At 45.4% G+C, this 42947-nt stretch carries 44 protein-coding genes, 9 tRNA genes and 1 pseudogene; 16 read left to right on the top strand and 38 right to left on the bottom strand.

Annotated elements, in window-relative coordinates:
* On the top strand, positions 1-359 hold a 359-nt coding region (tnpA, locus tag AACT18_RS08695), incomplete at its 5' end, for an IS200/IS605 family transposase (protein WP_094146622.1).
* A gap of 214 nt (positions 360-573) precedes the next feature.
* Complete coding sequence (locus AACT18_RS08690; RefSeq protein ID WP_013857849.1) at positions 574-1377, top strand: glycosyl hydrolase 2 galactose-binding domain-containing protein; 804 nt, start codon at positions 574-576, stop codon at positions 1375-1377.
* 11 nt (positions 1378-1388) lie between these two features.
* Here AACT18_RS08690 and AACT18_RS08685 read toward each other — a convergent pair whose 3' ends face one another.
* From AACT18_RS08685 to argR, 5 genes are all read right to left on the bottom strand, one after another.
* Positions 1389-1781 (bottom strand): DUF2061 domain-containing protein, encoded by a 393-nt coding sequence (locus AACT18_RS08685; protein ID WP_161439661.1) that lies wholly within the window; start codon positions 1779-1781, stop codon positions 1389-1391.
* Positions 1782-1948: 167 nt separating this feature from the next.
* Complete coding sequence (locus tag AACT18_RS08680; protein ID WP_013857847.1) at positions 1949-2386, bottom strand: universal stress protein; 438 nt, start codon at positions 2384-2386, stop codon at positions 1949-1951.
* Positions 2387-2470: 84 nt separating this feature from the next.
* Positions 2471-5044 carry a TRAP transporter permease gene (locus tag AACT18_RS08675; RefSeq protein WP_013857846.1) on the bottom strand — a complete coding sequence of 858 codons (2574 nt, stop codon included), beginning with the start codon at positions 5042-5044 and terminating at the stop codon, positions 2471-2473.
* A 287-nt stretch (positions 5045-5331) separates the two neighbouring features.
* A complete protein-coding gene (locus tag AACT18_RS08670) occupies positions 5332-6300 on the bottom strand; it encodes a TAXI family TRAP transporter solute-binding subunit (protein WP_026027829.1) in 969 nt (322 codons plus the stop codon).
* A 463-nt stretch (positions 6301-6763) separates the two neighbouring features.
* Positions 6764-7237, bottom strand: a complete 474-nt coding sequence (argR, locus tag AACT18_RS08665) for a transcriptional regulator ArgR (protein WP_013857844.1) — start codon at positions 7235-7237, stop codon at positions 6764-6766.
* Positions 7238-7562: 325 nt separating this feature from the next.
* Here argR and mdh point away from each other — a divergent pair, with 325 nt between their 5' ends.
* Positions 7563-8498 carry a malate dehydrogenase gene (gene mdh, locus AACT18_RS08660; RefSeq protein WP_094125428.1) on the top strand — a complete coding sequence of 312 codons (936 nt, stop codon included), beginning with the start codon at positions 7563-7565 and terminating at the stop codon, positions 8496-8498.
* 293 nt (positions 8499-8791) lie between these two features.
* Positions 8792-10198: a basic amino acid/polyamine antiporter gene (locus AACT18_RS08655; protein ID WP_094125427.1), complete on the top strand. Its 1407-nt coding sequence runs from the start codon at positions 8792-8794 to the stop codon at positions 10196-10198.
* A 97-nt stretch (positions 10199-10295) separates the two neighbouring features.
* Here AACT18_RS08655 and ispB read toward each other — a convergent pair whose 3' ends face one another.
* Positions 10296-11267, bottom strand: a complete 972-nt coding sequence (gene ispB, locus AACT18_RS08650) for an octaprenyl diphosphate synthase (RefSeq protein ID WP_017047084.1) — start codon at positions 11265-11267, stop codon at positions 10296-10298.
* A gap of 272 nt (positions 11268-11539) precedes the next feature.
* On the opposite strand from ispB, the gene rplU reads away from it, so the two are divergent.
* The 6 genes from rplU to folA all read left to right on the top strand — a co-directional run bounded on the left by rplU (position 11540) and on the right by folA (position 15404).
* Positions 11540-11851 (top strand): 50S ribosomal protein L21, encoded by a 312-nt coding sequence (rplU, locus tag AACT18_RS08645; protein ID WP_010320620.1) that lies wholly within the window; start codon positions 11540-11542, stop codon positions 11849-11851.
* Between the two features lie 21 nt (positions 11852-11872).
* Positions 11873-12130: a 50S ribosomal protein L27 gene (rpmA, locus tag AACT18_RS08640; protein WP_010320621.1), complete on the top strand. Its 258-nt coding sequence runs from the start codon at positions 11873-11875 to the stop codon at positions 12128-12130.
* A 221-nt stretch (positions 12131-12351) separates the two neighbouring features.
* On the top strand, positions 12352-13524 hold the full coding sequence (gene cgtA, locus AACT18_RS08635; protein ID WP_010320622.1) for an Obg family GTPase CgtA: 1173 nt from the start codon (positions 12352-12354) through the stop codon (positions 13522-13524).
* A 116-nt stretch (positions 13525-13640) separates the two neighbouring features.
* Positions 13641-14402, top strand: a complete 762-nt coding sequence (locus AACT18_RS08630; protein ID WP_013857840.1) for a threonine/serine exporter family protein — start codon at positions 13641-13643, stop codon at positions 14400-14402.
* Positions 14390-14878 (top strand): threonine/serine exporter family protein, encoded by a 489-nt coding sequence (locus AACT18_RS08625; RefSeq protein ID WP_013857839.1) that lies wholly within the window; start codon positions 14390-14392, stop codon positions 14876-14878. Before AACT18_RS08630 ends, AACT18_RS08625 begins: the two co-directional genes overlap by 13 nt.
* Positions 14879-14921: 43 nt before the next feature.
* Positions 14922-15404, top strand: a complete 483-nt coding sequence (folA, locus tag AACT18_RS08620; protein ID WP_094125426.1) for a type 3 dihydrofolate reductase — start codon at positions 14922-14924, stop codon at positions 15402-15404.
* A 46-nt stretch (positions 15405-15450) separates the two neighbouring features.
* On the opposite strand, the gene apaH is transcribed toward folA, so the two are convergent.
* From apaH to lptD, 6 genes are read right to left on the bottom strand one after another with little or no spacing between them, the layout of a single operon-like run.
* Positions 15451-16266 (bottom strand): bis(5'-nucleosyl)-tetraphosphatase (symmetrical) ApaH, encoded by an 816-nt coding sequence (gene apaH / locus AACT18_RS08615; RefSeq protein WP_013857837.1) that lies wholly within the window; start codon positions 16264-16266, stop codon positions 15451-15453.
* Between the two features lie 11 nt (positions 16267-16277).
* Positions 16278-16658, bottom strand: coding sequence for a Co2+/Mg2+ efflux protein ApaG (apaG, locus tag AACT18_RS08610; protein ID WP_013857836.1), 381 nt, complete (start codon positions 16656-16658; stop codon positions 16278-16280).
* Between the two features lie 60 nt (positions 16659-16718).
* Positions 16719-17525: a 16S rRNA (adenine(1518)-N(6)/adenine(1519)-N(6))-dimethyltransferase RsmA gene (rsmA, locus tag AACT18_RS08605; RefSeq protein WP_013857835.1), complete on the bottom strand. Its 807-nt coding sequence runs from the start codon at positions 17523-17525 to the stop codon at positions 16719-16721.
* Between the two features lie 13 nt (positions 17526-17538).
* Positions 17539-18531 (bottom strand): 4-hydroxythreonine-4-phosphate dehydrogenase PdxA, encoded by a 993-nt coding sequence (gene pdxA, locus AACT18_RS08600; RefSeq protein ID WP_017043800.1) that lies wholly within the window; start codon positions 18529-18531, stop codon positions 17539-17541.
* Positions 18521-19816, bottom strand: coding sequence for a peptidylprolyl isomerase SurA (gene surA / locus AACT18_RS08595; RefSeq protein WP_019282297.1), 1296 nt, complete (start codon positions 19814-19816; stop codon positions 18521-18523). Before surA ends, pdxA begins: the two co-directional genes overlap by 11 nt.
* A 56-nt stretch (positions 19817-19872) precedes the next feature.
* Complete coding sequence (gene lptD / locus AACT18_RS08590) at positions 19873-22242, bottom strand: LPS assembly protein LptD (RefSeq protein ID WP_094125382.1); 2370 nt, start codon at positions 22240-22242, stop codon at positions 19873-19875.
* Between the two features lie 149 nt (positions 22243-22391).
* Between lptD and djlA the strand changes: the two genes are divergently transcribed.
* Entirely contained in the window at positions 22392-23246 is an 855-nt protein-coding gene (gene djlA, locus AACT18_RS08585; protein ID WP_017050643.1) for a co-chaperone DjlA, read from the top strand.
* A gap of 121 nt (positions 23247-23367) precedes the next feature.
* Here the strand turns inward: djlA and AACT18_RS08580 are convergent.
* From AACT18_RS08580 to mutY, 12 genes are all read right to left on the bottom strand, one after another.
* Positions 23368-23443, bottom strand: a tRNA-Asn gene (locus AACT18_RS08580).
* Between the two features lie 31 nt (positions 23444-23474).
* Positions 23475-23550, bottom strand: a tRNA-Thr gene (locus AACT18_RS08575).
* A 34-nt stretch (positions 23551-23584) separates the two neighbouring features.
* Positions 23585-23660: transfer RNA gene (locus AACT18_RS08570), tRNA-Asn, on the bottom strand.
* Between the two features lie 15 nt (positions 23661-23675).
* Positions 23676-23751 (bottom strand) — tRNA-Thr (locus tag AACT18_RS08565).
* Between the two features lie 55 nt (positions 23752-23806).
* Positions 23807-23882 (bottom strand) — tRNA-Phe (locus AACT18_RS08560).
* Between the two features lie 377 nt (positions 23883-24259).
* Positions 24260-24335 (bottom strand) — tRNA-Asn (locus AACT18_RS08555).
* A 36-nt stretch (positions 24336-24371) separates the two neighbouring features.
* Positions 24372-24447, bottom strand: a tRNA-Phe gene (locus AACT18_RS08550).
* A 6-nt stretch (positions 24448-24453) separates the two neighbouring features.
* A tRNA-Thr gene (locus tag AACT18_RS08545) sits at positions 24454-24529 on the bottom strand.
* A gap of 55 nt (positions 24530-24584) precedes the next feature.
* Positions 24585-24660: transfer RNA gene (locus AACT18_RS08540), tRNA-Phe, on the bottom strand.
* 106 nt (positions 24661-24766) lie between these two features.
* Positions 24767-25897: a membrane-bound lytic murein transglycosylase MltC gene (gene mltC, locus AACT18_RS08535; protein ID WP_094124570.1), complete on the bottom strand. Its 1131-nt coding sequence runs from the start codon at positions 25895-25897 to the stop codon at positions 24767-24769.
* 78 nt (positions 25898-25975) lie between these two features.
* Positions 25976-26248, bottom strand: coding sequence for an oxidative damage protection protein (locus AACT18_RS08530; protein WP_010320634.1), 273 nt, complete (start codon positions 26246-26248; stop codon positions 25976-25978).
* Between the two features lie 21 nt (positions 26249-26269).
* Positions 26270-27325 carry an A/G-specific adenine glycosylase gene (mutY, locus tag AACT18_RS08525; RefSeq protein WP_013857828.1) on the bottom strand — a complete coding sequence of 352 codons (1056 nt, stop codon included), beginning with the start codon at positions 27323-27325 and terminating at the stop codon, positions 26270-26272.
* Positions 27326-27500: 175 nt separating this feature from the next.
* On the opposite strand from mutY, the gene trmB reads away from it, so the two are divergent.
* Both trmB and glsB read left to right on the top strand, forming a co-directional pair.
* Positions 27501-28220: a tRNA (guanosine(46)-N7)-methyltransferase TrmB gene (trmB, locus tag AACT18_RS08520; RefSeq protein ID WP_026027213.1), complete on the top strand. Its 720-nt coding sequence runs from the start codon at positions 27501-27503 to the stop codon at positions 28218-28220.
* Positions 28221-28363: 143 nt separating this feature from the next.
* A complete protein-coding gene (gene glsB, locus AACT18_RS08515) occupies positions 28364-29284 on the top strand; it encodes a glutaminase B (RefSeq protein WP_026028230.1) in 921 nt (306 codons plus the stop codon).
* An 83-nt stretch (positions 29285-29367) separates the two neighbouring features.
* Here glsB and hemW read toward each other — a convergent pair whose 3' ends face one another.
* The 7 genes from hemW to AACT18_RS08480 all read right to left on the bottom strand — a co-directional run bounded on the left by hemW (position 29368) and on the right by AACT18_RS08480 (position 34110).
* On the bottom strand, positions 29368-30525 hold the full coding sequence (gene hemW, locus AACT18_RS08510; protein ID WP_094124571.1) for a radical SAM family heme chaperone HemW: 1158 nt from the start codon (positions 30523-30525) through the stop codon (positions 29368-29370).
* Positions 30525-31124 (bottom strand): XTP/dITP diphosphatase, encoded by a 600-nt coding sequence (locus tag AACT18_RS08505; protein WP_017042394.1) that lies wholly within the window; start codon positions 31122-31124, stop codon positions 30525-30527. Before AACT18_RS08505 ends, hemW begins: the two co-directional genes overlap by 1 nt.
* 12 nt (positions 31125-31136) lie before the next feature.
* Positions 31137-31568: a DUF4426 domain-containing protein gene (locus AACT18_RS08500; protein WP_013857823.1), complete on the bottom strand. Its 432-nt coding sequence runs from the start codon at positions 31566-31568 to the stop codon at positions 31137-31139.
* Positions 31569-31610: 42 nt separating this feature from the next.
* On the bottom strand, positions 31611-31901 hold the full coding sequence (yggU, locus tag AACT18_RS08495; protein WP_026028959.1) for a DUF167 family protein YggU: 291 nt from the start codon (positions 31899-31901) through the stop codon (positions 31611-31613).
* On the bottom strand, positions 31901-32458 hold the full coding sequence (locus AACT18_RS08490) for a YggT family protein (RefSeq protein WP_010320643.1): 558 nt from the start codon (positions 32456-32458) through the stop codon (positions 31901-31903). Before AACT18_RS08490 ends, yggU begins: the two co-directional genes overlap by 1 nt.
* A 70-nt stretch (positions 32459-32528) precedes the next feature.
* Positions 32529-33347, bottom strand: a complete 819-nt coding sequence (gene proC / locus AACT18_RS08485) for a pyrroline-5-carboxylate reductase (RefSeq protein WP_094124572.1) — start codon at positions 33345-33347, stop codon at positions 32529-32531.
* A 61-nt stretch (positions 33348-33408) separates the two neighbouring features.
* Positions 33409-34110 carry a YggS family pyridoxal phosphate-dependent enzyme gene (locus AACT18_RS08480; protein ID WP_064624330.1) on the bottom strand — a complete coding sequence of 234 codons (702 nt, stop codon included), beginning with the start codon at positions 34108-34110 and terminating at the stop codon, positions 33409-33411.
* A gap of 25 nt (positions 34111-34135) precedes the next feature.
* Here AACT18_RS08480 and AACT18_RS08475 point away from each other — a divergent pair, with 25 nt between their 5' ends.
* Both AACT18_RS08475 and AACT18_RS08470 read left to right on the top strand, forming a co-directional pair.
* The gene (locus AACT18_RS08475) at positions 34136-35173 is read left to right on the top strand and encodes a type IV pilus twitching motility protein PilT (protein WP_013857819.1); all 1038 of its coding nucleotides are present in this window, start codon (positions 34136-34138) and stop codon (positions 35171-35173) included.
* A gap of 10 nt (positions 35174-35183) precedes the next feature.
* Positions 35184-36290, top strand: a complete 1107-nt coding sequence (locus tag AACT18_RS08470; protein WP_017043050.1) for a PilT/PilU family type 4a pilus ATPase — start codon at positions 35184-35186, stop codon at positions 36288-36290.
* A gap of 68 nt (positions 36291-36358) precedes the next feature.
* Here AACT18_RS08470 and ruvX read toward each other — a convergent pair whose 3' ends face one another.
* The 7 genes from ruvX to metK form a co-directional block, all read right to left on the bottom strand.
* The gene (ruvX, locus tag AACT18_RS08465; RefSeq protein ID WP_010320648.1) at positions 36359-36787 is read right to left on the bottom strand and encodes a Holliday junction resolvase RuvX; all 429 of its coding nucleotides are present in this window, start codon (positions 36785-36787) and stop codon (positions 36359-36361) included.
* 82 nt (positions 36788-36869) lie between these two features.
* Entirely contained in the window at positions 36870-37433 is a 564-nt protein-coding gene (locus AACT18_RS08460) for a YqgE/AlgH family protein (protein ID WP_010320649.1), read from the bottom strand.
* A gap of 46 nt (positions 37434-37479) precedes the next feature.
* A complete protein-coding gene (gene gshB / locus AACT18_RS08455) occupies positions 37480-38433 on the bottom strand; it encodes a glutathione synthase (protein ID WP_040122940.1) in 954 nt (317 codons plus the stop codon).
* 13 nt (positions 38434-38446) lie between these two features.
* Positions 38447-39178, bottom strand: a complete 732-nt coding sequence (rsmE, locus tag AACT18_RS08450) for a 16S rRNA (uracil(1498)-N(3))-methyltransferase (RefSeq protein ID WP_013857814.1) — start codon at positions 39176-39178, stop codon at positions 38447-38449.
* 108 nt (positions 39179-39286) lie between these two features.
* Positions 39287-39991, bottom strand: a complete 705-nt coding sequence (locus tag AACT18_RS08445; RefSeq protein ID WP_094124573.1) for an endonuclease — start codon at positions 39989-39991, stop codon at positions 39287-39289.
* Between the two features lie 134 nt (positions 39992-40125).
* Positions 40126-40626 (bottom strand): SprT family zinc-dependent metalloprotease, encoded by a 501-nt coding sequence (locus AACT18_RS08440; protein WP_013857812.1) that lies wholly within the window; start codon positions 40624-40626, stop codon positions 40126-40128.
* Positions 40627-40693: 67 nt separating this feature from the next.
* A complete protein-coding gene (gene metK / locus AACT18_RS08435; RefSeq protein WP_029189916.1) occupies positions 40694-41848 on the bottom strand; it encodes a methionine adenosyltransferase in 1155 nt (384 codons plus the stop codon).
* Between the two features lie 329 nt (positions 41849-42177).
* Between metK and AACT18_RS08430 the strand changes: the two are divergent.
* Positions 42178-42947 (top strand): annotated as a pseudogene (locus AACT18_RS08430) (transketolase family protein); the annotation flags it as partial.

Genomic DNA, 42947 nt, shown 5'->3' with positions numbered 1-42947 from the left:
GGGCAGTAGGCGAGATACTTAGAAAACTATGTGAATGGAAAAGTGTGAATATTATTGAAGCGGAGTGCTGCGTAGATCATATTCATATGCTTTTAGAAATACCACCGAAGATGAGTGTTTCATCATTTATGGGGTATTTGAAAGGAAAAAGTAGCCTGATGCTATATGAGCGATTTGGAGATTTGAAGTTCAAGTACAGGAATCGAGAATTTTGGTGTCGAGGGTATTATGTAGATACGGTAGGAAAAAATACCGAGAAGATACAAAGTTACATAAAGCACCAACTAGAGCAGGATAAAATGGGAGAGCAATTATCGCTCCCGTACTCAGGTAGCCCGTTTACGGGCCGCAGGAAATAGTCATATGCAAATGTCAGATCACTATGCGCCTGCTAGGGCGCTGCCAGTAGGAAAGCCTTATAGGCGCATATGAAAAACCACCGGCTATGCCGGTGGATACTTTTTAGCTATGCAAAGCTAGCGGGGCACTTTAGTGACGAATCATTATTTTTGTCAGCACATCTTTATTTATTTTGTATATAATCGCTCAACATTGATCTAGCTCAAGTTTATTATGCGAATTTCTCTTGCTGGCTTTTGGCAGCTTTCACCGTTGACTGATTTATCGATCCCGCAAGATGATCTTTGTTTTCCTGCGCCTCTTAGCCAAGTATTACCTCACGATATGACAGAAGCACAAATTGCCGAGCAAGAGTGGCATTTGATGCATGATGTTGAGGTGGATGAAGTGATGCTTGGTTTTGCTGCAATTGATCTTGTGCTTGAGGGGATCGATTTTTATGCGGAAATACGTTTAAACGGTGTGGCACTATTTGATTGTGATGGCAGTCAAGCGGTGTATAAAAAAGACATTCGGCCTTTGCTGCAACTCGGCCGCAATCGATTCGAAATTTTGTTTGTTGAGCAAGAAGAAGAGTGGTTGCTGGAGGATCAAGATTTACCGCAATTATGCCCATTGGGACACCACTCGGTGAAGAAATACGATGAGCGAATGGGTATTTGGCAAGAGCCTTATCTGCAATGCATTCGTCATGTTCGTTTAGAGCATGTTACCACTGAGCAAATCTGGCACTATGGTGGTGGCTGTGAGTTTTTGGTTCACTTACATTATCAAACCTACGCACCAGGATTAGTTTCCGCGGTGGTGAAATTTAATGGTATGAGCTATCAGTTACCTATTGATGTGCGCCATCAGCACGCCAGTGCTTTATTTCAAGTGGAAGCGCCGAAGTACGCAGATCTTACACAGCTTAACCCGAATGATTTGTATACCTTATCGGTGCAACTTGATGGTCAGCAGCAATCCTTCCATATCGCGTTAAGCGAAGATCTCTGTGTTACCCATTTTCCTATCTGATCAACGTACAGTTAATGAGAGCATTTCATTGGTGACCATTCTTGCGGATGCCTCTTTTGCCAGAACTTCTCGTAGAAGTAGTAAGCACACGTATTAATGCTTGGTTCGATCATGGCTAAAACACCACCAATGACAAAACTTCCGGTCATAATATATGCCACGCTAAATGCAACACTGAAGTGCACTACAGCAAAGCTACCTGTTTTAATTTTGGCCGATTGTGAGTAGCGGTGCAGTGGGGTGTAGTGCGCCCATACTTTTTCGTGAAAGTAAAAAGCAACGGTATTGACCATCGGCTCAAGCATGGCAATCAGACTACCAAGAATAATGTCGCCCGTAAGTAGATAAACGACGGTAAACGCAATACTGAAATGGATCGCGGCAAAGCTAAGCGTTTTTTTCATAATGTTCACCTAAACGGTTATCGGGTTGATGTAAACATTATTGATAATTATTCTCAACAAGTAAAGATAATTGAGCCTATTAGTTTGATAGCCAATTCCTAACTGAGGCGCTTATCGTTGGCATAAAAAAAGCGCCTCATGCGCTTTTTTATGACGATGCAGGGTTTCTATCCTTGCGGCTTGACAACCAGTACATTGATTGGCGAGTTTTGCACTACTTTACTGGCTACCGATCCCAGCATCACTTTATCGATCTTCGATCGTTTATGGCTTGGCATGATAATCAAATCAGCTCCGAGCTTTTCTGCGTAATCTAAAATGGTGGTGTAGGCTTTACCTTCCGCTACATGCAGTTTGTAGATTATTTCGTCAGCGATATGTTGATCAGCAAACTGTTTTAGCTGTTGCTTGACGTCTTCTTTCATTTTCGCCGCGGCATCTTTCGGGAAGTATGTGGCGACCATCGACATGTGGATACCAGGTAATACATTTAAAAGATGAATTTCAGCATTGGAATGTGTCGCGTGCCAAACAGCAAGTTCAACGGCTTTGTCAGAAAAGCCTTTTTCATTAAGGTCCACTGGAACAAGGATGTGTTTATACATTATGGATTATCTCATCTACGATAGGGTGCTTTAGAGCACCTTGTTTCCGTAAAGTATATGCCTAGCTCGTGCTAGGCATATTGATTAAGCGCGTATTTCTTGTGTTCTCATACGGCGTTTTTGATTCCAAGCTAGCGTCAGCACTAATAATAATGCAGGTAAGAAAACCCACTCTTTCATTGGCCGTTGGCTTTCCAACACAACTGAGCGGATTTCCCAATCAAAATCTATGCCTGCAGCTTCAGCTGGACTACCAAACTCAATCATATCCACCAGCATACGATTACTGGTTTCTTTCAGGGTTAGCCCCATTGATTGAATACGCTGTTCTGCCGTTGACGCTTGATCATCAAAAGGGAGTAGTACTGTTTTTGATAAGTAATCACCTTCAATGGTTTCACCAGCGACGATAAGCTCTATCGATTGACCCACATCGAGGTTTTCTACAATTTGCGCTATCTCTGTGCCTGGGTGCAGTTCGGTCGCAGGATAAATCATGTCCCACCAAAAACCGGGTCGGAAGAACGAGAACGTCAGCACCAACAACAAGACGGTTTCCCACCACTTATTGCGAGTTAGCCACCAACCTTGAGTCGCAGCAGAAAACAGCAGCATTGCGGTAATGGCCGAGAAAATGGTTAACGCTAAGTGCCACCATGTATCAATTCCCATTAGCAGTAGTTGAGTGTTGAATACGAACATAAAGGGCAAAATGGCGGTACGAATATCGTAAGCAAACCCTTGAATACCTGTACGAATAGGGTCTGATTTAGCGATAGCGGCTGCGGCAAATGCCGCCAAGCCAACTGGTGGGGTGTCATCTGCCAAAATGCCAAAATAGAACACAAATAAGTGTACGGCAATCAATGGGATGATAAGACCATGAGCGGCTCCCAGTGTCACAATGACGGGAGCCATTAAGGTTGATACGACGATGTAGTTGGCGGTGGTCGGTAAGCCCATACCAAGAATGAGGCTGATCACGGCGGTAAAAATCAGCATCAGTATGACGCTGCCACCGGATATAAACTCAACAAAATCGGTCATCACTAAGCCAATGCCAGTCAAGGTGACGACACCAACGACGGTTCCTGCGGCAGCGGTTGCCACACCAATGCCAATCATATTCCGCGCGCCCGAAACCAAGCTTTCGGCAAGATCAACAAACCCAGCCTTCACTTGCGTGTTCAAATCATTGCTCTTATTGAGTAACGACATGATTGGCCGCTGAGTGATCAAAATGAAGACCATAAATATCGTGGCCCAAAAAGCGGATAATCCAGGCGAGAAGCGCTCGACCGTCAAACACCATACGAGCACCACAATAGGTAGCAGGTAATGAAGCCCTGATTTTACCGTCGGCCCAGGGTCGGGTACTTCTTGGATATCCATATCCATTGCACTTTCTGAGGCGTAGCGAGACGAAATTTTAATCAGAGCGACATAAGTCAGTAAAAGCGCGACCGTAACAATTGGAGTAGCGGCGTCACCAAACACTTCTTTGGTCCAACCAATGCCGTAGTAAACAACAGCGCTGAGAACGCAAAGCCCTAAAATAGTACCCGTAAATGAAAGTAAGCTTTGCACCCATGTTGGTGTATGACGGCGAGGTAGGCCTTTCATTCCTGCTTTGCAGGCTTCCAAATGGACAATATAAATTAAGGCAATATAAGAGATAAGCGCTGGTAGTAGCGCCGCACGGATCACTTCAACATAGGAAATACCGACATATTCCACCATTAAAAATGCGGCAGCACCCATGATAGGCGGGGTCAATTGGCCATTGGTGGAAGCGGCTACTTCAACAGCGCCCGCCTTTGTTCCGGGAAAGCCGACACGTTTCATCAAGGGAATGGTAAAAGTACCGGTGGTAACTACGTTTGCAATCGATGAGCCAGACACTAGCCCCGATAAGCCTGAGGCTACAACCGCTGCTTTCGCGGGACCGCCTCGCATGTGGCCCAACAATGAAAAGGCTACTTTGATAAAATAGGAACCTGCGCCAGCTCGTTCAAGCATTGCGCCAAATAGAACAAACAAGAACACAAAAGAGGTGGAAACTCCAAGAGCCACCCCAAAAACCCCTTCAGTGGTCAGCCATAAATGAGACATCGCTTTGTTTAGGCTCGCTCCTTTATGAGCGATCACATCCGGCATGTAGGGGCCACCAAAGGTGTAGAGCAAAAAGAGTGCAGCGACCAACATCAGTGGTGGTCCTAACGCTCGGCGGGTAGCTTCAAGTAATAGCACCATTCCTGTGACAGAGACCGCTATATCAATCAAGGTTGGCGCACCGGAGCGACCAGCCAACTCATTGTAAAATAAATAGATGTAAGCAGCAGAGAAACTGCCCGCCAATGCCAAAATCCAATCAATCAATGGAATGCGATCGCGTGGTGAGTTCTTTAACGCAGGGTAGGCCGTAAAGGCGAGAAAAACAGCGAATGTGAGGTGAATGGCTCGTGCTTGCGTATCGTTTAAGATGGCAAAGTTAAAAATAAAGGGCAGCGGTGAAGCATACCAAAGTTGGAATAGTGACCAACATAGTGGGACAAACCACAAAATGCGCCCCGGCAAGCCGTGAGGGTTTCTTGCGCCGGTATCAGATTGCGCTACCATTTCCTGCACATCGGTTGACGGAGTAAGTGTCTTCGTCATGTACGTTATCCTTATTATTGGCTGCCTACGTCTCGGTTGGTCACAGGGTCAATTCACTGCTAATGAGAAGTGGGCTATTGCGGAACAGAACAAAAGGTGGGTTGTTAAATCATTTAAAACCCAAATGTGCCCAGAGAGTCGTTGTAAACGTAAGAGGACAGGCCATCATCGCTGACCATAACGCCAAGGGATAAAGGGCATATCGCTCGTGACTGAAAGGGCAATCAAAGGAGACGTTCAGCCTCCTTTGATTCGGTATCGCTATTGTTGGTTTTCGCGATGCGAAATTATTTTAGCAGACCGATTTCTTTGTAGTATTTTTCTGCGCCAGGGTGAAGAGGAATGGAGATCCCCGCTTTCACCATGTCTTCTTTTTTCAAGTTAGCAAAGGCAGGGTGAAGACGTTTAAAGGTATCAAAATCTTCAAATACCGCTTTGACCAAATTGTATGCGACTTCATCAGACACATCAGTGCTTGATACCAAGGTCGCAGCCACACCAAAACTGGTTACATCTTTATCTGTTCCACGGTACATGCCAGCAGGAATCGTGCTGTAAGCGTAGTAAGGGTTATTGGCAACAATTTTTTCAATTTCAGGGCCAGTAGCAGAGACGAGTTTTGCATCGCATGAGGTCGTTGCTTCTTTGATTGAACCATTTGGATGGCCAACCATATAAATAAAGGCATCTATTTTATTGTCGCACAATGCTTGAGAGCGCTCAGAGCCTTTGAGCTCAGAAGCCAGTTTGAAGCTGTCATTGGTCCAACCAAATGCATCCATTACAACAGCCATTGTTGCCCTGTCACCAGAACCTGGGTTACCAATGTTGACACGTTTACCTTTCAAGTCAGCCACGTTTTCAATGCCTGAATCGGCGCGGGCAATGATATTAAAAGGTTCGGTATGAAGGGAAAATACTGCGCGCAGTTTTTTATTCGGGCCTTGCTCGGCAAATTCACTGGTACCGTTATAACCATGGTACTGCCAGTCAGATTGAACAATACCGAAATCGAGTTCACCTGCACGAATCGTGTTCACGTTGTAGATCGATCCGCCCGTTGATTCTACTGAGCAGCGAATGTTGTGATCTTTACGCCCTTTATTAACCAGCTTACAAATAGCACCACCTGTCGGGTAGTAAACACCAGTGACGGATCCTGTACCAATCGTAATGAACTCTTGTGCGCTTAACGTACCTGTACCCATGACCGCTGCTGCAATAATTCCAACTTTAATCAATTTATTCAATGCCATGAATTTTCCTTCCTTATTCATTATTAACCCCATAGATAATTGTTGTTACACCCTTCCCACCTGAAGTTGCTGTGGTGTTGGCTACGTTCGTTCACCCTAATCACAGAATTATCCATGCTTATGACGACTGACTCACTTGCCGCCTACCCGCAACTTCAAGTTGTTTGGGTATCGGGGGAGTTTCCTCATCTAGAAACGGCATCTTTTTCAATCCGTATGTTGAAAAAGTGGCTAAATAATACCAAAAAATCGACACATAATTACAGGAATGTTAAAAAATGTAGCGAAATTGGCTATCAATAAGCGTTATTGTCAGAGCCAAAATATGGCAATAGCTTGCCTATCAAGGAGTTATTCCTCTTTCTGCTGTGACAACTTATTGCTGAAGATGTGAAGAGAATCACGCCGACTTGACTCAGTGTGATTCTACTAGAGAGTGAGATGAAATGCGTTTAGTGACAAATTACCCTGCGTAATCAAACAGATCACAGACTGAATCAAACAACTGCTTTGTCGTTACGTTCAGTGTCGGTGTGATAAAAATGGTATCGTCACCGGCCACCACACCCAAGATGCCTTCTGATTTGCCCAGTGAATCAAGTAACCGAGCAATAAGCTGCGCCGCTCCTGGTCCGGTATGAATCACTACCAGCGCGGCATTGTGATCTATATCTAGCACTAATTCACGCAGTGAACTTGATACGGTTGGTACACCGAGTTCAGCAGGAAGGCAGTAGACCATCTCCATTTTTGCGTTGCGAGTGCGTACCGCGCCAAATTTAGTCAGCATGCGAGATACTTTGGATTGGTTGATATTATCAAACCCTTCATTACGCAGGGCATCGACAATGTCACCTTGAGATCCAAAACGTTCTTCTTTTAATAGATTTTTAAAAGCACGAACCAGATTATCTTGCTTATCATTATTGTTGCGCATAGTTATCGTCTTCGATTAGCCATTTATTGCTGCATATTCTCGCATAGCTATGCAGTCATCGCCAAATTATCGTCCAAAAGTGTCTAAAAGGTCACTGTAAACTTTTATGTAAAACTTTGGTCGAATGGCAACTTAACTCTTTGTCGGTAAAGATAAACAAGGTCATAATTGCCATCGGTGCTGTAGCACGATTTTAGCGAATTGCGCGAGGTCGCAAAGCTAGCGTTAATTGATTGTAATCATATTGTGATTGCTATAGTTTTCTAGCTTAAAAATACCCTACACAAAAACATTTATAAGAGATTTATTCTCAAGGAGAACTACGATGAAAGTAGCTGTTATTGGTGCCGCTGGTGGCATCGGTCAAGCCCTAGCACTTCTACTTAAAAACCATCTTCCTGCTGGTTCCGATCTGGCGCTGTATGACATCGCACCGGTGACTCCGGGCGTTGCTGCCGATCTAAGCCACATTCCTACTCCCGTATCGATCAAAGGCTATGCTGGCGAAGATCCAACACCTGCGCTTGAAGGTGCGGATGTAGTCCTTGTTTCTGCTGGTGTCGCTCGTAAGCCGGGTATGGATCGCGCAGATCTGTTTAATGTTAACGCTGGCATTGTGAAAGCATTGGCTGAAAAGATTGCGGTTGTCTGTCCGAAAGCCTGTGTGGGCATTATCACCAACCCTGTCAATACAACAGTACCTATTGCAGCGGAAGTCTTGAAAAAAGCAGGCGTTTACGACAAGCGTAAGCTATTTGGTGTGACAACGTTGGATGTGATCCGCTCAGAAACGTTTGTCGCGGCGCTAAAAGATAAAAACCCTAGCGAGATTATTGTGCCTGTGATTGGCGGCCACTCAGGCGTCACTATCCTACCTTTGCTTTCGCAAATTGAAGGGGTTGAGTTCACGGTCGAAGAAGTGGAAGCCCTAACTAAGCGTATTCAAAATGCAGGCACCGAAGTGGTGGAAGCGAAGGCGGGTGGCGGCAGTGCAACACTGTCAATGGGTCAAGCGGCTTGCCGTTTTGGCTTATCATTAGTCAAAGCACTACAAGGTGAACCAGGTGTTGTGGAATGTGCCTACGTTGACGGTGGTAGTGAGCATGCTTCATTCTTTGCACAACCGATTAAACTCGGTAAAGAGGGTGTCGAAGAAGTGTTGAGCTATGGTGCATTGAGTGCCTATGAACAAGCCGCGTTAGATGGAATGCTGACAACACTGAAAGGTGATATTCAGCTAGGTGTTGATTTCGCCAAATAAAGAATAACCTTATCTTATACAAAAATGCCGCTTGCTCATCCAAGCGGCATTTTTTATGGTTTTTACCAATATTTTTGTATGATGATGCTTTGAACTGTGTAATATGCGGTTTTTTTTACTGAGCAGTGCATTATTTTCGTCGTGAACTTACAAACTTTTTGATCCCTAGCAATGAATTTGACTATTGACTCACTATCTCAGTGACCGCGATCACATAGGGATTGATGTCTGGTAAATATGTTCTCTAAAATAGCGCCTTCCTCTAATGTGTAAACACTCACTGGATAGTTCCCATGGATAATAAGCTTGGTTTGGGCTCACTGACAGCACTGGTCATTGGTTCAATGATTGGCGCTGGTGTTTTTAGCCTGCCACAAAACATGGCCTCAGTCGCCAGCCCTTTGGCGGTAATGATCGGTTGGGGGATCACTGGCGTTGGTATGATCTTTCTCGCGCTCTCTTTTCAACAACTTGCCATTCATAAACCTCATATTAATAGTGGCGTATTTGGTTTTGCTCGAGAAGGATTTGGTGACTTTGCGGGTTTTTGTTCCGCCTGGGGTTACTGGTTTAGCGCCATGGTGGCTAATGTCTCCTATCTGGTAATTGTTTTTAGTACCTTAGGCATGTTGTTTGATGCACCAGATAACGTGATGTTTGGGGCGGGCAATACGTGGCTTTCCATTGGGAGTGCATCGGTATTACTTTGGTTGGTGCATGCGTTGGTCAAAAAAGGAGTACAAACGGCCGCATTCATTAATCTGATTACCACCTTTGCTAAAATGATTCCTCTAGTGTTGTTCATCATTTGTGCCGCTTTTGCTTTTTCTTGGGATAAATTCACATTGGATTTTACAGGCTTACACTTTGGTGTTGGCCATGATCTGCTGGATCAAATAAAAAGCACCATGTTGATCACGGTATGGGTGTTCATCGGAATAGAGGGAGCGGTTGTCGTGTCAAGCCGTGCTCGCCACCGTGCTGATATCGGTAAAGCGACTATTCTCGGTTTGCTTACGGCGTTGACCATTTATGTATTGGTCACCTTATTGTCGATGGGCGTGATTAAACCAGTTGAATTGGCGCAATATCAGAACCCTTCAATGGCCAAAGTGCTGACGACTATTCTTGGTCCTTGGGGCGAGTACATTATCGGTGTTGGATTAATTATTTCGGTGTGCGGTGCTTTTCTTAGCTGGACGGTCCTGGCCTCCGAAGCGCCATTTTTATGTGCTAGAGATAAGATGTTTCCTGCCATCTACGCCCAGCAAAACGAAGCGGGGAGCCCAGTAAAAGCGTTAACTCTAACCAATATTTGCATTCAGGTCTCACTGATTCTGGTGATGTACGCAGGCAGTACCTACGATACGCTGCTGATCTTCGCTTCAGAAATGATCCTTGTTCCCTATTTTTTGATCGGCGCCTTTACGTTAAAGATCGCGATTGAACAGAAGAATAAAGGCAAACTTCTGGTGATAGGTTCTTGTGCCACCATTTATGGGATTTGGCTTTTGTATGCCTCTGGTTTGCACTATTTGATGCTCTCCGCGCTACTCTACTTACCTGGGCTCTATTTCTACATGAAAGCTAAACGAGAGCAGGGCATTCATCCTTTTCAAGGCAAAGAAAAGTTAGGAGCTTGTGCTTTAACGATCGTGGCTGTTTTTGCATTTGGCATGATTTGGCAAGGCGGGTTTTAAATAACGCTTAGAATCAAAAAGAGCCTCAATTGAGGCTCTTTTTGTAGCGGTGCATTTTTAGGCAAAGATCGATTCTTCGTCCAAGCTAGCTGCTGTTCTACTTTGTCCTATTCACAGCCATATGAGCTAGAGCTATCAGTGCTTGTTTATATTCACTTTCTGGCAGGATAGACAGCTCATTGATCGCTTTATCGGCTTCTTCGAGCGCTTTGTTGGTTGTGTATTCAAGCGAGCCTGTTTGTTTCATTGCCGCTAGAATCGCATCAAGCTGTTCCATGCCATTGGCTTTTTCGATGGCCTCACGGATCATCTCTTTTTGTTCGGGTGTACCATGCTGCATTGCGTACAATAGAGGAAGTGTTGGTTTGCCTTCCGCTAAATCATCGCCCACATTTTTGCCCATTTCACTGCCATCAGAGGTGTAATCCATCACGTCATCAATGAGCTGGAAAGCTGTGCCAAGGTACTTACCATAGTTCTGTAGTGCCGTTTCAATTTCAGGAGAAGCGTTACTTAATATCGCACCAATCTGGGTCGCTGCTTCAAACAAACGCGCCGTTTTCGAGTAGATCACCTGTAGGTAATTTTCCTCGGTAGTGTTTGGATCATTACAGTTCATCAATTGTTGCACTTCGCCTTCAGCGATAACGTTCACCGCATCGCTCATCAGCTCAAGGATCCTTAACGATCCTAGTGTAGTCATCATTTGGAAGGAACGCGTGTAGATGAAATCCCCCACTAACACGCTCGCTGCATTGCCAAATGCCGCGTTCGCTGTTGCCTTGCCACGGCGCATATCCGATTCATCGACAACGTCGTCATGCAACAAGGTTGCCGTGTGGAGGAATTCAATAAATGCAGCGGCTGTAGTGTGCGCTTCACCTTGATAACCAAGGGCTCGAGCCGACAAAATAGCCAGCAAAGGACGCAGGCGTTTCCCACCTCCGCTGACGATGTAGAATCCTAATTGATTGATTAAAGATACATCAGAGTTGAGCTGAGCTTGAATCGTTTCATTCACTTTTGCCATGTCATCGGCAGTAAGCGTTTGGATAGCTTTAAAATCCATGGTTAATCCGGCTGAAGTTAGAACCTATAAGGTGTTGTGTTCTTCTATAATTCTCGAATAATACACTAAAAAACGTTGATTAATACAAGGCTTAAAGGCATGATTGCGCCACTTTTCATTGGCGATTAGCTTTTCGCCAATTTTTTCAAAATATGGCTTGTCTTGGGGTACTCATTCGCGTAGAATCTGCGCCCTATTGATGATTAGTTTAGCGCACACCCAAATTGCTCAAATAAAAAGCATACGGCTGTGCGGAAAGAGCGGAGTAAAATATGTACGCTGTTTTCCAATCTGGTGGTAAACAACACCGTGTAAGCGAAGGTCAAACTCTTCGTTTAGAGAAATTAGACGTTGAAACTGGTGCAACTGTTGAATTTGATAAAGTTCTACTAGTTGCTAACGGTGAGCAAATCACTGTTGGGGCACCTCTTGTTGAAGGCGGTAAAATTACTGCTGAAGTAGTACAACACGGTCGTGGCGATAAAGTTAAAATCGTTAAGTTCCGTCGTCGTAAACACTCTCGTAAACAACAAGGCCACCGTCAGTGGTTCACTGAAGTGAAAATCACTGGCATCAACGCTTAAGTAATTTAGGAGAGTTTAACAATGGCACACAAAAAAGCTGGCGGTTCTACTCGTAACGGCCGCGATTCAGAAAGCAAACGTCTTGGTGTTAAGCGTTTCGGTGGTGAATCTGTTCTTGCAGGTAACATCATCGTTCGTCAACGTGGTACTAAGTTCCACGCAGGCACTAACGTTGGTATCGGTAAAGACCATACTCTTTTCGCTCTTACTGAAGGTAAAGTGAAATTTGAAGTTAAAGGTCCTAAAAACCGTAAATTTGTTAGCATCGACGCTGAATAAATTTATACCTAACTGAACTCAAAAGCCCTGCCGTTACGGTGGGGTTTTTTATTTATCAGCCGAACAGAAAAGAAGACACTCTAATCACTAGAGTTTCTCCTTATGTGTTCCAATTGTGGATAAAACGAAGGATGATCACGGTCGATCCTGAATGTGTATCTGCTAGAATTTATATCATTGTGTGACAATGATATCGCAACGCAAAGAGCGTGGAGTAACAAATGAAATTCGTTGATGAAGCGATAATTAAAGTCGAAGCGGGTGATGGCGGTAACGGTGTCGTGAGCTTTTGGCGTGAAAAATTCGTGACGAAAGGCGGCCCTGATGGCGGCGATGGCGGCGATGGTGGAGACGTTTATATCCAAGCCGATGAAAACTTAAATACCTTGGTTGATTACCGATTCCAACGCTTTTACGCTGCTGAGCGCGGCCAAAATGGTGGCGGTGCTAACTGTACAGGTAAGCGCGGTAAAGACATTACTTTGAAGGTGCCTGTCGGGACTCGAGCGGTTGACATTCACACCAATGAAGTTGTGGGTGAAGTTGCAGAGCATGGCAAAAAAGTGATGGTCGCTAAAGGTGGCTGGCATGGTTTAGGTAATGCTCGCTTTAAGTCATCCGTTAACCGTGCACCACGCCAAAAAACCATGGGTAAAAAAGGTGAGGTGCGCGAATTACGCCTTGAGCTTTTACTGTTAGCTGACGTGGGTATGCTTGGCTTGCCGAATGCGGGTAAATCAACCTTTATTCGTTCTGTTTCAGCAGCGAAGCCAAAAGTCGCTGATTACCCCTTCACTACGCTGATCCCAAGTTTGGGTGTCGTGAGTGTGGTTCCTGAGAAAAGTTTCGTGATCGCTGATATTCCGGGCTTGATTGAAGGCGCGGCCGATGGTGCTGGTTTAGGTATTCGCTTCTTAAAGCACTTAGAACGTTGCCGAGTGTTGCTGCATATGATCGACATTCTTCCTATTGATCAAAGTGATCCTGCGCAAAATGCGCTGACCATCTTTGATGAGCTAGAGCAATACAGTGAAAAAGTGTCGCAAAAACCTTGTTGGTTGGTATTCAACAAAGTTGATCTGATGCTTGAAGAAGAAGCCGATGAAAAGATCCAAGAGATCTTAGATGCGCTAGCTTGGGAAGGGCGATACTTCAAAATTTCGGCAGTAAACCAACAAGGTACGGCGGATTTGTGCCGTGAGTTGGCTGACTATATGGAAACGTTACCTCGTGAGCAGGAAGAGCTCAGTGAAGCTCAGAAAGTCGATTTTATGTGGGATGATTACCATAAAGATGAGATGAACAGCCAAAATGTGATCACTGAAGATGGTGATGACTGGGATGATTGGGACGACGAAGAAGATGACGGCCACGTTATCTATGTTCGTGATTAATTTTCCTGAATTGATTGAGCCGCAATAATTATTGCGGCTTTTTTATAGCTAAATCATATTTAAAGCACCCAATTTCGGGCACACTATTGGGCTTTTAGGACGTTCGGAAAGGAATCATGACATCCAAACAGAGGCTTGTTTCTCGATTGATCGCCCAAGCTGGGCAAATGTTGTTGGCTCATGGTGCGGAAAGTACACTGGTGGGCGATATTATGCGTCGCATGGGAGCGGCGTGTGGCATGAGTGAAGTGGAAGTATCGCTCTCGGCGAGTTCACTTGTGCTAACCACGGTTTACGATGGCCATTGCATTACGACTGCGCGCCGTTGTCCTGATCGTGGGATCAATATGCGGGTAGTGACGCAAGTCCAGCGCATCTGTATCATGATGGAAAAAGGGATTTTAGATTATTCCCTTGCGCAGAAAAAACTCAATCAGATCAGCCCTGAACGCTACAACCGTTGGTTGGTTGTGGTGATGATTGGTCTTTCTTGTGCTGCATTTGCTCGTTTAGCTGGCGGAGATTGGACGGTGTTTACGATGACGTTCATTGCTTCTGCGGCGGGTATGATTGTGCGCCAAGAGATTGGGCATCGCCAATTTAATCCGCTCGTCAACTTTACGGTGACCTCATTTGTTACTTCGATCATTTCAGCGCAAGCTATCATCTACCAACTAGGTAATAAACCAACCATTGTGATGGCTTCTTCTGTACTGATGTTAGTCCCCGGTTTTCCTTTAATTAATGCGGTCGCGGATATGCTTAAAGGTTATATCAATATGGGTATTGCCCGTTTTGTGATGGCAAGTTTGCTTACGTTGGCAACTAGTTTGGGCATCGTTGCGGCGATGAGCGTGACGGGTGTATGGGGGTGGTAGCGATGGATTGGATGAATTTATTACTCGGTTTAGCCAATGATATGTTTTTTGCTGCAATCCCAGCCGTTGGTTTTGCTTTGGTGTTTAATGTTCCTGTACCAGCCCTAAAATATTGTGCGTTAGGTGGTGCGATTGGTCATGGCTCACGTTACTTAATGATGCAATTTGGAATTCCCATTGAGTGGGCGACTTTTTTTGCTGCAACTATCGTTGGAATGATTGGCGTGCGTTGGTCGCGTAAATTTTTAGCTCACCCTAAAGTGTTTACGGTAGCGGCTTTGATCCCAATGGTTCCCGGGGTTTTTGCCTTTAAAGCGATGATTGCAATGGTTGAAATTAACCATCTTGGTTTTACGCCAGAGCTGCTGGCGATACTGATGGATAATTTTTTAAAAGCGATGTTTATTATCGCGGGCTTAGCGGTTGGCCTTGCGGTGCCGGGTTTGTTATTCTATCGGCGCAAACCCATAGTGTAAGGGCATGGGCTATTTTTCGTGATGACACTTTAGGATCTTATTTATGATCATCAGCATGATTGCCGCGATGGCAGACAACCGGATTATTGGTAAAAATAATCAAATGCCATGGCATTTACCGGCAGATTTTGCATGGTTTAAACGCTGTACGTTGGGCAAACCAGTGATCATGGGGCGAAAAACTTATGAGTCTATTGGTCGCCCGTTACCTGGTCGCCATAATATCGTGATCAGTCGTGATGCTTCATTGGCAATTGATGGGGTGAGTATTGTCTCTTCGATTGAAGAAGCTATTGAGGTTGCGGGTCATGTGGATGAAGTGATGATCATTGGTGGCGGCTCTATCTATCAAGCCTGTATGCCACAGGCCAATAAACTATACCTCACCTTTATTGACTTAAATATTGAGGGAGATACGCAATTTCCCGAGTGGGGGAGTGAGTGGCAAGAAGTTCATCGTGAAATGTATCAAGCGGATGATAAAAATGCTCACAACATGCAGTTTGTGGTTTTTGATAAGCAATAGAGGATTTCGGATCGATATTAAGCAACGATCCGGATCTTTTTATTCGTTAGCCTTTATGGGTTAACGCTGGTTGAGTGAAGTAGTGTTTATCTTCCCAGCGTAGCATGGTCAAACATCCTCCCCACACACAGCCAGTATCAAGCCCTATCACTTCGTCGCTGCGGTAACCTTCTAACGCAGCCCAGTGGCCAAAGAGGACTGTTTTATCGAGTTTAAGGCGTTTGGGTAGGGCAAACCACGGTAACAATTCTTCATCTTTTATTTCTTGAGGGGGAAGTTTGCACGCCATATCAAGACGCCCATCAGCAAAGCAAAAACGCATCCGAGTATAGGCATTGATGGTATAGCGATAGCGGTCAATCCCTTCTAGCTTCGAGCTCCACATATCAGGTGTGTTGCTGTACATCTGCTCGATAAGCCAACGCCAACGATCACTTTGCAAAATACTTTCGACTTCTTTTGCTGCTTGACGTGCAGTTTCAAGATCCCACAGAGGAGAAATCCCCGCATGGCACATGACAAAGTCAGCATGTTCAGCGAGGAGCGGTTGATGGCGCAACCAAGTGAGCAGCTCTGTTGCATCGTTCGCTTGTAATATGGGTAAGGTTTTATCACGAGGTTTACATGGGTGGATGCCCAGCGAGACGGCCAGTAGGTGAAGATCGTGATTGCCTAGAACGATACGCGCCGAACTACCCAATTGTTTGATAAAACGTAGCGTTTCTAGAGATTTAGGGCCTCTTGCTACTAAGTCGCCAGCTACCCACAGTGTGTCTTGTTGTGGTTGGAATTGCACTTGAGCCAATAAACACTGTAGTTCATCAAAACAGCCTTGAATGTCGCCGACAATATAGTTCGCCACGGCTACCTCTTTTAATTTAAAACATTAGGAATAGCGAGACGAAAAGGCTCAATTTCAACAATAAATTCAGCGTCCGCTTCATCTAACATAATGTAATGACCTTGCATCACACCGACTGGCGTTTCCAACGCCGTACCACTGTTATAGCGGTACTCATCATTGGGCAAGATAATCGGTTGTTCCCCGACCACGCCATCACCTTCCACAGACATCTGTTTGCCATTCGCATCGGTAATTAACCAACGGCGGCTCATCAGCTGTACCTGCTGGTTGCTGAGATTACGGATGGTGATCACATAGGCAAAGATATAGCGGTGTAAATCGGGATTGGACTGTTCGGGGAGATACTGGGTATGGACTTGGATTTTGATACAAGGTTCAGAGATATCCATGTTAACTCCTTGTTTTTATAGATGAGCGATAGACATTGGCCGTTTATCGCTCAATCGTTATTAGGCGTGATGAGCGTCTAACCAGTTTGCCATAGCAACAAACTGTTCAAGTGTTAGGTTTTCCGGGCGCATGCCAGGGTTGACCCCAAGTTCTTCTAGCGTTTCCACCTCAATCAAACCTTTGTAGCAGTTGCGTACGGTTTTACGACGTTGGTTAAAACCATCTCGGCAGACACGCTCTAACCATTTCATGTTTGTCGTGGGATGCGGCAGTACTTCATAAGGCACCAAGCGCACCACGGCTGAATCAACTTTCGGTGGTGGTACAAAGGCCGTTGGCGGAACTTCCAACACAGGAACCACTTTACAGAAATACTGCGTCATAACCGTTAAGCGCCCGTAAGCTTTACTGCCGGGACCGGCAGCTAAACGGTTGACCACTTCTTTTTGCAGCATGAAGTGCATATCTTGAATATCTTTATGAAATTCAAATAAGTGGAACATTAATGGCGTTGAAATGTTGTATGGCAAGTTGCCGAAAATGCGCAGTTTATTATTCGGCTTCACCAACTGCGTGAAGTCAAAGCGCATCGCATCGCCTTCGTGAATCGTCAATTTACTCGATAATTCTGGGTGGTTGCGCAGGCGCTCAGCTAAGTCACGGTCTAGCTCAATAACAGTGAATTTATCCACTTCGCGGCCGACTGGCTCAGTTATCGCTCCAAGACCGGGGCCGATCTCAACCAAATTTTGTCCCGGACGAGGGTTAATCGCAGAGACGATGCCATCAATAATGTATGGATCGTTTAGGAAGTTTTGACCAAAACGTTTACGCGCTTTGTGCCCTAAGTGGACATCATTTCTCATAGTTTTCTCGAAATTAATTAGGTTTCTTTTCTACCAAGTCAATCGCGTAGGCGAGTGCTGTTCTAAAGCTCCCTGTATCCGCAAGCCCTTTCCCTGCCAATTCGAGTGCGGTGCCATGATCGACCGATGTTCTTATAAAGGGTAGACCAAGAGTAATATTTACTGAACGACCAAAGCCTTTGTACTTTAATACGGGTAGGACTTGGTCGTGATACATGCCTAAAACAGCATCGGCATCTTGCAAGTATTTGTCATTGAAGATGGTGTCGGCTGGTAGTGGGCCAATCAAATTAATGCCATCTTGCTGACGAATTTTTTCTAGTGTTGGAGTGATGGTTTCTATCTCTTCACGGCCCAGACAGCCATCTTCTCCCGCGTGTGGGTTTAAACCACACACATAAATTTTGGGTTGAGCAATGGCAAATTTTTCCACCAAATCTTTATGCAAAATAGTGATGATTTTTTCTAACCGCTCGACCGTTACTGCCTTTGATACATAAGCCAGTGGAATATGTGTTGTCACTAGCGCGACTCTCAACCCTTCTGTTGCGAGCATCATAACCACCAGTGGAGTATTAGATTTTTCAGCAAAGAATTCAGTGTGGCCGCTAAATGCAACGCCAGCTCGGTTGATCACCCCCTTGTGCACAGGGCCGGTGACAATAGCATCAAATTCATCATTCATACAGCCTAAAGCGGCTCTTTCTAATGTATTTAATACATAATGTCCATTGGCTTCATTCAGTTTCCCCGTTATCACCGGTGCGCCGAGGGGAATATGATCCACTACTAACCGTCCCGCTTGCTGTGGTTTTGGTGCGGAGGTGACTAAGTAGTCTTCCAATATAACGTCAATATTGAGCTCTTTAGCGCGCTCTGCAAGCAAGCTTTTGTCCGCGCATACCACCAGTTGATGTGCCCAATCTTCTTTTGATAAGGCCAGCACCAAATCTGGGCCAATACCCGCGGGCTCGCCAGCGGTAACCACGATGCGTTTAATTGTCATCTTGGTTGTCCTGTATAATTTCGACAAAGGCACTGGCACGCATTTCTTGTAGCCATGCGCTGGCTTCTTCATTGAATTTTCTATTAAAAAGAATGCGATAAGCTTTGTTTTTCAGTGCGGAGTCGGTGCGGTCGACTTCACGGCGATCAAGCACTTCGACAATATGCCAACCATGAACGGTTTTAAAGGGTTCGCTGATTTGCCCAACCGATAATGTTTCGATTTGATGTTGAAACTCCGGCACGTACAGATCCGGTGTTTGATAACCCAATTCGCCATTTTGCGCCGCAGAGCCGGGATCTTGGCTGTATTGCTGCGCCAATTCACCAAAGGTCGCTTCACCTGCCTTAATGCGACGAATGAAGTCATGTAGCTCTTTTTGTACGCCGTCATCGCTTAAAATGACCGTGGGTTTGATTAAAATATGGCGTGCATTAACTTCCGTGACCGCGACGGTTTCTAATCCTTTGACGTCATCAATTTTAAGAATGTGGAAACCGACGCCACTGCGAAATGGCCCAATAATAGAGCCTTTGTTTTGCATTTTGATTTGGTCGGCAAAAATTGTCGGCATTTCTTCTTTGCGCATCCAGCCCCAATCACCACCTTGCAGCGCTTTCGGACCTTTTGAATAGGTGTAAGCCATGGTGCTGAAATCTGCTCCTTGGTTGAGTTTTTCGACTAAGGTTTTGGCTTGCTGTTCTACTGCGGCCTTATCTTGAGTGTCGTCAACACGCAGTTGGATGTGGCTGATTTTATATTGCACCGTTGCATTGGTTTCTTGCGCAAGAATATTGGCTAAGTTGTCCACTTCGTCCGGTAATATATTGATCCGGCGACGAACTAAAGCATTGCGCGCTTCACTTGCTGCAATTTCTTTACGTACTTGTTCGCGAAATTCGGCATAAGTCAGCCCTTCAGCAGTAACAGAAGCGTTAAGCTGTTCTAGGGTTTGATTATTGTTTTTCGCGATGTCGGCGATCGCGTCACTGAGTCGGTTATCGTCAATGCGCACGCCAATGCGTTGCGCTTCTTGTTGCTGAATGGTATCAATAATCAATTTTTCAACCACTTGCTCACGCAGCACTGTGTCTTCTGGTAGCGTTTGACCATTTTTCTTTGCATTAATGGTCAAGGTTTTTAATGCACCATCAATGTCACTCTGTAAAATAACGCCACTATTGACGATGACGGCGACGCGATCGAGCTCAACAGGAGTAGCGTATGCGGTGTTTAGGCTTAATGTTGCCATCAATCCAATCAGTGTGTGTTTCCACAATTTCATTTGTAGTCCTATCAAAATGAGCAAGGGCCTTTACGCTTAAGCAAAGGCCGGATAAATTAGTTGTTTAGGAAAAATGGACGACCATAACTTAATGAATTTCCAGCGCTGTCTACGCCCGTCGTTCCGGAACCTGCACCAATCGTGGTGCCAAAACCGACAATACCAAAGTTCAAACTAAAGTTATTTTCGTAGAGTGGCGTAGCATTAGGGTCAGTAACAAAATCACCATCCCATTTCCGCAGTTGATTACTATAAGTAAAACCAATATACCAACAATCTGAGGTGTAGCTTAGGTTAGCCAGCCACTCCAGGCTCTTTTCCGTGGTTAAATCGTAGAAGTACTGTCCGCTAGCATTCCACTTTTTGGAGATCTGATACCCAGCCAGTAAACCGGCTTGTGAAATGCCATCTTTGGTAATGGCATTAATATTGGTAATTGTATCGCCAACGGTATTATCAATATACTCTTTGGTGACGTAACGATAGTTAGTTTGAATGTATCCAGAACCCACTCGGTACTCGAGAGTACTATTGGCGAGCTGCATCGTACTGCTATCAATGTCGTATTGAACCCCGCCATGATAGAAGAGCAAATCATCATAGTTGAAGTCCATTTCGACGGCCCAAGCCGAATAGTTGGAAGTGTTGGCTGAATTATCTCCCTCATTAGGGGAGGAATTCTTGAGATCTTTTTTGAGGTAAAAAATCTGGCCAAAAGAGATATTTAAACGTTCTTTATACTGATCGTCGAAAAACCGTGAAGAGGCACCGTAGCTGATCTGATTTGCCGGGGCAATATAATCGACACCACTGTATTTACGGCTGCGGAATAAACCATAATAATCGGTTTGCAGTAGCGTTGTATCGTACAGCCCGATATTGCGCTGATCTTCTCTCGGTACGTACAGGTATTGAATCTGCGGCTCAAGTGTCTGCGTATAATCATCAAACAGAACCGTATCTCTTTCCAGTACTAATCCCGCATGAGTTCTAAATTCCGGAATGATGCGTGAAACGCTCTCTTTTAGGTATTTATAGTTATCCGAATTGAGGTCAACACCGCTGAGATCTTGTTGGTAATAAGTACCAAGCACTCGCGCTTCGGTTGTCCAAGTGCCCCAGGTGTTACTGAGAGGAATAGTAAAGCCTGGTTCAATGTGCGCTCGGGTGGCTGCAGGTTTTCCTCTTGCATCGGTTTCAAAACGCGATAGATGGCTCACCATATCAAAGTTCAAATACGGTAATAATTCGGGGGCATAGTAATTAAACGCAATCTGTGGCATCAAGCGATAGGGTTGGTTGGTGCTAGTTTTGTCTTCTGTAAGCAGCTGAAAGTCGCGAACCAGTATCGATGAATCCCAATTGTGGGTCCGGTAGGTGGCTTTACCTTCTTGGATAAGCTGGCCATCTTCTCGGTTACCGATACCTGAGTCTAAATCACTAAAGTAGCTAATGTCACTGACTTGAGAGTAGTCAATTTCAAACTTCCAAGCTTGGTTGAAAATACCACTGTGTTGGTATTGGAAGCCCCAGCGGCTGCCCTTTTCCGGATGTTTTTGATCATCAGGTAAATATTCAGATTTAATGTTACCTGTACCAAAATCATTCAGATAACGGAATTCACTGTTTAATTGCGTACCGCGTTCTTGCATATATTTAAAGGTCGTTTCTAGGTCATAGTTTGGCGCTAAGTTCCAATAAATAGGAATTTGGGCTTCAAAACCATCGCTAGAACCGTAAGAAACGGTAGGGTATAAAAATCCCGTTTTACGTGTGTCGCCAATCGGCACCGTAAGAAATGGCAGATAAAAAATCGGAATATTTTGAATCTCGAAGCGCGGATTATAAAAAGTGGCTTGCTCTTCATTTTGGTCAATATCAATGCTGGATGCTTTCAATCGCCATGCATTATTGCCTTCAGGGCAAGAGGTAATCGAACCATCTTCTATCTCATAAACGGCCTTACCCGTTTTGGAAATATACACAGCTTCACCGCGGCCGGGTTCACACAAAAATTGATATTTTGTGTTCTCTAATGTCATTAAATCCGTATTAAGATTGTTGGTTGCTTTATCAGAAATGGTCCTTACTTCACCGTCACTGAAGTTGACATTACCTTGCGCAACTACAATATTATCTTTCTGATGCAGGGTAACGGTATCCGCTAGAATGCGTTTTTTACCTTGAACAACGACCACATTGCCTGAGTAGTTTGCGCGTTCACCGTTCACGGCTTCTAGCGTATCAGCCTCGACATTAATCGGTTGCTGACTTGAGTTTTCTGCTTCAGGTTCGTTGATCAAACATTGATCTATAGCGGGCATTTCCTGCGCACTATTGTCTAACATAGCTTCTGCTTGAGTCTGTGGCACAAAAAGAGCTGCGCTAATTGAAGCGGCTAACAAGGTGCGGGAAAAACATGACATCGAGTTGTACTATCCTGTTTGAACTTGATTGATTCGGAAGATGGATGGCCGAATGTAAAATAAAACGTTTCTTATCATAAAGGAAATTGAAGCTCCCGGCACTATCAGACCGCTTTACTCCTGAAAAATTCATAGATTGAGAGCACATAATGCATATTTTTGGCAAAATTCTTGGCGCTTTTTTTGGCTTCTTATTTGGAGGACCGTTTGGCGCATTTTTTGGTTTGTTTCTCGGGCATCAATTTGATAAAGCTCGTCGTTTGAATCAAGCGGGGTTTAAAACTAGCTCATTTGGTTCTGGGCCAAGCCAAACCGAGCGACAAGACGAATTTTTTAAAGCCGCTTTCGCGGTCATGGGCCATGTTGCTAAAGCGAAAGGGCAAGTCACCAAAGAAGAGATCCAGCTAGCTACCATCATGATGGAGCGTATGAACTTACATGGTGAGCAACGTAAAGCGGCTCAAGATGCGTTTCGTGAGGGGAAAGAGAGTGGCTTTCCTTTAGAGGAAGTGTTGGAGCGTGTGCGCCTTTCGACGGGTGGACGCTTTGACTTGTTGCAATTTTTCCTCGAATTGCAAATATCAGCCGCGTTTGCCGATGGGGATGTTCACCCTAGCGAGCGCAATGTACTGCACAAAATCGCTCGTAGTTTAGGTTTCTCATCCGATCAACTGGAAAGACGCTTGCGTATGCAAGAAGCGGCCTTTCGTTTTCAACAAGGCGGAAATTTTGGTGGCCAACAGCAAGGCTACCAGCAATCTGGGCAGTGGCAACAAGCCGCGCAAGCTGAACGCCTCACTGATGCTTACGATGTGTTAGGCGTGAGTGAAGATGCGGATGCTAAAGAGATTAAACGTGCCTATCGCAAATTGATGAATGAGCATCACCCAGATAAATTGATGGCCAAAGGCTTACCACCAGAGATGATGAACGTTGCGAAAGAAAAATCGCAAGAGATCCAAAATGCGTACGATTTGATTAAGAAAGAGAAGGGTTTTAAGTAACCGGCTATCGTGAATTACCGCGAACGTTCCAATCGATTGAGCTGGTGCAAACTGGCTCTTTTTATTATGAGCATACGCAAGACACAAAAAAAGCCAAGTTTGAAAACTTGGCTTTAGAAAGTGGCTCCCCCTGCAAGACTTGAACTTGCGACATACGGATTAACAGTCCGCCGTTCTACCGACTGAACTAAGGGGGAACAGAATGTTTGCTTATCTTATGCAGATAAATGGTGCCGACTACCGGAATCGAACTGGTGACCTACTGATTACAAGTCAGTTGCTCTACCTACTGAGCTAAGTCGGCGCCGAATCAATAAGCAGTGCTCATTGATGAAAAGTGGCTCCCCCTGCAAGACTTGAACTTGCGACATACGGATTAACAGTCCGCCGTTCTACCGACTGAACTAAGGGGGAACAGGTTTTAAAGAATGGTGCCGACTACCGGAGTCGAACTGGTGACCTACTGATTACAAGTCAGTTGCTCTACCTACTGAGCTAAGTCGGCACATTTTTATCTTTAAATTTATTGTCTGTGCTAGGCACCAACAATTTAGAAACTGTGGTGCCCGGAGGCGGAATCGAACCACCGACACGAGGATTTTCAATCCTCTGCTCTACCGACTGAGCTATCCGGGCGACGGGGTGTATTAAAAGGTTTTTCGCATTTAACGTCAACAGTAAAATGCAAAAAAAATGTCGTTTGTTGTTTTTCTATACTTAGTGACTCGTTTTTGCCCATTTTCGTTAAAAATTAGTGTCAGATTAGATAGGGAAAGAGGCGTTGAAAAGAAAATAGGAGCTTTGAATGGAGCAAATAGCGAATAAAAGCGCGTTGAAAAACACACGTTTATCCGCTTGGTTACACTAAAGGAGCAAACTCACCAGACTGGTTTTAGTTTTTGACGGAAAATGGACTGACCCATAATTCAATCGTTGTAGAGGTAGAGGTAGAGGGGATTGGATAAATATGACAGGTAATAAAAAAGCCAAGTCGTTAGACTTGGCTTTAAAAGTGGCTCCCCCTGCAAGACTTGAACTTGCGACATACGGATTAACAGTCCGCCGTTCTACCGACTGAACTAAGGGGGAATTATCTGTGTAAGTCTAAGACTTCGCACCAAATAATGGTGCCTCGAGGCGGAATCGAACCACCGACACGAGGATTTTCAATCCTCTGCTCTACCGACTGAGCTATCGAGGCAATAAATGGTGCCGACTACCGGAATCGAACTGGTGACCTACTGATTACAAGTCAGTTGCTCTACCTACTGAGCTAAGTCGGCGCACTTTATTTATTGCTTGCTGCTACTTTAACAAAAGCACCAACAATTTAATTTGTGGTGCCCGGAGGCGGAATCGAACCACCGACACGAGGATTTTCAATCCTCTGCTCTACCGACTGAGCTATCCGGGCAACGGAGCGCTATTAAACGGATTTTCCCTTCAATCGTCAACTGCTTTTTGGAAATATTTTGAAAAAACGGTTTGTTTGCTGCGAATTTAGACAAAGCTGCGCTTTTTTATCCACCTGCGTTAAATTCCTTTTTGAATTTTGTTACTTTTTCTAAGTACCTTCTCGATTCAGCATTAGGGTGTTTTTGGGTCAGCGCCCAATAGACTTGATTGGGTTGCAGTGAATTTAAGTCCCTCATCGCTCGTTTCCTATCTTTGCTAAAGGTATTCAGTACTCCTCCTGTGCCGCCGTTGTAGGCCGAAATCATACTGTATTCGAGTGACGTTGGATGGCTGACCTCTTTGAGGTAGCGGTTTTTCAGAATATAAAAATAGGCCGTTCCCGTATCAATATTTTTTTCGGGATCAAACAGATATTCAGGACTGGGCTCACCAGATTTATTTTTGACCAGTTTAAAGACATCTCGACCTGCGGTTTTAGGAACCACTTGCATCAGGCCATACGCATTGGCCCAACTGACGGCGTAGGGGTTAAAGCTACTTTCAGTTTTTATGATCGCGTAGATCAGATCTTCGGGAATGTTATATTTTTTCGAGGCTCGGTGCACGATGTCGGCGTATTTATAACCTCGTTTAGAGGCATGATCCGCTACCATAGGAATTTCCACATAGTAGGCTTTTTTGAAATCAACGTTCTTAATTTTTAATTTATTTTCAATAAGATAATCAGCAAATCGATTCGCGCGCCAACCCCACTGGATCGGTTGTTTATCTTGATCAAGCACTTGGTTGTACAAAAATGGCTGACCATTCAATTCGATATTTTGTGAAGAGAAAAGGTCAACGTGTGCGGGATCATCAGGCGTGAGCAAGGTGGTAATAATGGCATTGCGCAGATGTTTTTTTGGGTCAGTTGGGGAAACTGTTTCGATAATAATGGTTCCCGTGGAGAAATTGACTTCGGAACGACTCAGGTAATTATCGATGTATTTTACATAGTTGCTTTTACCGGCGACTTTGATCTCTTTACTGCCCCAGCGTTTCTCAATGTTGCCAGAAAAACTGCTGATCAGTGCATCTAAGGCGGCGGTATCTTTGACAAATTGCCCGGGTAATTGCGCTAAGTTTTTGGCAAAACGGTTGGTCGGCTCATAGTCGACGCTGTATATGCGTTCAACTAATTCTCGGCTACAACCGGCCAGTAGCATTGCAATAAAAAAGTAAGTCAGCTTTCTCATTATCTTCCCAATACAAAAATGACATCAGAGCGTTTACCATGATGTCATTGATTATCCTCGAAATAAATAAGGTATCTCTTATTTGCTTGGTGGCGTGTAACCTTCGATATGGACCTCTTTTCCTTCAAATAGGAAGTTGGTCATTTCGGTTTCCAGCAATTTACGATGTTCAGGGTCCATCATATTGAGTTTTTTCTCGTTGATCAGCATGGTTTGCTTATGCTGCCATTGTGCCCAAGCCTCTTTTGAGATGTTGTCAAAAATACGTTTACCCAATTCACCTGGGTACAGTTGAAAATCCAAACCGTCGGCTTCTTTATTTAGTCGAGCACAAAATACAGTGCGGCTCATGGTCACTTCCTCTTCGGTGTTTTAAGGGTTAATTTCAAATGGAAGGCTTTCTAGCAACTGTTTTACAGGAGCGGCTAAGCCGATTTGTTCCGGTTGGGCTAAGTTATACCAAAGACCTTTGCTTGCTTCCATGATGATGTTCGGTTGTTGAGATAACTCCACCAAGATCGGTGTGATCTCTAAATGATAATGGCTAAACGTGTGGCGAAAAGCGATGAGTGGGCGAATAGAGCGGATAGCGCTCTCTTTGATGGCTCTGTGATCAAGTTGATCTTCGATGGCGCTATTGGGGTTTTCAGGGAAGCAAAATAATCCACCCCAAATTCCACTTTGAGGGCGCTGTTCTAACCATACTTGATGGTTATGGTGCAGCATCACAAACCAAGTTTGTTTGGTTGGTTTGTCTGTTTTTGGTTTTTTGCCCGGATAATCGAGTGGGTTATTTTGTTTATTGGCGATGCAAAAAGATTCAACTGGGCAGAGCGTGCATTTCGGTTTGCTGCGTGTGCAGACCATCGCCCCCATATCCATCATGGCTTGGTTATATTTATCAACATCTTGCGCTGGCGTATTTTGTTCGGCATGTTGCCACAACTGAGTTTCAACCTTTTTTTGCCCCGGCCAGCCTTCGACAGCAAAGCAGCGGGCTAAAGTACGCTTTACGTTACCATCTAAAATGGCGTGCGGCTGCTTATAAACCGAAGAAAGCACCGCCGCAGCGGTTGAGCGGCCAATACCCGGTAGAGCATTCATCTGTTCGATATCAAGGGGAAACTCACCGCCATATTCGCTGGCCACTATTTTGGCTGCTTTGTGTAGATTGCGCGCACGTGCGTAATAACCAAGGCCGGTCCATAGGTGCAGTACCTCGTCTTGTTCTGCATTGGCCAAATCAATCACGGTTGGAAAGCGTTGCATGAAGCGTTCGAAATAAGGGATCACCGTGGCGACTTGAGTTTGTTGGAGCATAATTTCCGACAGCCAAACGCTGTAGGCCGTTTTGTTTTGTTGCCACGGCAAATGTTTGCGCCCATAGGCGTCATACCATTTTAAAATGGCGTTAGCGAAAGGTGTCACGACAGGCTCTTTGGTTTATAGTTTTAGTGGAGCAAAATTGCACCACATAAATGTGACGTTGTAAAACGGACAAATTGTGTGGATTTATCCAACAAGTTTATTTCGATAACACTTGCACCGAGAATAATTCTTTGGATAATCCCCGCTTTGATTAATCAATGTGCAGGCAAGATCAATGAGTGAAGTAACCACCAACGAATATACCGAAGAAGGCAAAATACTGCGTCGAATCCGTAGTTTCGTTCGTCGTGAGGGTCGATTAACTAAAGGCCAAGAAGCGGCAATGAATGAATGTTGGCCAACAATGGGTATTGATTTCCAGCCACAATTGCTCGATTGGGCGGCGGTTTTTGGTAACGATAACCCGGTGGTTTTAGAAATCGGTTTTGGTATGGGCGCTTCATTAGTTGAAATGGCTAAAAATGCACCGCAAAAAAACTTCTTTGGTATTGAAGTGCATAGCCCAGGTGTTGGCGCCTGTTTGTCAGCCGCTCGTGATGCTGGCGTGACTAATTTACGCGTGATGTGCCATGATGCAGTGGAAGTGTTTGAACACATGATCCCTGATGGTAGCCTGCATACACTGCAACTGTTCTTCCCTGATCCTTGGCACAAAAAACGTCACCACAAGCGCCGTATTGTGCAGTTAGAATTTGCGGAAATGGTGCGTCAAAAACTAAAAATGGAAGAGGGTATCTTTCATATGGCGACCGATTGGGAAAACTACGCTGAGCATATGATTGAAGTGATGAATCAAGCGCCGGGCTTTGCCAATATTGCCGCAGAAGGTGACTATATTCCTCGTCCAGAAGAGCGTCCTTTGACTAAATTTGAAGCGCGTGGTCACCGTTTAGGTCATGGTGTGTGGGATATAAAATATAAACGCACCGCGTAACGACTCACTTTTGTTGCTGCAACAAAATTAGCGATTAAAGAAAAGCCAACATTGTTGTAATGTTGGCTTTTTCGGCCTTAGCGCCCTACGAAAATCATTATAAAAATAGAGAAAAACATTTCTCACCCGAGGTAAAGTCACCCATGAAGCTAACACCCAATCTACTTGCTGATATTTTGTGTGAGGTTCGCCCACTGATCGGCAAAGGAAAAGTCGCCGATTACATTCCTGCTTTAGCCAAAGTACCGAATAACAAGCTGGCGATCGCGGTTTACACCAATCAAGGTGAAGTGATTTCGGCTGGAGATGCCACGGAAGGATTTTCAATTCAATCCATCTCTAAAGCTTTGAGCTTAACGCTTGCTATGATGCTTTATAAACCAGAAGAGCTATGGCTTCGTGTCGGAAAAGAGCCTTCAGGCCAAGCGTTTAATTCGATGATCCAGCTTGAAATGGAGCAGGGCATTCCGCGTAACCCTTTTATCAATGCTGGAGCTATTGTGGTGGCGGATATGCTGCATAGCCGTTTATCAGCCCCTCGGCAGCGCTTACTGGAGTTTGTACGTCAGTTGTCTGGTGAAGAGGGCATCGTATACGACAAAGTGGTAGCGGCTTCAGAAATGATGCACAGCGATCGCAATGCTGCCATCGCCTATTTGATGCGATCGTTTGGTAATTTCGATAATGACGTTATCCCGGTCCTGCACAACTATTTTCACGCTTGTTCACTTAAAATGAGCTGTGTTCAATTAGCGAAAACCTTCAGTTATCTGGCGAATAAAGGGGTGTCCGTGCATACCAAGGAAGCGATAGTAACGCCGACACAAAGTAAGCAGATCAATGCCTTATTGGCGACTTGCGGTTTGTATGATGGCGCAGGAGAGTTCGCTTATCGTGTTGGCATGCCGGGTAAATCGGGCGTAGGTGGCGGTATTATTGCTGTTGTTCCTGGGGAGATGACGATTGCGGTTTGGTCGCCAGAGCTTGATGCGTCAGGTAATTCTTTAGCGGGCACTAAGATGTTAGAACTCTTGGCTGAGCGTATTGGTCGCTCTATCTTTTAAGTTCAATATTTTCTGACAGCCCGTGTTTTTGGCAAAAGATTGGCTACCGATTAGGTTAGCCAATCTCTGTTGGGTTTATCTTTTTAGTCGTCAGCCATAAAGGCTTCGAGCAAGTCATTAAGAAACAGTTTTCCTTTTTCTGTGATTTGCCAGTGACTTTCGGTTTGCGTTAAATAGTGTTCGGCTAGTGCCCAATCTATCGTTGGTTGAATCACGCTTAAACTTAATCCAGTTGTTTCAACAAAGTCTTGTTTCGGACAAGGTTCCATCAAGCGAAAGCGGTTCATGAAGAATTCAAAAGGGCGATCCGCAGCGGCGACTTCAAATTCGTCATCCAAGTAAGGTTTGAGTAAATTGAGATAGCCACGCGGATGCTTCACCTTAGTGGTGCGTACAATACGCCCATCGTTAAAGCTGAGCTTGCCATGCGCGCCACAACCAATCCCCAGATAATCACCAAAGCGCCAGTAATTTAAGTTGTGTTGGCATTGATAGCCGGGCTTGCTATAGCCAGAAATTTCATACTGCACGTACCCAGCGGCGGCCAATTTTTGGTGACCCAGCTCAAAAATATCCCACAGTGCGTCATCATCTGGCAAAGTAGGCGGTTTAAAGTAGAAAACCGTATTAGGTTCAATGGTCAGTTGATACCAAGAAAGATGAGGTGGGTTTAGTGCAATCGCTTTGTCTAAATCGGCCAGCGCTTGTTCACAGTTTTGATCGGGTAAGCCATGCATCAAATCTAAGTTGAAGCTGTTTAAGCCAATTTGATGAGCTAATTGAGCGGCATTAACCGCTTCTTGCTGACCATGAATTCGCCCTAAACGTGCCAGTTTTTGTGGCTCAAAACTTTGTACACCAATCGAGATGCGCGTCACCCCTGCTTGTCGATATCCAACAAAACGGTCAGCTTCTACCGTGCCCGGGTTGGCCTCCATGGTGATTTCAATCCCAGGCTTAAACGCAAGACGCGCTTCAATGCCTTGCAGCAGGCGAGCAATACCTTCAGCAGAAAAAAGACTCGGTGTACCACCGCCAATAAAAATGGAATGCAATGGGCGAGGATGGTCTGCAAGGCGGTATTTGGCGATATCGGTATCGAGATCCTCCAATAGCGCATCAATGTATTCACGTTCAGGAATATCGTGCTTTAGCGCGTGAGAGTTAAAATCACAATAGGGGCATTTTTGTACACACCACGGGATGTGCACGTACAAACTCAGCGCGGGTGGTTGCAACATTATGAATTTTGCTCGCTTAAGGTTTTAAATAGCATTTTTAGCGCTTTGCCACGATGTGAAAGCTGCTTTTTACGTGCAGGTAGCAGTTCAGCTGAAGCGCAGTTATCTTCAGGGACAAAGAAGATCGGATCATAACCAAAACCGTTACTGCCGTGAGCTTGGTGCAAGATGCGACCTTGCCACGTACCATGGCAGACCAATGGTGTTGGGTCATTTTCGTGACGCATGAAAACCAGCACGCAATGAAAACGAGCGGTGCGTTGTTCGTCTGGTACGCCTTCCATCGCAGCTAATAATTTTTCTAGGTTTTGTTGGTCACTGGCATTTTCACCAGCGTAGCGCGCCGAGTAAATCCCCGGAGCACCTTGCAGATAATCCACTTCTAAGCCGGAGTCATCGGCAATCGCAGGTAAGCCAGTGATTTTGGCAGCATGTCGTGCTTTGATGATCGCATTCTCAATAAAGGTGGTGCCAGTTTCCTCGGCTTCTGGGACGTTTAATTCTGTTTGCGCCACCACATCAAAACCGAAATCAACCAGCAGATCAGCCATTTCGCGCACTTTGCCTTGGTTTCCTGTGGCTAATACTATTTTTTTCATTGTGCTGTTTCTCTATTCTTCGACGTAGAATTTTTGGGTAAATTTAAGCTTACCGGTGCCTTTTAAGCCCGCATCAACCTCAATGTCAAAACTCAAATTCTCTTCATTGGTAATGGGGAATTCAGCGAGGTAATAAATCGCGTTGCCCTCTTTGAATTGTTTAAATTCAAGTTCACGTACCTGACCGATTAGGTTTTTCGCATTGCCTTTGAGTGTCGCTTCCATAGCTGGTTTACCTAAGGCCGAGTTATCTAATACGCTGATGTTTAAAATAGCCGAGTAACCATTACGTTTTAACTGATAACTGCGCGCCACTTGTGGCGTTAAAAATGTTGAGTTGAAAGCTGAGTAGTGAACTTCAACATTCTTGATGGTTTGAAACTGCTCGGCGAGTGTGGGTAGCGAAATAAAGGCTATAACAAACGCTATCATCCATTTACGCATGTGGTGCTCCTTACAAAACAGAGTGGGCTAAATAAAAAGCCATCACAAGATGGCTTCAATCGGCTCTGGTATCACTTGAGGTGAATGAATTCGGACTTGTTTATGACGTCCCAATTCCCCTTTTTCTATCTCGATTAAACCTTTGGCGACTTTAAATTGTTTGGCCAAGAATTTGGTTAAATGCGCGTTGGCTTTGCCATCAACAGGCGGTGCGGTGATGGCAATTTTGAGCTCCTCACCATGTAAGCCGACGATACTATCGCGGCTTGCTTTGGGTTGGATGTAGAGTTTGAGGATTAGATCCTCTCCCTCTTGCCAAACAGCAGATGACATTACAACTGATACCATACTGGGCCAATAAAATCGCCCATTAGGAAGTTAGCAAACTGCAGCACAATAAACAGCACCAATACACTTAAATCAAAACCACCCATCGCTGGTAGGATACGGCGGATCGGCGCAAGCATCGGCTCGGTTAATTGATGAAATACGTATTCAATCGGGCTGCGGCCTTGGCTAACCCAACTTAGAATAGCGCGGATCAACAGCACCCAGAACAGTAAACCGCCAGCGGCTTTGACTAACGAGAGTAAGCCTAAGAATAAAAAGTAGACGCTAAAACTAACCGCACCACCTGATGCCACCAGCATTAAGGCAATAAATTTCAATACGCACAGCACGTACGCAAAGAGAACCGTGGCCAAATCTAGGCTACCAATGGATGGAATCGCGCGGCGCAGTGGGCCAACCACAGGTTGCGTTGCTTTGACGATAAACTGGGAGAATGGGTTATAGAAATCGGCACGCGCTGCTTGTAACCAGATACGTAAAATTACGACCATGATGTACAGATCAAACAGGGTGGAGATCAAAAAACTCATTGAATTCATAGCTAGCCCTTAATATGAGTAGAGTGTCGTTTGCGCTTTTGCGCTATAGCTTAGTGAAACGCCACTAGGATTAAAACAGTTTTTCCATTTCTTGTGCACGAGTTACGGCCGCTTGCATCGCTTGTGCAACGATATTGGCAAGTTGATGCTCGTTAAAGGTGCGAATCGCCTCGGCGGTGGTGCCGCCTTTGGAGGTCACTTGTTCACGCAATGTCGAGAGTTCAATATCAGGGTTTGCCACCACCATTTCGGCTGCGCCTAACGCCGCTTGTTGTACTAACAAACGGGCCGTTTCTTTATCAAAGCCTTGAGCGATGGCTTCATTTTGCATCGCTTCTATAAACAAAAAGAAGTAGGCAGGCGCACTGCCTGCGGCGGCGATGATGCCATTAATGGCGGACTCGTTTTCAACCCAGCACACTTCACCAACGGCTTGTAGCAATTGTGCGGTAAAGCGTTTGTCTTGCTCTGATACGCTTGGAGTGGCAAATAGACCGCTCATGCCTCGATTGATCAGCGAAGGTGTATTGGGCATGGCGCGTACTAGTTGCAGTTCGGTCGCCAGCATCTCATTAAGGCGCGCCGCAGAAACACCTGCTGCAATGGAGATCACCAACTTATTTCTAAAATCAATGGATTGCAAAGGTTGACAGACACTGGCCATCAACTGCGGTTTGACCGCCAGTACCACCACATCGGCTTGCTGCGCTGCGGCAAGATTATCGCTGGTGGTGTGAATGCCATAAGCACTTTCCAGTGGTTTGCGTCTTGTTTCTGACGGTGCGGTCGCGGTAATTCTATCAGCTGGATAACCGCTGGCGACTAAGCCTGCAATAATTGCTTTGGCCATATTGCCTGCACCGATAAAAGTGATGTTTCTCTGCTGCATCTGCTGACCTCTAATTGCTTGTCGCTGATTGATTATTATGTGGTTGATAGTTAAGCCAGTGCTAAGCGTAATCACGCGCACCAAAAATAGCGGTGCCGATCCTCACCATAGTGCTACCAGCTTCAATCGCCGCTTGCATGTCACCACTCATGCCCATTGAGAGCGTATCTAACCCTGAAAAACGTTCAGACAATTGCGCTTGTAAGCTCGCCAGTTTTTGAAATGCGGCAAGTTGCGCAGCGTAATCGGGGACATTCTCAGGAATAGACATCAGTCCTCTTAACGTGAGGTTGGGTAGCGCGGATATCAACTCTGCCAACTCAACTATTTCGTGTTCACTAATGCCCGATTTCGAGCTTTCACCGCTGGTGTTGACTTGAATCAAGACCTGTAGTGGTGGCATGCCCGCTGGGCGTTGATCATTTAAACGCTGGGCAATTTTACTTCGATCCACCGTATGCACCCAAGCAAAGTTCTCGGCCACAATGCGCGATTTATTGGACTGAATTGGGCCGATAAAGTGCCATTCTAAATCCAGTTCGGGGTGCAAGGTATTGAAGTATTGAACTTTATCCGCGCCCTCTTGCACATAGTTTTCACCAAATAAACGTTGCCCAGCGCGCGCCGCTTCTAGAATCGCCTCGACAGGTTTGGTCTTACTGACCGCTAAAAGTTGCACTCTCTCTCGAGCGCGTCCACACTTTTGTTGTGCACTTTCAATTTGTGAAGTGATCTGTTCAATGTTTTGTTGAATACTACTCATAGCCTGACTTTACTAAGGAAATTAAATGGATATCGCTGAGCTACTGGATTTTAGTGTAAAGCACAACGCTTCGGATCTACACCTATCTGCAGGTGTTCCACCTATGGTACGGATAGATGGTGAAGTAAGAAAGCTCGGAGTGCCTGCTTTTACTCATGCTGACGTGCATCGTTTGATTTTTGAGATCATGAACGATGCTCAGCGTAGTGAATTTGAAGAGAAACTGGAAGTGGATTTCTCATTTGAGCTGCCTAATGTAGGGCGTTTTCGTGTCAATGCTTTCCATCAATCTCGTGGCTGCTCTGCGGTTTTCCGGACGATTCCAACGGTGATCCCAACCTTGGAAGAACTACAAGCGCCTGACATTTTTAATAAAATCGCCAATTATGAGAAAGGATTGGTGCTGGTGACTGGGCCAACAGGGTCGGGTAAATCGACCACACTGGCAGCAATGGTTGATTACATTAATTCTCATCACAACAAACACATTTTAACCATTGAAGACCCCATTGAGTTTGTGCATAGCAACAATAAATGTTTGGTTAACCAACGTGAAGTGCACCGAGATACCCACAGTTTTAAAGCGGCGCTACGCTCGGCGCTGCGCGAAGATCCGGATGTAATCTTAGTCGGTGAGCTGCGCGATCAAGAAACCATCAGCTTAGCGTTAACCGCGGCTGAAACCGGGCATTTAGTGTTTGGCACGTTACATACCAGCTCTGCGGCGAAAACTATCGACCGGATCATTGATGTTTTCCCCGGTAGTGATAAAGAGATGGTTCGTTCAATGCTCTCTGAATCATTGCGAGCAGTGATTGCGCAAAAGCTGCTAAAACGTTTAGGTGGGGGCCGCGTCGCGTGTCATGAAATTATGCTTGCCACTCCAGCTATTCGTAACTTGATCCGCGAGGATAAGGTTGCGCAGATGTACTCCATCATCCAAACGGGTGCGGCGCATGGCATGCAAACCATGGAACAGAATTCTAAACAGTTGATTGCGCAAGGTATTGTCGATCAAGAAGAAGTGCAGAAAAAACTGGAAGTCAATTCATCACCATTTTAAGAGAGAACTCATGGAACTGAACCAATGTCTTGAGGGTATGTTGACTCAAAAAGCTTCCGACTTGTACCTCACCGTAGGAGCGCCAGTGTTATTTCGCGTCGATGGTGAGTTAAGAGCTCACGGCGAAAAGTTATCCCAAACGCAGGTGCTGGCGTTGTTAGATGCCATGATGGATGAGGATCGCCGCCGTGAATTTCAACGTACACGTGAAGCCAATTTTGCAGTGGTGAGAAAGATAGGCCGCTTTCGTGTCAGTGCTTTTTTCCAGCGCGAGCTGCCCGGTGCAGTGATCCGCCGCATTGAAACTCATATTCCCACCTTTGAAGAATTAAAGTTACCGGGCGTGTTGCAAGATCTTTCGATTGCAAAGCGTGGGCTGGTGCTGGTGGTTGGCGCGACGGGGTCGGGCAAATCGACCACCATGGCGGCCATGACGGGTTATCGTAACTCGCACCGAACTGGGCATATTTTAACGGTGGAAGACCCGATTGAGTTTGTGCATGAGCATCAGCGTTGTATTGTGACCCAGCGAGAAGTGGGGTTGGATACCGAGAGTTACGAAGTAGCGCTAAAAAATTCGCTACGCCAAGCTCCTGATATGATTTTAATTGGTGAGATCCGTTCACGTGAAACGATGGAATATGCGATGACCTTTGCCGAAACCGGTCATTTATGTATGGCAACGCTGCATGCTAACAATGCTAACCAAGCGCTTGAACGAATTTTGCATTTGGTCCCTAAAGAGCAAAAAGAGCAGTTTTTATTTGATCTGTCGATGAACCTCAGAGGTGTCGTTGGGCAACAGTTGCTCCGCGATAAAAATGGCAAGGGACGACATGGGGTGTTTGAGATTTTACTCAATAGTCCTCGAATTTCCGATTTGATCCGCCGCGGTGATCTGCACGAATTGAAAGCGACGATGGGCAAATCACAAGAAGTGGGGATGCAGACTTTTGACCAAGCACTGTATCAACTGGTTGTTGATGAGAAAATCAGTGAACAAGATGCACTGCACAGCGCCGACTCCGCCAATGATTTACGTTTAATGTTAAAAACAAAGCGTGGCGAAGGGCTCAGCAGTGGCACATTGGATAACGTGCAGATTGATATGGAATAGTCGCAGTTCAAGACGAACAATCCCGAACTCGATTCGGGATTGTGTTGCACCGCTGTATTAAAGTTAAGTTACGCGCCCCATTGCGCTTCAAACCAGCTCTCTAAGATCACTACAGCTGATTGGCAATCGACATTGCCTTTGCTCAGTGCTTTGTAGCCGCCCATGGCAAATAAGTCGGCGCGCGCTTCCCGGGTTGAAAGCCGTTCGTCATGCATCTCAACGGGTAAGCCAAAGCGCCCGTGTAAACGCTGCGCAAATTTTTTGGCTCGCGGAGTAATGGTTTCCAACGCTTTGCCGTGCAAATCTGTTGGTAGCCCTACCACCAATAAATGGGGTTGCCACTCTTTGATCTGCTTTTCGATCTCTTGCCAATGTGGAATTCCGTCATTGGCTTTAAAGGCTTTAAGTGGCGATGCGGTGCCTGTAACTTCTTGGCCAATCGCACTGCCGATGCTTTTGGTGCCAAAGTCAAAAGCCATAATGGTTCTGGATGTCATAATCAGTATCTTGCATGGTGTAACGAAGGCTCTAAAAAGGCGCGTAGCCTAGTTAGAGCCGTAAAGGTTAGAGCCGTAAAAGTTAAGCATGCCCAGCTTGCGCTGAGAGTTGGATGGGATCAATACCGAATTTTTTAATCGCCTGATTCCACTTATCGTGAATGGGCGTATTAAAGATAACCTCTGGATCGGCCTCAATGGTTAACCAAGAATTTTCAGCCAGCTCTAACTCAAGCTGACCGGGCTCCCAGCCTGAATAACCCAGAGCCACAAGATAGTGACTTGGTTCGGCATCCGTGCCCAGTACCGCTAAAATATCTTTCGATGTGGTGACGGCAATGTCATCGCTCATACGGATGCTGGATTCATAATGATCTTTCGGTCGATGTAGAATAAACCCACGATCTTCAGAAACAGGACCGCCATTCAATACGGGCCTTTTTAGGCTATCAAGTTGAAGCTTCGGGTAGCTTGGCTCAACATCGACTTGGTTTAACATGCCGCCCACAGTGATATCAATCGGCACATTAATCATCAAGCCCATCGCCCCATCTTCATTGTGTTCACAGATGTAAATAACACTGTGCTTGAAGTAAGGGTCTCTCATACTTGGCATGGCAACTAAAAAATGATTTGTAAGATTCATACTGCCTCCAACCTATCGCAAATTACTGGGCAAGAGTTTGCCCAGTTCAGCATGACTTGTTGATTCGACGCTCAATCGCGTCCATCAACTTACCGGTAATTGAGATATCAAAGGCGGCCTCTATTTCACGAATACACGTAGGGCTCGTCACGTTGATCTCAGTGAGCTTGTCGCCAATAACGTCAAGTCCGACAAAGATTAAGCCTTTTTCTTTCAATGTTGGAGCAATAGTTTGAGCAATTTTTTTATCGGTTTCGCTTAGCGGACGCGCTTCACCACGGCCACCAGCTGCCAAATTGCCACGGGTTTCACCTTGTGCCGGAATTCGCGCTAGGCAGTAAGGCATTGGTTCACCATCGACCACTAAAATACGTTTATCACCGTTGCTGATGTCAGGTACAAAAGTTTGCGCCATACAGTAGTTTTGGCCGTGGTTAGTTAATGTTTCGATAATGACAGATACGTTTGGATCACCCTCTTTAACGCGGAAGATAGATGCCCCGCCCATACCGTCTAACGGTTTTAAAATCACATCACCATGTTGCGCGCGGAAGGCTTTAATTTTTTCCGCTTTACGCGTCACTATGGTGGTTGGCGTTAGTTCAGGGAACCATGCCGTAAACAGTTTCTCATTGCAGTCACGTAAGCTTTGCGGCTTATTGACGATTAATGTTCCTGCTTCTTCTGCTCGTTCTAGAATGTAGGTTGCGTAGATATATTCAGTGTCAAACGGCGGATCTTTACGCATCAACACTGCATCGAGATCAGCCAGTGGAATAGTTTGCTCAGATAAAAACTCATACCAACCGTTCGGATCTTCTTTCAATGTCACCACTTTGGTATCGGCAAAAGCGACACCTTGATCTAAGTGTAGATCATTCATCTCCATATAGTGGATTTCATAACCACGACGCTGCGCTTCTAGCAACATGGCAAAGCTGGAATCTTTTTTGATGTTAATGGACGAGATAGGGTCCATGACGATACCAAGTTTAATCATTGTTTTTCTCCGGTTAGCCAAGATCGCCAAAGCGAACTTGAAGAGCAGTAATAGCCGTTAAGGCCGCAGTTTCAGTACGCAGTACGCGTGGGCCTAGCAAGGTTTCTTCAAAATGGTACTGTTCAGTCATGCTAATTTCTGATTCTGATAAGCCCCCTTCAGGGCCAATCAACAAACGGACTTTATTGATGGGTTGAGGCAGGGTATTAATCGAATACTTCGCACGTGGATGTAAGTTGAGCTTGAGCGCATCACTGGGTTCGGCACACCACTCTTCCAATTGCATAATTGGGCGGATCAGCGGCACTATATTGCGGCCGCACTGCTCACAAGCGCTGATTGCAATTTTTTGCCACTGTTCAAGTTTTTTCTCAAAACGTTTGGCATCTAATTTCACGCCGCAACGTTCAGAAATCAAAGGCGTGATGGTATTGACGCCAAGTTCGACCGATTTTTGAATGGTGAACTCCATTTTGTCTCCACGCGAGATCACCTGCCCAAGGTGTAAATTAAGAGGCGATTCACAGCTGCTTTCGACTCTTTTCAACACATTGACCAGCACATTTTTTTTGCTGACCTCGGTAATTTCCGCTGGGAATTCCGCGCCACTGCCATCAAAAAGCAGTACTTCTTGGCCCGCTTGCATGCGTAACACCCGGCCAATATGCCCAGCCGCATCATCATTGAGAGCAATAATGCTTGAGGGTTGAAGAGGAGTCGGATGATAAATTCTAGGGATACGCATGGATAGTTCCTACCTGACGTTGAATAGCCATTAACATGGATGCTTTACACTGAAAAAACAAGGGGCAAGGGTGAGTTTCAATCACGAAAATAGCCCATAAAAAGTACCTTATGAACGGCACTGTTGCTGCACAAATGAGTTGTGGTTGCCTTGAACTTTGGCAATTCGCTGATCGCGTTTGCATTCCCACTCATCGGCTGGGTATTGGCGATTCCAAGCTTGCATTAGTTGTGTTTGGGACTTGGATAACTGAAAGCCATAGTTTTGGCTCATGTACAGATAGGTACGAGCAATTGAGCCACGTGCTCTATCGGGTGGCATGACTTTGCGTTGTTTAAAATCGACCTGCATTTCACAACGGCCATAGCTTTCACCTTCTACGCCATTCCACTGACTGAAATTGTAGTTTGAACGATCGCCGTTGACTTCGCCAATCGCCGGCGTCAGGTTGTGAAGGTCAGCTTCCATCGAACGAAAAATAGTATCATTTTTGGTGCAATTTTTACGCCCACCTTGTTGCCAGCACTGACGCTGGTGGCCAAATTGCCAAGCAGGGACGACGTGTTCCCATTCAATACGGCTGGCGCGAGTTTGTTGTTTGCGAACTTGGTAACCACAAGCTTGTAAGTCGGGCGTGCCTTTCTTACCTTGCCATGCAATGTCACAACCGCAGTAAAAGCTCACTGGATGATCATGATAGATTTTCAATGCTTCTTTTTTAGCTTGAGAAAAGGAAGCGGGAGGCGCAGCTAGGGCACAAAACGAGAACAGAGCTAAGCTGCTATTCACAAGCAATAAGCGAAAATAGGACATCGTTTAGACTGATATAAGTATGGTTTTTATTAGTCTAACACTCAGATTAAAGAATAATAAATGATGTTTTTGTTGTTAATTGCAGATGAGTGTAACCACTGCTGTGGATTCAAGTAGCAGCAACCAAAGTTTATTTAGGAAAGCTGCACGCCAGTAAAATGGAGCGTTTGTGCACAGTGTTGACAGCGGTAGGTGGCTTGATTGCGCATCACTTTATTGTGACGACGGACAGTGAGCGGATAATGCGCACAGGCGCAGTGATATTCAAAGGTTTTGCCTTGCACAGAAGAGACTTCAAAGCGATGAGTGGTATTGGCTGGTAAATGAAACACTTGATTCATCACGGCCTGCCACTCTTTACCGTGTGGACGAACACGACCATAGCGCTGGTAGGTAATTAGGTGGGCGATTTCATGTGGGATCACTTCATCGAGAAAAGCGCGTTGATTTTCAGCAAACAGCACTGGATTCAGTCTGATTTCCCAACGTTGTAAATAAGCCTTACCTGCCGCCTTTCCCCGCAACTGATAGTTGATATTTGGCATAGGGAAGTCGTGTTGAAAATAGTGACGAGCGGTTGTGATGCACTGTTTTGCTTTTACTTGCGCGCGGTAATGTAGCTCAAAATTAGGCACAGATTCATTCCTAGAAAAAAGCCCTTGCGAATGAGCAAGGGCTTACAAATTTAAACTAGGTTGAAAATTACTTCAAGCCAGCAAAGTCACGCAGGATGGCGGCTTTGTCAATCGCTTCCCAAGGAAACTCTTCACGGCCGAAGTGACCGTAAGCGGCAGTTTTCTTGTAGATCGGTTGCAGTAAATTGAGCATTTCTTGTAAGCCGTATGGGCGTAGGTCGAAGTGCTGGCGTACCGCTTCAATGATGATCTCTTGTGATACTTTTTCAGTACCAAAGGTTTCGACCATGATTGAGGTTGGATCTGCGATACCAATGGCGTATGACAACTGAATTTCACAGCGGTCAGCAAGGCCTGCCGCTACGATGTTTTTCGCTACATAACGCGCCGCGTAGGCTGCACTACGGTCTACTTTTGATGGATCTTTACCAGAGAATGCACCACCACCGTGACGCGCTGCGCCGCCGTAGGTATCAACAATGATCTTACGACCAGTTAAACCACAGTCACCCATTGGGCCGCCAATCACAAAACGACCGGTTGGGTTGATGAAGAATTTGGTCTCTTTGCTAAGCCACTCGGCTGGCAACACAGGCTTAATGATCTCTTCCATGACGCCTTCGCGTAGGTCAGCTGTCGAGATAGAGTCGCAATGTTGCGTTGAAAGAACGACTGCATCAATTCCGACAATTTTACCTTGGTCATATTGGAAGGTAACTTGAGATTTTGCATCAGGACGTAGCCAAGAAAGCGTGCCATTTTTACGCACTTCTGCTTGTTTTTGCATCAAGCGGTGAGCGTAGGTGATTGGTGCCGGCATCAGGATTTCAGTTTCGTTGGTCGCGTAACCGAACATAATACCTTGGTCACCGGCGCCTTGTTCTTTAGGATCGGCCTTATCAACACCTTGGTTGATATCAGGTGACTGTTTACCAATGGTATTCAAAACGGCGCAAGAATTGGCATCGAAACCCATCTCTGAGTTGACGTAACCAATTTCACGAACGGTTTGGCGAGTAAGCTCTTCAATGTCCACCCATGCAGAGGTAGTGATTTCACCACCAACCATGACCATGCCGGTTTTCACGTAAGTTTCACAAGCAACGCGCGCTTTGATGTCTTGTTCTAGAATCGCATCCAAAACTGCATCAGAAATTTGGTCTGCAATTTTATCTGGATGGCCTTCTGAAACGGATTCAGAAGTAAACAGGTGCTTAACCATGAGAGCTCCACTTTTAATCGTTGGACTATGGCAAGCTTCGCTCACCATCGTTATTCATTAGTTTATGTAGGTGTTTCTACATCTAGACGTCTATTCTAGTTTTGAATGGTCGAATTACAAGTTATTTTTACGCCTGTCTGTAAACCAAACGTTTGCTTAAATTTAGATGAAAAATTGGAGTTTGGTTTTTTATCCTAAAAATAAGCGCTAAAGAGCACTATTTCTCCAGTAAAACGTTTGCAGTGAGAAAAGTGCTTTGAGAGAATAGCCGCGCTATTTTCAGCCCATTTCCGTTAATTTGAATTCGCTTAATGCACTCAGGAGCAGACATGTCTTCCCGTAACCTTGTTTCTAATAAAGAACTCGCCAATGCCATCCGTGCTCTTAGTATGGACGGTGTTCAACAAGCTAACTCTGGTCACCCTGGTGCACCGATGGGTATGGCGGATATCGCTGAAGTTCTTTGGCGTAGCCACTTAAACCATAACCCACAAAACCCACAATGGGCTGACCGTGACCGTTTTGTGCTGTCAAACGGCCACGGCTCAATGCTGATTTACTCTTTATTGCACCTGAGCGGTTACGCGCTGTCGATTGATGATTTGAAAAACTTCCGTCAATTGCACTCAAAAACACCGGGTCACCCAGAATACGGTTACGCGCCGGGCATTGAAACCACCACGGGCCCACTAGGCCAAGGTATTACCAATGCGGTCGGCATGGCGATGGCTGAAAAAGCACTGGCGGCGCAGTTCAACAAACCGGGTCACGACATTGTTGACCACTTCACTTATGTGTTCATGGGTGATGGTTGTTTGATGGAAGGCATCTCGCACGAGGCGTGTTCTCTGGCGGGCACACTGGGCCTTGGCAAACTGATTGCGTTTTGGGATGACAACGGCATCTCTATCGATGGTCATGTGGAAGGCTGGTTCTCTGATGACACGCCAAAACGTTTTGAAGCGTACGGCTGGCATGTTATTGCTGCGGTTGATGGCCATAACGCTGAAGCGATTAATGCCGCGATTGAGGCTGCGAAAGCAGACCCTCGTCCAACCTTGATTTGCACCAAAACCATCATCGGTTTTGGTTCGCCAAA

The sequence above is a fragment of the Vibrio sp. V04_P4A5T148 genome (genome assembly GCF_963875605.1).
Lineage (GTDB): Bacteria > Pseudomonadota > Gammaproteobacteria > Enterobacterales > Vibrionaceae > Vibrio > Vibrio anguillarum.
Note: the sequence above shows the minus strand (reverse complement) of the source record. Positions and strands in the feature narration are given on the sequence as shown.

Bases quoted from the DNA above. Each gene is read 5' to 3' on its own strand.
- AACT18_RS08690 (WP_013857849.1), top strand. From the start codon at position 574: ATGCGAATTTCTCTTGCTGGCTTTTGGCAGCTTTCACCGTTGACTGAT.
- AACT18_RS08685 (WP_161439661.1), bottom strand. From the start codon at position 1,781: ATGAAAAAAACGCTTAGCTTTGCCGCGATCCATTTCAGTATTGCGTTT.
- AACT18_RS08680 (WP_013857847.1), bottom strand. From the start codon at position 2,386: ATGTATAAACACATCCTTGTTCCAGTGGACCTTAATGAAAAAGGCTTT.
- AACT18_RS08675 (WP_013857846.1), bottom strand. From the start codon at position 5,044: ATGACGAAGACACTTACTCCGTCAACCGATGTGCAGGAAATGGTAGCG.
- AACT18_RS08670 (WP_026027829.1), bottom strand. From the start codon at position 6,300: ATGGCATTGAATAAATTGATTAAAGTTGGAATTATTGCAGCAGCGGTC.
- argR (WP_013857844.1), bottom strand. From the start codon at position 7,237: ATGCGCAACAATAATGATAAGCAAGATAATCTGGTTCGTGCTTTTAAA.
- mdh (WP_094125428.1), top strand. From the start codon at position 7,563: ATGAAAGTAGCTGTTATTGGTGCCGCTGGTGGCATCGGTCAAGCCCTA.
- AACT18_RS08655 (WP_094125427.1), top strand. From the start codon at position 8,792: ATGGATAATAAGCTTGGTTTGGGCTCACTGACAGCACTGGTCATTGGT.
- ispB (WP_017047084.1), bottom strand. From the start codon at position 11,267: ATGGATTTTAAAGCTATCCAAACGCTTACTGCCGATGACATGGCAAAA.
- rplU (WP_010320620.1), top strand. From the start codon at position 11,540: ATGTACGCTGTTTTCCAATCTGGTGGTAAACAACACCGTGTAAGCGAA.
- rpmA (WP_010320621.1), top strand. From the start codon at position 11,873: ATGGCACACAAAAAAGCTGGCGGTTCTACTCGTAACGGCCGCGATTCA.
- cgtA (WP_010320622.1), top strand. From the start codon at position 12,352: ATGAAATTCGTTGATGAAGCGATAATTAAAGTCGAAGCGGGTGATGGC.
- AACT18_RS08630 (WP_013857840.1), top strand. From the start codon at position 13,641: ATGACATCCAAACAGAGGCTTGTTTCTCGATTGATCGCCCAAGCTGGG.
- AACT18_RS08625 (WP_013857839.1), top strand. From the start codon at position 14,390: ATGGGGGTGGTAGCGATGGATTGGATGAATTTATTACTCGGTTTAGCC.
- folA (WP_094125426.1), top strand. From the start codon at position 14,922: ATGATCATCAGCATGATTGCCGCGATGGCAGACAACCGGATTATTGGT.
- apaG (WP_013857836.1), bottom strand. From the start codon at position 16,658: ATGGATATCTCTGAACCTTGTATCAAAATCCAAGTCCATACCCAGTAT.
- rsmA (WP_013857835.1), bottom strand. From the start codon at position 17,525: ATGAGAAATGATGTCCACTTAGGGCACAAAGCGCGTAAACGTTTTGGT.
- pdxA (WP_017043800.1), bottom strand. From the start codon at position 18,531: ATGACAATTAAACGCATCGTGGTTACCGCTGGCGAGCCCGCGGGTATT.
- surA (WP_019282297.1), bottom strand. From the start codon at position 19,816: ATGAAATTGTGGAAACACACACTGATTGGATTGATGGCAACATTAAGC.
- lptD (WP_094125382.1), bottom strand. From the start codon at position 22,242: ATGTCATGTTTTTCCCGCACCTTGTTAGCCGCTTCAATTAGCGCAGCT.
- djlA (WP_017050643.1), top strand. From the start codon at position 22,392: ATGCATATTTTTGGCAAAATTCTTGGCGCTTTTTTTGGCTTCTTATTT.
- mltC (WP_094124570.1), bottom strand. From the start codon at position 25,897: ATGAGAAAGCTGACTTACTTTTTTATTGCAATGCTACTGGCCGGTTGT.
- AACT18_RS08530 (WP_010320634.1), bottom strand. From the start codon at position 26,248: ATGAGCCGCACTGTATTTTGTGCTCGACTAAATAAAGAAGCCGACGGT.
- trmB (WP_026027213.1), top strand. From the start codon at position 27,501: ATGAGTGAAGTAACCACCAACGAATATACCGAAGAAGGCAAAATACTG.
- glsB (WP_026028230.1), top strand. From the start codon at position 28,364: ATGAAGCTAACACCCAATCTACTTGCTGATATTTTGTGTGAGGTTCGC.
- hemW (WP_094124571.1), bottom strand. From the start codon at position 30,525: ATGTTGCAACCACCCGCGCTGAGTTTGTACGTGCACATCCCGTGGTGT.
- AACT18_RS08505 (WP_017042394.1), bottom strand. From the start codon at position 31,124: ATGAAAAAAATAGTATTAGCCACAGGAAACCAAGGCAAAGTGCGCGAA.
- AACT18_RS08500 (WP_013857823.1), bottom strand. From the start codon at position 31,568: ATGCGTAAATGGATGATAGCGTTTGTTATAGCCTTTATTTCGCTACCC.
- yggU (WP_026028959.1), bottom strand. From the start codon at position 31,901: ATGTCATCTGCTGTTTGGCAAGAGGGAGAGGATCTAATCCTCAAACTC.
- AACT18_RS08490 (WP_010320643.1), bottom strand. From the start codon at position 32,458: ATGAATTCAATGAGTTTTTTGATCTCCACCCTGTTTGATCTGTACATC.
- proC (WP_094124572.1), bottom strand. From the start codon at position 33,347: ATGCAGCAGAGAAACATCACTTTTATCGGTGCAGGCAATATGGCCAAA.
- AACT18_RS08480 (WP_064624330.1), bottom strand. From the start codon at position 34,110: ATGAGTAGTATTCAACAAAACATTGAACAGATCACTTCACAAATTGAA.
- AACT18_RS08475 (WP_013857819.1), top strand. From the start codon at position 34,136: ATGGATATCGCTGAGCTACTGGATTTTAGTGTAAAGCACAACGCTTCG.
- AACT18_RS08470 (WP_017043050.1), top strand. From the start codon at position 35,184: ATGGAACTGAACCAATGTCTTGAGGGTATGTTGACTCAAAAAGCTTCC.
- ruvX (WP_010320648.1), bottom strand. From the start codon at position 36,787: ATGACATCCAGAACCATTATGGCTTTTGACTTTGGCACCAAAAGCATC.
- AACT18_RS08460 (WP_010320649.1), bottom strand. From the start codon at position 37,433: ATGAATCTTACAAATCATTTTTTAGTTGCCATGCCAAGTATGAGAGAC.
- gshB (WP_040122940.1), bottom strand. From the start codon at position 38,433: ATGATTAAACTTGGTATCGTCATGGACCCTATCTCGTCCATTAACATC.
- rsmE (WP_013857814.1), bottom strand. From the start codon at position 39,178: ATGCGTATCCCTAGAATTTATCATCCGACTCCTCTTCAACCCTCAAGC.
- AACT18_RS08445 (WP_094124573.1), bottom strand. From the start codon at position 39,991: ATGTCCTATTTTCGCTTATTGCTTGTGAATAGCAGCTTAGCTCTGTTC.
- metK (WP_029189916.1), bottom strand. From the start codon at position 41,848: ATGGTTAAGCACCTGTTTACTTCTGAATCCGTTTCAGAAGGCCATCCA.